54 protein-coding genes, 4 tRNA genes and 3 pseudogenes (1 of these 61 cut by a window edge) are annotated in these 55,801 nt (G+C 58.8%); 25 read left to right on the top strand and 36 right to left on the bottom strand.

Going from position 1 to position 55,801, the window contains the following annotated elements:
* Window positions 1-85 precede the first annotated feature (85 nt).
* The 7 genes from panD to FFS64_RS03520 all read left to right on the top strand — a co-directional run bounded on the left by panD (window position 86) and on the right by FFS64_RS03520 (window position 9,944).
* Window positions 86-466 (top strand): aspartate 1-decarboxylase, encoded by a 381-nt coding sequence (gene panD / locus FFS64_RS03490; RefSeq protein ID WP_137804249.1) that lies wholly within the window; start codon window positions 86-88, stop codon window positions 464-466.
* Between the two features lie 223 nt (window positions 467-689).
* Complete coding sequence (gene pgi / locus FFS64_RS03495) at window positions 690-2,354, top strand: glucose-6-phosphate isomerase (protein ID WP_137804250.1); 1,665 nt, start codon at window positions 690-692, stop codon at window positions 2,352-2,354.
* Between the two features lie 212 nt (window positions 2,355-2,566).
* Entirely contained in the window at window positions 2,567-4,504 is a 1,938-nt protein-coding gene (gene acs, locus FFS64_RS03500) for an acetate--CoA ligase (protein ID WP_137804251.1), read from the top strand.
* Window positions 4,505-4,555: 51 nt separating this feature from the next.
* Window positions 4,556-5,428, top strand: a complete 873-nt coding sequence (locus FFS64_RS03505; protein ID WP_137804252.1) for an oxygenase MpaB family protein — start codon at window positions 4,556-4,558, stop codon at window positions 5,426-5,428.
* Window positions 5,429-5,586: 158 nt separating this feature from the next.
* Complete coding sequence (locus FFS64_RS03510; RefSeq protein ID WP_137804253.1) at window positions 5,587-6,603, top strand: class I SAM-dependent rRNA methyltransferase; 1,017 nt, start codon at window positions 5,587-5,589, stop codon at window positions 6,601-6,603.
* A 93-nt stretch (window positions 6,604-6,696) separates the two neighbouring features.
* Window positions 6,697-9,648, top strand: a complete 2,952-nt coding sequence (locus tag FFS64_RS03515) for a DUF748 domain-containing protein (RefSeq protein WP_137804254.1) — start codon at window positions 6,697-6,699, stop codon at window positions 9,646-9,648.
* Window positions 9,648-9,944 (top strand): DUF2845 domain-containing protein, encoded by a 297-nt coding sequence (locus FFS64_RS03520; RefSeq protein ID WP_137804255.1) that lies wholly within the window; start codon window positions 9,648-9,650, stop codon window positions 9,942-9,944. The genes FFS64_RS03515 and FFS64_RS03520 overlap by 1 nt, the downstream gene beginning before the upstream one ends.
* Before the next feature lie 198 nt (window positions 9,945-10,142).
* Here FFS64_RS03520 and FFS64_RS03525 read toward each other — a convergent pair whose 3' ends face one another.
* Both FFS64_RS03525 and FFS64_RS03530 read right to left on the bottom strand, forming a co-directional pair.
* Window positions 10,143-10,499, bottom strand: a complete 357-nt coding sequence (locus tag FFS64_RS03525; RefSeq protein ID WP_137804256.1) for a BON domain-containing protein — start codon at window positions 10,497-10,499, stop codon at window positions 10,143-10,145.
* Window positions 10,500-10,809: 310 nt separating this feature from the next.
* Window positions 10,810-11,229, bottom strand: a complete 420-nt coding sequence (locus tag FFS64_RS03530; protein ID WP_137804257.1) for a pilin — start codon at window positions 11,227-11,229, stop codon at window positions 10,810-10,812.
* Window positions 11,230-11,520: 291 nt separating this feature from the next.
* Between FFS64_RS03530 and FFS64_RS31595 the strand changes: the two are divergent.
* From FFS64_RS31595 to FFS64_RS03560, 6 genes and pseudogenes are all read left to right on the top strand, one after another.
* Window positions 11,521-11,707, top strand: a pseudogene (locus FFS64_RS31595) (type IV-A pilus assembly ATPase PilB); the annotation flags it as partial.
* Window positions 11,708-11,709: 2 nt separating this feature from the next.
* On the top strand, window positions 11,710-12,927 hold the full coding sequence (locus FFS64_RS03540; RefSeq protein ID WP_137804259.1) for a type II secretion system F family protein: 1,218 nt from the start codon (window positions 11,710-11,712) through the stop codon (window positions 12,925-12,927).
* Between the two features lies 1 nt (window position 12,928).
* Entirely contained in the window at window positions 12,929-13,801 is an 873-nt protein-coding gene (locus FFS64_RS03545; RefSeq protein WP_137804260.1) for an A24 family peptidase, read from the top strand.
* On the top strand, window positions 13,798-14,421 hold the full coding sequence (gene coaE, locus FFS64_RS03550; RefSeq protein WP_137804261.1) for a dephospho-CoA kinase: 624 nt from the start codon (window positions 13,798-13,800) through the stop codon (window positions 14,419-14,421). The genes FFS64_RS03545 and coaE overlap by 4 nt, the downstream gene beginning before the upstream one ends.
* Complete coding sequence (gene yacG, locus FFS64_RS03555; RefSeq protein WP_060543361.1) at window positions 14,418-14,618, top strand: DNA gyrase inhibitor YacG; 201 nt, start codon at window positions 14,418-14,420, stop codon at window positions 14,616-14,618. The genes coaE and yacG overlap by 4 nt, the downstream gene beginning before the upstream one ends.
* A 222-nt stretch (window positions 14,619-14,840) precedes the next feature.
* Complete coding sequence (locus tag FFS64_RS03560) at window positions 14,841-15,395, top strand: magnesium transporter (RefSeq protein WP_137804262.1); 555 nt, start codon at window positions 14,841-14,843, stop codon at window positions 15,393-15,395.
* Window positions 15,396-15,426: 31 nt separating this feature from the next.
* On the opposite strand, the gene FFS64_RS03565 is transcribed toward FFS64_RS03560, so the two are convergent.
* The 5 genes from FFS64_RS03565 to FFS64_RS03585 are packed head-to-tail and all read right to left on the bottom strand — an operon-like array spanning window position 15,427 to window position 20,484.
* Window positions 15,427-15,765 (bottom strand): cytochrome C oxidase subunit IV family protein, encoded by a 339-nt coding sequence (locus tag FFS64_RS03565; RefSeq protein WP_137804449.1) that lies wholly within the window; start codon window positions 15,763-15,765, stop codon window positions 15,427-15,429.
* Between the two features lie 13 nt (window positions 15,766-15,778).
* Window positions 15,779-16,492 (bottom strand): heme-copper oxidase subunit III family protein, encoded by a 714-nt coding sequence (locus FFS64_RS03570; RefSeq protein ID WP_137804263.1) that lies wholly within the window; start codon window positions 16,490-16,492, stop codon window positions 15,779-15,781.
* Window positions 16,493-16,498: 6 nt separating this feature from the next.
* Window positions 16,499-17,191 (bottom strand): cytochrome c oxidase subunit 3, encoded by a 693-nt coding sequence (locus FFS64_RS03575; RefSeq protein WP_137804264.1) that lies wholly within the window; start codon window positions 17,189-17,191, stop codon window positions 16,499-16,501.
* The gene (gene ctaD / locus FFS64_RS03580; protein ID WP_137804450.1) at window positions 17,188-18,963 is read right to left on the bottom strand and encodes a cytochrome c oxidase subunit I; all 1,776 of its coding nucleotides are present in this window, start codon (window positions 18,961-18,963) and stop codon (window positions 17,188-17,190) included. The genes FFS64_RS03575 and ctaD overlap by 4 nt, the downstream gene beginning before the upstream one ends.
* A 42-nt stretch (window positions 18,964-19,005) precedes the next feature.
* Window positions 19,006-20,484 (bottom strand): cytochrome c oxidase subunit II, encoded by a 1,479-nt coding sequence (locus FFS64_RS03585; RefSeq protein WP_137804265.1) that lies wholly within the window; start codon window positions 20,482-20,484, stop codon window positions 19,006-19,008.
* A 178-nt stretch (window positions 20,485-20,662) separates the two neighbouring features.
* Here FFS64_RS03585 and FFS64_RS03590 point away from each other — a divergent pair, with 178 nt between their 5' ends.
* On the top strand, window positions 20,663-21,004 hold the full coding sequence (locus FFS64_RS03590; protein WP_137804266.1) for a hypothetical protein: 342 nt from the start codon (window positions 20,663-20,665) through the stop codon (window positions 21,002-21,004).
* 19 nt (window positions 21,005-21,023) lie between these two features.
* On the opposite strand, the gene FFS64_RS03595 is transcribed toward FFS64_RS03590, so the two are convergent.
* Both FFS64_RS03595 and FFS64_RS03600 read right to left on the bottom strand, forming a co-directional pair.
* On the bottom strand, window positions 21,024-21,713 hold the full coding sequence (locus FFS64_RS03595) for an energy-coupling factor ABC transporter permease (protein WP_095196589.1): 690 nt from the start codon (window positions 21,711-21,713) through the stop codon (window positions 21,024-21,026).
* Window positions 21,714-21,788: 75 nt separating this feature from the next.
* Entirely contained in the window at window positions 21,789-22,721 is a 933-nt protein-coding gene (locus FFS64_RS03600) for a LysR family transcriptional regulator (protein WP_137804267.1), read from the bottom strand.
* Window positions 22,722-22,842: 121 nt separating this feature from the next.
* Here FFS64_RS03600 and FFS64_RS03605 point away from each other — a divergent pair, with 121 nt between their 5' ends.
* On the top strand, window positions 22,843-23,085 hold the full coding sequence (locus FFS64_RS03605) for a DUF2790 domain-containing protein (protein WP_137804268.1): 243 nt from the start codon (window positions 22,843-22,845) through the stop codon (window positions 23,083-23,085).
* An 8-nt stretch (window positions 23,086-23,093) separates the two neighbouring features.
* On the opposite strand, the gene FFS64_RS03610 is transcribed toward FFS64_RS03605, so the two are convergent.
* From FFS64_RS03610 to FFS64_RS03620, 3 genes are read right to left on the bottom strand one after another with little or no spacing between them, the layout of a single operon-like run.
* Window positions 23,094-24,362 (bottom strand): OprD family porin, encoded by a 1,269-nt coding sequence (locus tag FFS64_RS03610; RefSeq protein WP_137804269.1) that lies wholly within the window; start codon window positions 24,360-24,362, stop codon window positions 23,094-23,096.
* Window positions 24,363-24,379: 17 nt separating this feature from the next.
* A complete protein-coding gene (locus FFS64_RS03615) occupies window positions 24,380-25,600 on the bottom strand; it encodes a benzoate/H(+) symporter BenE family transporter (RefSeq protein WP_137804270.1) in 1,221 nt (406 codons plus the stop codon).
* Complete coding sequence (locus tag FFS64_RS03620) at window positions 25,597-26,964, bottom strand: aromatic acid/H+ symport family MFS transporter (RefSeq protein WP_137804271.1); 1,368 nt, start codon at window positions 26,962-26,964, stop codon at window positions 25,597-25,599. The genes FFS64_RS03615 and FFS64_RS03620 overlap by 4 nt, the downstream gene beginning before the upstream one ends.
* A gap of 242 nt (window positions 26,965-27,206) precedes the next feature.
* Between FFS64_RS03620 and FFS64_RS03625 the strand changes: the two genes are divergently transcribed.
* From FFS64_RS03625 to FFS64_RS03640, 4 genes are read left to right on the top strand one after another with little or no spacing between them, the layout of a single operon-like run.
* Window positions 27,207-27,833: a DUF1780 domain-containing protein gene (locus tag FFS64_RS03625; RefSeq protein WP_007970534.1), complete on the top strand. Its 627-nt coding sequence runs from the start codon at window positions 27,207-27,209 to the stop codon at window positions 27,831-27,833.
* Entirely contained in the window at window positions 27,830-28,357 is a 528-nt protein-coding gene (locus tag FFS64_RS03630) for an MOSC domain-containing protein (RefSeq protein ID WP_137804272.1), read from the top strand. Before FFS64_RS03625 ends, FFS64_RS03630 begins: the two co-directional genes overlap by 4 nt.
* Before the next feature lie 51 nt (window positions 28,358-28,408).
* Window positions 28,409-28,582 (top strand): DUF3094 domain-containing protein, encoded by a 174-nt coding sequence (locus FFS64_RS03635; protein ID WP_128605912.1) that lies wholly within the window; start codon window positions 28,409-28,411, stop codon window positions 28,580-28,582.
* A gap of 60 nt (window positions 28,583-28,642) precedes the next feature.
* A complete protein-coding gene (locus FFS64_RS03640) occupies window positions 28,643-29,941 on the top strand; it encodes an NAD(P)/FAD-dependent oxidoreductase (protein WP_137804273.1) in 1,299 nt (432 codons plus the stop codon).
* 71 nt (window positions 29,942-30,012) lie between these two features.
* Here the strand turns inward: FFS64_RS03640 and FFS64_RS32145 are convergent, their stop codons facing one another.
* The 9 genes and pseudogenes from FFS64_RS32145 to rluD all read right to left on the bottom strand — a co-directional run bounded on the left by FFS64_RS32145 (window position 30,013) and on the right by rluD (window position 36,878).
* Complete coding sequence (locus FFS64_RS32145; RefSeq protein WP_372242165.1) at window positions 30,013-30,876, bottom strand: methyl-accepting chemotaxis protein; 864 nt, start codon at window positions 30,874-30,876, stop codon at window positions 30,013-30,015.
* Window positions 30,868-31,638, bottom strand: a pseudogene (locus FFS64_RS32150) (MCP four helix bundle domain-containing protein); the annotation flags it as partial. The pseudogene FFS64_RS32150 and the gene FFS64_RS32145, both read right to left, overlap by 9 nt.
* A 145-nt stretch (window positions 31,639-31,783) precedes the next feature.
* A tRNA-Pro gene (locus FFS64_RS03650) sits at window positions 31,784-31,860 on the bottom strand.
* 95 nt (window positions 31,861-31,955) lie between these two features.
* Window positions 31,956-32,031 (bottom strand) — tRNA-Lys (locus tag FFS64_RS03655).
* 5 nt (window positions 32,032-32,036) lie between these two features.
* A tRNA-Pro gene (locus tag FFS64_RS03660) sits at window positions 32,037-32,113 on the bottom strand.
* A gap of 9 nt (window positions 32,114-32,122) precedes the next feature.
* A tRNA-Asn gene (locus tag FFS64_RS03665) sits at window positions 32,123-32,198 on the bottom strand.
* A 300-nt stretch (window positions 32,199-32,498) separates the two neighbouring features.
* Window positions 32,499-35,063: an ATP-dependent chaperone ClpB gene (gene clpB, locus FFS64_RS03670; protein WP_137804275.1), complete on the bottom strand. Its 2,565-nt coding sequence runs from the start codon at window positions 35,061-35,063 to the stop codon at window positions 32,499-32,501.
* A gap of 130 nt (window positions 35,064-35,193) precedes the next feature.
* Complete coding sequence (gene pgeF, locus FFS64_RS03675; RefSeq protein WP_137804276.1) at window positions 35,194-35,919, bottom strand: peptidoglycan editing factor PgeF; 726 nt, start codon at window positions 35,917-35,919, stop codon at window positions 35,194-35,196.
* The gene (gene rluD, locus FFS64_RS03680; protein ID WP_137804277.1) at window positions 35,916-36,878 is read right to left on the bottom strand and encodes a 23S rRNA pseudouridine(1911/1915/1917) synthase RluD; all 963 of its coding nucleotides are present in this window, start codon (window positions 36,876-36,878) and stop codon (window positions 35,916-35,918) included. The genes pgeF and rluD overlap by 4 nt, the downstream gene beginning before the upstream one ends.
* Before the next feature lie 151 nt (window positions 36,879-37,029).
* Here rluD and FFS64_RS03685 point away from each other — a divergent pair, with 151 nt between their 5' ends.
* From FFS64_RS03685 to FFS64_RS03700, 4 genes are all read left to right on the top strand, one after another.
* Window positions 37,030-38,052, top strand: coding sequence for an outer membrane protein assembly factor BamD (locus FFS64_RS03685; RefSeq protein ID WP_137804278.1), 1,023 nt, complete (start codon window positions 37,030-37,032; stop codon window positions 38,050-38,052).
* 135 nt (window positions 38,053-38,187) lie between these two features.
* Entirely contained in the window at window positions 38,188-38,421 is a 234-nt protein-coding gene (locus FFS64_RS03690; RefSeq protein WP_137804279.1) for a PP0621 family protein, read from the top strand.
* Window positions 38,411-39,997, top strand: coding sequence for a PAS domain-containing sensor histidine kinase (locus tag FFS64_RS03695; RefSeq protein WP_137804280.1), 1,587 nt, complete (start codon window positions 38,411-38,413; stop codon window positions 39,995-39,997). Before FFS64_RS03690 ends, FFS64_RS03695 begins: the two co-directional genes overlap by 11 nt.
* Window positions 39,998-39,999: 2 nt before the next feature.
* Window positions 40,000-41,331 (top strand): sigma-54 dependent transcriptional regulator, encoded by a 1,332-nt coding sequence (locus FFS64_RS03700; RefSeq protein ID WP_137804281.1) that lies wholly within the window; start codon window positions 40,000-40,002, stop codon window positions 41,329-41,331.
* A 101-nt stretch (window positions 41,332-41,432) separates the two neighbouring features.
* Here FFS64_RS03700 and thiO read toward each other — a convergent pair whose 3' ends face one another.
* The 7 genes and pseudogenes from thiO to FFS64_RS03735 all read right to left on the bottom strand — a co-directional run bounded on the left by thiO (window position 41,433) and on the right by FFS64_RS03735 (window position 45,532).
* Window positions 41,433-42,533 carry a glycine oxidase ThiO gene (thiO, locus tag FFS64_RS03705; RefSeq protein WP_137804282.1) on the bottom strand — a complete coding sequence of 367 codons (1,101 nt, stop codon included), beginning with the start codon at window positions 42,531-42,533 and terminating at the stop codon, window positions 41,433-41,435.
* A 57-nt stretch (window positions 42,534-42,590) separates the two neighbouring features.
* The gene (locus FFS64_RS03710) at window positions 42,591-42,992 is read right to left on the bottom strand and encodes a type IV pilin protein (protein ID WP_137804283.1); all 402 of its coding nucleotides are present in this window, start codon (window positions 42,990-42,992) and stop codon (window positions 42,591-42,593) included.
* A 14-nt stretch (window positions 42,993-43,006) separates the two neighbouring features.
* Window positions 43,007-43,189: pseudogene (locus tag FFS64_RS32155) on the bottom strand (hypothetical protein); the annotation flags it as partial.
* A gap of 217 nt (window positions 43,190-43,406) precedes the next feature.
* Entirely contained in the window at window positions 43,407-43,880 is a 474-nt protein-coding gene (locus FFS64_RS03720) for a PilX N-terminal domain-containing pilus assembly protein (RefSeq protein WP_137804285.1), read from the bottom strand.
* 10 nt (window positions 43,881-43,890) lie between these two features.
* Entirely contained in the window at window positions 43,891-44,616 is a 726-nt protein-coding gene (locus FFS64_RS03725; protein ID WP_137804286.1) for a PilW family protein, read from the bottom strand.
* A complete protein-coding gene (gene pilV / locus FFS64_RS03730; RefSeq protein WP_137804287.1) occupies window positions 44,613-45,062 on the bottom strand; it encodes a type IV pilus modification protein PilV in 450 nt (149 codons plus the stop codon). The genes FFS64_RS03725 and pilV overlap by 4 nt, the downstream gene beginning before the upstream one ends.
* On the bottom strand, window positions 45,059-45,532 hold the full coding sequence (locus FFS64_RS03735; RefSeq protein WP_137804288.1) for a GspH/FimT family pseudopilin: 474 nt from the start codon (window positions 45,530-45,532) through the stop codon (window positions 45,059-45,061). The genes pilV and FFS64_RS03735 overlap by 4 nt, the downstream gene beginning before the upstream one ends.
* A gap of 130 nt (window positions 45,533-45,662) precedes the next feature.
* Here FFS64_RS03735 and FFS64_RS03740 point away from each other — a divergent pair, with 130 nt between their 5' ends.
* Window positions 45,663-46,211, top strand: coding sequence for a GspH/FimT family pseudopilin (locus FFS64_RS03740; RefSeq protein ID WP_095196613.1), 549 nt, complete (start codon window positions 45,663-45,665; stop codon window positions 46,209-46,211).
* Here the strand turns inward: FFS64_RS03740 and ispH are convergent.
* The 6 genes from ispH to murJ all read right to left on the bottom strand — a co-directional run bounded on the left by ispH (window position 46,188) and on the right by murJ (window position 53,680).
* Window positions 46,188-47,135, bottom strand: a complete 948-nt coding sequence (gene ispH / locus FFS64_RS03745) for a 4-hydroxy-3-methylbut-2-enyl diphosphate reductase (RefSeq protein WP_095196614.1) — start codon at window positions 47,133-47,135, stop codon at window positions 46,188-46,190. The genes FFS64_RS03740 and ispH overlap by 24 nt on opposite strands.
* Before the next feature lie 130 nt (window positions 47,136-47,265).
* Window positions 47,266-47,703 carry an FKBP-type peptidyl-prolyl cis-trans isomerase gene (gene fkpB / locus FFS64_RS03750; RefSeq protein ID WP_170948729.1) on the bottom strand — a complete coding sequence of 146 codons (438 nt, stop codon included), beginning with the start codon at window positions 47,701-47,703 and terminating at the stop codon, window positions 47,266-47,268.
* A 7-nt stretch (window positions 47,704-47,710) separates the two neighbouring features.
* Window positions 47,711-48,223: a signal peptidase II gene (gene lspA, locus FFS64_RS03755; RefSeq protein ID WP_095196616.1), complete on the bottom strand. Its 513-nt coding sequence runs from the start codon at window positions 48,221-48,223 to the stop codon at window positions 47,711-47,713.
* The gene (ileS, locus tag FFS64_RS03760; RefSeq protein ID WP_137804289.1) at window positions 48,216-51,047 is read right to left on the bottom strand and encodes an isoleucine--tRNA ligase; all 2,832 of its coding nucleotides are present in this window, start codon (window positions 51,045-51,047) and stop codon (window positions 48,216-48,218) included. The genes lspA and ileS overlap by 8 nt, the downstream gene beginning before the upstream one ends.
* A gap of 13 nt (window positions 51,048-51,060) precedes the next feature.
* A complete protein-coding gene (gene ribF, locus FFS64_RS03765) occupies window positions 51,061-51,999 on the bottom strand; it encodes a bifunctional riboflavin kinase/FAD synthetase (RefSeq protein WP_171017059.1) in 939 nt (312 codons plus the stop codon).
* 142 nt (window positions 52,000-52,141) lie between these two features.
* On the bottom strand, window positions 52,142-53,680 hold the full coding sequence (murJ, locus tag FFS64_RS03770) for a murein biosynthesis integral membrane protein MurJ (protein WP_137804291.1): 1,539 nt from the start codon (window positions 53,678-53,680) through the stop codon (window positions 52,142-52,144).
* Window positions 53,681-53,932: 252 nt separating this feature from the next.
* On the opposite strand from murJ, the gene rpsT reads away from it, so the two are divergent.
* On the top strand, window positions 53,933-54,211 hold the full coding sequence (rpsT, locus tag FFS64_RS03780; RefSeq protein WP_007970922.1) for a 30S ribosomal protein S20: 279 nt from the start codon (window positions 53,933-53,935) through the stop codon (window positions 54,209-54,211).
* Between the two features lie 120 nt (window positions 54,212-54,331).
* On the opposite strand, the gene FFS64_RS03785 is transcribed toward rpsT, so the two are convergent.
* Together FFS64_RS03785 and proB are read right to left on the bottom strand one after the other, a co-directional pair.
* On the bottom strand, window positions 54,332-54,796 hold the full coding sequence (locus FFS64_RS03785; RefSeq protein WP_137804292.1) for a CreA family protein: 465 nt from the start codon (window positions 54,794-54,796) through the stop codon (window positions 54,332-54,334).
* Between the two features lie 12 nt (window positions 54,797-54,808).
* Window positions 54,809-55,801: the 3' portion of a glutamate 5-kinase gene (gene proB / locus FFS64_RS03790; RefSeq protein ID WP_077047080.1), read on the bottom strand. 126 nt of this gene lie beyond the right edge of the window; 993 of the gene's 1,119 nt are visible here — the last part of the coding sequence; the start codon falls outside the window, past its right edge; its stop codon occupies window positions 54,809-54,811.

Here is a 55,801-nt window from a genome sequence, read left to right on the forward strand (position 1 = left end):
GGCATACCGCATTCGCGAGCAGGCTCGCTCCCACACTTGAACTGTTTTAGTGTCCACAACCCGATTCCGACCTGGGATAACACTCATGCACGCCATCATGCTCAAAGCCAAGCTGCATCGCGCCGAAGTCACCCACGCTGTACTCGATTACGAAGGTTCCTGCGCCATCGACGGCGAATGGCTGGACTTGTCCGGTATTCGTGAGTACGAACAGATTCAGATCTACAACGTCGATAATGGCGAGCGCTTCACCACCTACGCCATTCGCGGCGAAGAAGGCTCACGCATGATCTCGGTCAACGGTGCCGCGGCGCACAAGGCCAAGGTCGGCGATCGCGTGATCATCTGCGCTTACGCCCACTACAGCGAAGCCGAGCTGCTCAACTTCAAGCCACGCATGCTCTACATGGCGCCGGGCAATGAACTGAGCCACACCAGCAACGCCATTCCGGTCCAGATCGCCTGATCGAAGCCTGTCGCGCTTCCGTTTGTCGGACGTTCCTAACTTCGATGTTAAAAAAGTACCGGAAACAGGTCAGACAAAGTCAAGACAGAACACCGCGCGGGGTTTACTGTATTCGCCCTGCGCCATGAAATCGTGTCGACGCAGTTGACCGGACGCCCATCCACAGCGCGCCGGGATTTTTAGTGTTCTAAAGGCCGTTCAAGTAAAAAGGAAACCCGCAGCGATGGCGTATTACCGCACTCCTCACGACGTGACCGCTCTGCCCGCCTGGCAAGCGTTGATTGACCACCGCCAAGCCATGCAGGATTTCAGCATGCGCGAGGCCTTCAATGCCGATCCGCAGCGCTTTACCCAGTTCACCCTCAGCAGCTGCGGCCTGTTCCTCGATTATTCGAAAAACCTGATCAACGCCGAGACCCGCAATCTGCTGGTAGGCCTGGCCAATGAAGTCGATCTGAAGGGCGCGATCAAGGCACTGTTCGACGGAGAAATCGTCAACGCCTCCGAAGGTCGCCCGGCGTTGCACACCGCCCTGCGTCGCCCGGTCGGCGACAAACTGTCGGTCAACGGCGTCAACGTGATGCCTGAAGTACACAAGGTTCTGAACCAGATCACCGACCTCGTTGGCCGCATCCACGACGGTCTGTGGCGCGGTTACACCGAGAAGCCGATCACCGACGTGGTGAACATCGGCATCGGTGGCTCGTTCCTCGGCCCCGAGCTGGTTTCCGAAGCACTGCTGTCCTATGCCCAGAAGGGCGTGCGCTGCCACTATCTGGCGAACATTGACGGCAGTGAGTTCCACGAACTGACCATGAAGCTGCGCGCAGAGACCACGCTGTTCATCGTCTCTTCGAAATCCTTCAACACCCTCGAAACCCTGAAAAACGCCCAGGCCGCCCGTGCCTGGTACCTGGCCCAGGGTGGCTCGGAAGCCGAGTTGTATCGTCACTTCATCGCGGTATCGAGCAACAATGCCGCCGCCGTGGCTTTCGGTATCCGTGAAGAGAACATCTTCCCGATGTGGGACTGGGTCGGCGGTCGTTATTCGCTGTGGTCGGCCATCGGCCTGCCAATCGCCCTGGCCATCGGCATGTCGAACTTCAAGGAGCTGTTGTCCGGTGCCTACACCATGGACCAGCATTTCCAGAGTGCGCCGTTCGAACAGAACATGCCGGTGCTGCTGGCCTTGCTCGGTGTCTGGTATGGCAACTTCTGGGGCGCGCAGAGCCACGCGATCCTGCCGTACGACCACTACCTGCGTAACATCACCAAGCACTTGCAACAGCTGGACATGGAGTCCAACGGCAAGAGCGTTCGTCAGGACGGCACGCCAGTGTCCACCGAGACAGGTCCAGTGATCTGGGGCGGCGTCGGTTGCAACGGCCAGCATGCTTACCACCAGTTGCTGCACCAGGGCACCCAACTGATTCCGGCGGACTTCATCGTGCCGATCGTCAGCTTCAACCCGGTGTCCGACCACCACCAATGGCTGTACGCCAACTGCCTGTCGCAGAGCCAGGCGCTGATGCTTGGCAAGACCCTTGCCGAAGCCGAGGCTGAACTGCGCGACAAAGGCATGAGTGAAGCCGACGTGAAGAAACTCGCGGCGCACAAGGTGATTCCGGGCAACCGTCCGAGCAACACCCTGGTGGTCGAGCGCATCAGCCCGCGTCGCCTCGGCGCGCTGGTGGCGATGTACGAGCACAAAGTCTTCGTGCAAAGCGTGATCTGGGGCATCAACGCCTTCGATCAGTGGGGCGTGGAGCTGGGCAAGGAACTGGGCAAAGGCGTCTACAACCGCCTGGTCGGCAGCGAAGAAACACCGGCCGAGGATCCGTCCACTCAAGGGCTGATCAACTACTTCCGTGGTCGTCACCGCGGATAATCTGAAAAACCTGCTATCCCCTGTGGGAGCGGGCTTGCTCGCGAATGCGGAGTGTCAGTCGGCATTAACATCGACTGACACTCCGCATTCGCGAGCAAGCCCGCTCCCACAGTTGTTTTGCGCCGCCTACACTTGCTGCGGCGTCTGACTTGAACCCTTTCACTGCTCGGCGCATCTTTATCTTCGTCGCAAAACAAGAATAAGGAACCGTCATGTTCGATATCAGCACGTTCCCCAAAGCCGATGCCGTCCGCCGGGCTGCACAACTGAGTCAAGACGACTACCACCGCCTGTACCGCGAATCCATCGAACACCCCAGTACGTTCTGGGCCGAACAGGCCACCCGTTTTCTCAACTGGAGCAAACCGTGGGACACCGTCCAGCGCTATGACCTGAAAACCGGCGAAGCCAGCTGGTTTGCCGGAGCAACGTTGAACGTCAGCTACAACTGCATCGACCGACACCTGGAAAAACGCGGCGATCAAATCGCGATCATCTGGGAGGGCGACGACCCTGCCGAATCCACGCAAATCACCTACAAAAAACTGCATCACAACGTGTGTCGCCTGGCCAACGTGCTCAAAAGCCGTGGCGTGAAAAAAGGCGACCGGGTGTGCATCTACATGCCGATGATCCCCGAAGCGGCCTACGCCATGCTCGCCTGTACGCGCATCGGTGCAGTGCATTCGGTCGTGTTCGGCGGCTTTTCCCCGGACTCCCTGCGCGACCGCATTCTCGATGCCGACTGCCGCACCGTGATCACCGCCGATGAAGGCGTGCGCGGCGGAAAATTCATCCCGCTCAAACAGAATGTCGACAAAGCCCTGCAAAGTTGCCCCGACGTCAGCACTGTGGTCGTGGTCGAGCGCACACAGAATCAGGTGAACTGGGTCGAAGGCCGGGATCTCTGGTATCACCAGGCCCTGCGCGACGTCGGCGACGACTGCCCGCCCGAGCCGATGGGCGCCGAAGACCCGATGTTCATCCTCTACACCTCCGGCAGCACCGGCAAACCCAAAGGCGTGCTGCACACTACCGGCGGCTACCTGTTGCAAGCGGCGATGACCTTCAAATACGTGCTGGACTACCGCGACGGTGAAGTCTTCTGGTGTACCGCCGATGTCGGCTGGGTCACCGGCCACAGCTACATCGTCTACGGTCCGCTGGCCAATGGCGCCACCACCTTGATCTTCGAAGGTGTGCCGAATTACCCGAGTACCTCGCGTTTCTGGCAAGTGATCGACAAGCATAAGGTCAATATTTTCTACACCGCCCCGACCGCTCTGCGCGCCTTGATGCGTGAAGGTCCTGAACCGCTGAAGGAAACATCCCGCGCCAGCGTCAGACTACTCGGCACCGTCGGTGAGCCGATCAACCCGGAAGCGTGGGAATGGTACTTCCACGCAGTTGGCGAAGAGCGCTGCCCGATTGTCGATACCTGGTGGCAGACCGAAACCGGCGGCATCATGCTTAGCCCCTTGGTAAGTGCCCAACGCATCAAACCCGGCTGCGCCACGCAACCGATGTTCGGCGTGCAACCGGTACTGCTTGACGAACACGGCAAGGAAATCAAAGGCGCCGGTAGTGGCGTACTGGCGATCAAATCCAGCTGGCCGGCGCAGATTCGCAGCGTCTACCGTGACCCGCAACGGATGGTCGACACCTACTTCAAGCCTTACCCCGGCTACTACTTCACCGGTGACGGCGCCCGCCGCGACGAAGATGGCGACTATTGGATCACCGGGCGCATTGACGATGTGATCAACGTATCCGGGCATCGCATCGGAACTGCGGAAGTGGAAAGCGCCCTGGTGTTGCACGACAGCATCGCGGAGGCTGCCGTGGTCGGTTACCCCCATGACATCAAAGGACAAGGTATCTACGCCTTCGTCACCCCCATGAACGGCATCGAAACCGGCGACGAACTGAAGAAAGAGCTGCTGGCGATGGTCAGCAAGGAAATCGGCAGCTTCGCCAAACCGGACCTGATCCAGTGGGCACCGGCCTTGCCAAAAACCCGTTCCGGCAAGATCATGCGACGCATTCTGCGCAAGATTGCCTGCAACGAACTCGACAGCCTTGGCGACACCTCGACCCTGGCCGACCCAAGCGTGGTGCAGGGATTGATCGACAAACGCCTGAACCCGTAACTGCCCGCGCGGCCAACGTTGGCTGCGCCTCTTTTCCACAACCGAGTCGCCATGGAATTCATCCGCACCCGTATCGAAACCCAGATCATGAGCCTGACCGGTCTGTCCCTAGGGAAACTTGATCTGGAAAACCCCAAGGGCGATCCCGGTCTGTTCGGACCCGATTCGATCAGTTGGCAAGTGCACGGCGACTTCAGCAGCATGTTGATCGGCGGGATCAGCGCCCTGATGCTGCAAGCTCTGCACCCCCTGGCCCTGGCGGGTGTGTGGGACCATTCAAATTTCCGCGAGGACATGCTCGGCCGACTGCGCCGCACGGGGCAGTTCATCTCCGGTACCACCTTCGGTTCGCGCCAGGACGCCGACTGGCTCATCGAGAAAGTCCGCACCATTCACCTGCAAGTCACCGGTACTGCGCCCGATGGCCGGCCCTATGCTGCCAGCGATCCGGACCTGCTGACCTGGGTACACGTGGCCGAAGTCAGCAACTTTCTCGCCGCACATTTGCGCTATCGCAACCCACATTTGTCGCTGGCCGATCAGGATCGCTATTACGCGGAAATCGCGCTGGTCGCCGAGCGCCTGGGTGCCAGAAAGGTGCCCCGTTCCCGACAGGAAGTTTCTGATTATCTTGTGCGAATCAGGCCGCAGCTCTTGTGCGACGAACGCAGTCGCGAAGTGCTGCGACTGTTGTTGAACGCCCCGTCCCCCAGCCGTCTGGCCAAACCCTTCGGCGGCCTCATGATGCAGGCCGGGATTGATCTGCTGCCGGACTGGGCCAGTGACATGCTCGGCGTCAGACAAAGCCCGCTGCAGCGCAAGCTGATCCGCGCCAGCGTCAATCGCAGCGCGCCGATGTTGCGCTGGGCTGTGCGCAATGGTTCGGTTCAGCGGGCCAAGCGGCGGATGGGCTTGCTCACTTGAACAAAACTTAAAAGCTTCGCGAGCAGGCTCGCTCCCACAGTAGATTCGTGTCGTTCATCAAATAAGTGTGGGAGCGAGCCTGCTCGCGAAGGCAGCACCTCGGTTGAGTGCCAAGCTGTTAAACTCCCGCGCCAAATTCCTCCTGCAAGGCGCCCAGCATGTCTTCCTTGAACCAGGCGCTGCGCGCCGCCCTCGAACATCGCCAGGACCTGCTTGCCGAACTGCATCGGCAAGGCACCGATTGCTATCGCTTGTTCCATGGCAGCCAGGAAGGCGCCGGGGGGCTGACCATCGACCGCTATGGCCCGCAATTGATGGTGCAGAGTTTTCACCAGTCGCTGGAGCGCGATGCGCTGCTGCAACTGCACGAAACCATCAACCAGCACCTGGGCTTTGAAAGCTTGCTGGTTTACAACGACCGCTCCCGTGGCAATTCACGCATCGACCGTGAAGACAACGTCTACCGCGCCGAAGAAGCAGCTCTGCAAGACCTGGTCGGCCACGAATGGGGCCTCAATTACCGGGTACGCGGGCGTCACGCCGGACAGGACCCGCTACTGTTCCTCGACCTGCGCAACACCCGCGGCTGGGTCAAGGAACACAGCAAAAATAAAAGCGTACTAAACCTGTTTGCCTACACCTGTGGCGTCGGACTCAGCGCCGCGGCCGGTGGCGCCCGCGAGGTGTGCAACCTGGACTTCGCCGAAGGCAACCTGGCGGTCGGTCGTGAAAACGGCCTGCTCAACCCACAGCTGCCGACTATGGAGTTCGTCCAGTCCGACTACTTCCCGGCTATCCGCCAACTGGCCGGCCTGCCTATCAGCCAGCGTCGCGGGCAAAAATTACCGAGCTATCAGCGCCTGGAACAACGCCAGTACGATCTGGTGCTGCTCGATCCACCCGCCTGGGCCAAGAGCGCGTTCGGCACCGTCGACTTGCTGCGCGACTACCAGAGCCTGCTCAAACCCGCGCTGCTGACCACTGCCGACAACGGCGTACTGATCTGCTGCAACAACCTGGCGAAAGTCAGCATGGACGACTGGCGCGAACAGGTTTTGCGTTGCGCAGAGAAAGCCGGACGGCCGGTGCGTGAGTGGACGGTGATGAAACCGGGGGCTGATTTCCCGTCGCTGGATCAGCAACCGCCACTGAAAACCCTGATCCTGCAGCTCTGATTCATGTCAGACAAATCTGAAAAAACCTGAATCGGGCGATTGCTTCGGAACCGGAATCGCGTGCCATACTCCAAGGCACTCCGATTCAGACAGATGAAGCCACGCATGTACAAAGGATTGATCCGCGCCGTTGGCGCCCTGTTGACTGTTCTGGCCCTCTACAGCCTGTTGGGCTTTCTGATTTTGCCGGGCATCGCCTTGCGGGTAGCCAACCAGCAATTGGCCAACTACGCGACGACGCCCGCCACGATCCAGCGAATCGAACTCAACCCGTTCAGCCTCGAAGTGACCCTTTGGGGCCTGAACATTGGTGAGCCCGGTAAGGAACAGGTCGGCTTCGAACGCTTGTACGCCAACCTGCAGCTCGACAGTCTCTGGACCAAGGCGCTGCACCTCTCGGATATCGAGCTGGAAAAATCCAAAACCGAGATCCTTTTCGGCAAGGACGGCAAACTCAACCTGCTCGGGTTGTTCAAGCTGCCACAGAGCGAACCGACGCCGGCCGATCCCGATGCCAAGCCCTTCCCGTTGCGCATAGACCGGATAAAACTGGCTGGCGGTGCTATCCACTTCAAGGATGATCGTCCCAGCGAACCCATCGAGTTCCTCTACGACCAACTCGACTTCGAACTAAAAAACCTCAGCACCCTGCCCGAAGACAGCGCCGACATGACGTTGGTGGCCATCGGCCCACATGGTGGCCAGATCGACTGGACCGGTAACTTCAGCCTGATCCCGATCGCCTCCGAAGGTAAGCTGAAGATCACCGACGGCAAAATGAAAGCCTTTTGGCCCTACGTGCGCGATGCCGTGCCATTGGTGCTTGAAGACGGCGTGGTCAGCCTCAGCACCGATTACAAACTCAACCTGTCCAAGGAAACCGAACTGCTGCTGAGCAATGTCGCCGTCAGCGTCGCACCCTTCGCCATCAAGGCTCCGGACGGTCGGCCATTGGCCAGACTCGAACGGCTGGACGTCAGCGAAACCACCATCGACCTGGCCAAACAGCAAGTCGTCGTTGGCAAGATCCGCAGCCAGAAACTGGAAACCTGGGCAGCCCTGGAGGCCGATGGCCAACTCGACTGGCAGAAACTGTTCGCCAGCCAACCCTCCAAACCGGCCGCCAAAGCCAATGCCGAACCACCGAGTACCCCGGCGTCGGCCGATTCGCCGAAAGCCGAACCCGCGCCGCCCGCCAAACCCTGGCAAGTGCTGCTCAACGATGTGCAACTTCGCGATTACCGCGTGCACCTGGCGGACCGCAAGGCGCAACCTGCCGTGGAACTGGAGCTGGCGCCGCTGAATCTCGACCTGCAGAAATTCGATAGCCTCAATGGCTCGCCCTTCAGCCTCAAGCTCGACACTGGTGTGGGCAAACAAGGCAAGCTCATGGCTGAAGGTGAGGTCAACCTGGCTCCGGTCAGCGCCAAACTGAATGTGCAGACCAAAGACATCGACCTGCGCGTCGCCCAGTCCTATATCAACCCGTTCATCCGCCTGGAACTGCGCAGCGGCATGCTCGGCAGTGATCTGGCGGTCAACCTGAAAAGTACCGAGCCGCTGGCCCTCAGCGTCACCGGACGCGCCCAGGTCGATCAGTTGCATACCCTGGACACCTTGAAAACCCGTGACTTTCTCAAGTGGCAGCAGGTGGTGGTCGACGGTCTGAATTATCAACACGGTGACAGCCTGTCGATCGACAAGATCAACCTGATGCAGCCCTACGCACGTTTCATGATCAACGATGACCGCACCACCAACATCGATGATCTGTTGATTCCACAACCGGCCGATACCGGCGCCAAGACCGCTGCTGCCAAACCCGCCAGCCAGGAAAAACCGCTGGGCATCCACATCGGCGGGATCGTCATCAACGACGGCTCGGCCAACTTCGCCGACTTCAGCCTGACGCCGAACTTCGCCACCGCCGTTCAACAACTCAACGGTCAGATCGGTACCATCGACAGCCGGCAGGCAAAACCGGCCAGCGTCGACGTCAAGGGCAAGGTCGACCGCTATGCGCCCGTGACCATCAAGGGTTCGGTCAACCCGTTCGACCCGATGGCCAGCCTCGACATCGCCACCAGTTTCAAACGCGTGGAACTGACTACGCTGACCCCCTACTCCGGCAAGTTCGCCGGTTACCGCATCCGCAAGGGCCGGCTGAATCTGGACCTGCACTACAAGATCACCAAGGGCCAGCTCCAGGCCGAAAACAAAGTCGTGGTCGAGCAGTTGCAACTGGGTGAAAAAGTCGACAGCCCCGACGCCGTGAGCCTGCCGCTGAAACTGGCGATTGCCTTGCTCAAGGATGTCGACGGCAAGATTTCCATCGAACTGCCGGTGTCCGGCGACTTGAACAACCCGCAGTTCAGCGTCATGCCGATTGTCTGGCAGACCCTGCGCAACCTGATCGTCAAGGCCGCCGCCGCGCCGTTCAAACTCATTGGCGGACTGGTGGCCGGTGGCGGGTCGGAAGATCTGGGCAGCGTGTCGTTCGCGCCGGGCTCAAGCGAGCTGAGCAAGGACACTGAAGCGGCCCTGGTCAAGCTGTCCAAGGCCCTCAAGGAACGCCCGGCCCTGCGCCTGGAAATCGAAGGCACCGCGGCCAAGAGCAGTGACGGCCCGCTGATTGCCGAGCAACGCCTGGAACGGGAGTATCAGTACAACTACTACAAAATGCTCCAGCGTCGCGGTGACAAGGTGCCGGCGAAAGCTGCGTTGCTGGAAGTGCCTGACAGCGAGAAAGGTCCGCTGCTGGAAGGCATCTACCGCACACGTCTGAAAACCCAGCCGCCTGCCGAATGGAAAGACCTGGGCAAAGAAGAACGCACCGCGAAGATGCGCGAGGGCGTGATCCAGTTCTGGAGTTCCAGCGAAGTGCTGTTGCGCGAGTTGGGCCAGGAACGCGCCAGCAGCATCAAGGATTATCTGGTCGACAAGGGTCAACTGGCCGATGACCGCGTGTACTTCATCGACGCCCAATTGGGTGAAGCGGAAAAGGACGGCAAGGTGGTTACGCCCATGCATCTGGACGCCGAGTGATGGGCAAACGGCTGCAGCTCGCATTGACGTTGGCGTTGACTGCGAACCAGGCCTCGGCGGCGGATACTTTGCGCTGCGGCAGTCAATTGATCAGTGTCGGCGACCGGTCGGGCGAAGTGCTGCAAAAATGCGGCGAACCCGTCAGCCGTGATCTGCTGGGTTACAAGCGCAGTGCCGATCGACGGGAAGAGTTTCAGGTCGAGGAATGGACCTACGGGCCGAACGGCGGGATGTATCAGTATCTGCGGTTCGAGGGGAATCGGTTGGTGCAGATGACCAGCAAACGCGGTAATTGAAATCACCACAAACCACTGTGGGAGCGAGCCGGCTCGCTCCCACAGTGGTATTCACATAGAACAAGCCCCGACACGAATGCCGGGGCCTGTAATGGCCACATCCTTATGGCCGTTCGCATGAACTCCTCAAGATGCGACAGACGTATTTCTCGGCCCGCCTGCCGCGCCTTCTCCCAGTCCAGGCGAGAAGCCTTGCCTTTACTCGGCTTTCAGGCCGTCAGCGGAAACCGCTTTGACGCCTTTGATGTTCTTGGCGATGCTCACCGCTGTGGCTTTCTGACTATCAGTGACTGCGGTAGTGGAAGACAGGGACACAACGCCTTTGTTGGTTTCCACTTTGATATCGGTACCCGGAATGCCTTTTTCGGTAACCAGGTCTGCTTTGACTTTGGTAGTGATCCAGGTATCGGAAACATCCTCTTTCGCTTCAGTGACTTCACCGGCGGCCAGCATCATGGGTGCCTGAGTCGCCTGAGTGGACTGTGCAAATGCTGCGTTAGTCATGGTCAGGGTCAACGCGGTTGCAGTAGCGGCAGCGATAGCGAACTTCTTCATACGAGTAACTCCTGTTTTTCTGGAAAGTCTGCTGGATGTCTTTTCAGCAGGGTTACCAAAGATATTGCGAACGCTGTGCCAACTTTGAGACAGAGATTAATATCTTATAAATCAAACAGTTACTAAACGCCTCGTTTTTCAGAATCATGCAATTTGCATGACTCGGCCATTCTCTACATGCAAGTTGCGGGTTTTGAGGAAGGCCTAAGGCCATGAATTGTCGGGAGTTTTCCTCAGCACTCGGAACTTGAAAGCGGCGAACAAAAAAATACCCCGCGAGAGGCGGGGTATCAGGCAACCGGATGAGGAATCAGACCTTAGGGACAACGCCTTCGCAGCCTTTAGGCGCGAGTTCCTGGTCGACGGTAGTGACGCATGTCCAGCCCGTCAACGCACGCGTCAGGGTAATGGTTTTGTTCAGGACCGGACCCGGCGCATTCAGGATTGTGCAACCAATTGTGCCCGTTCCATCAGCGGCTTTGCCCGACGCTGTCGTTGTGCAATTGGAGGTTTTCGCGGTACCGCCGACTTTCGTCAGATCAGGATCAGTTCCTTGATTCATCAGATCTTCAAACGGCACCTTCAAAGCCGAAATCTCCGCCAGCCCCGCCGTCACCTTCGCCCGCGCCTGGTACTTGGAGTAAGCGGGGATCGCAAACGTCGCGAGAATCCCGATGATCGCCACCACGATCAGCAGCTCGATCAGGGTAAAACCTTTTTGTGTGTTCATAGACAGCCTCCGTGCATGAGTCGAAATCTCATGATCTGAAACTGTCTCAGCACAGCCCATGCCAAGCGCCGCATCCCCTGTTGGCGGGTGGCATGATCGCCACACCGCCCTTTCCTCCCCCCAGGATCCGCACTATCTGACGATTTTTGTCACCTTTGCGCCGCTGGTTTGGTTCCATCGCTTGACTAGGCTATAAGTCATCCAACTGTCTTCGTCCGGAAGTCCAATGAATGACATTGCCCTCAGCGGCCTGGCCAAGCAAATGGTCCTGGCCCGGCTGCTCACTGACATAAGCGCGCGAAATCACCTCGCGAGACGGTGCTCAACTAAGGCTTCCCCCGAGGAACGCATTGGCACATTCACGATCTATGAGCCGGTCGGCTGCGAACATTGCAACGACCTGCGCACCGCAGGCTTGCTCAAAGCCATGCAAGGCATCACCAGCCTTGAAGAAATCAACCGGGTCACCAAGGACTGAACATGGCGGTCAAAGCAGCAAAAATCAGTGTGTACGCCTGGGAAGGCACTGACCGCAAAGGCACGAAGGTCACCGGCGAGTTGAGCGGTCAAAACCCGGCACTGATCAAGGCGCAGTTGCGCAAGCAAGGTATCAACCCCGGCAAGGTGCGCAAGAAAACCACTTCGCTGTTCAACCTGGGCAAGCGCATCAAGGCCCAGGACATTGCCCTGTTCACGCGCCAGATGGCGACCATGATGAAAGCCGGCGTGCCGTTATTGCAGTCGTTCGACATCATCGCCGAAGGCTTCGATAACCCGGCCATGTGCACTCTGGTGGATGAGTTGAAACAGGACGTCGCAGCAGGCAACAGCTTCGCCGCCGCCCTGCGTAAAAAGCCCCGGTATTTCGATGAGCTGTACTGCAATCTGGTGAATGCCGGGGAACAGGCCGGCGCACTGGATACCCTGTTGGAGCGGGTGGCGACCTACAAGGAAAAGAGCGAAAGCCTAAAGGCCAAGATAAAGAAAGCCATGACCTACCCGCTGGTGGTCGTGTTCGTGGCAATCATCGTAACCGGGGTTCTGCTGGTCAAAGTGGTGCCGCAGTTCCAGTCGGTGTTTGAAGGGTTTGGCGCCCAATTGCCCGCTTTCACCGTGATGGTCATTGGCCTGTCGCGGATCATGCAGGACGGGTGGTGGATGATGCTCGGTGGGTTGATCGTGGCAATCTTCGCGTTTCGCCACGCGTTCAAGACATCGCAAGACTTTCGCGATAGATCGGATGCCTGGCTGCTGAAACTGCCGCTGGCGGGGACCCTGATGTACAAGTCCGCCGTGGCCCGTTTCGCCCGCACCCTGTCGACCACCTTCGCCGCCGGCGTCCCACTGGTGGAGGCCCTGGAATCGGTGGCCGGCGCCACTGGCAATATCGTGTTCAAGCGTGCCGTACTGCGCATCAGGCAAGACATTTCGACGGGCATGCAGTTGAATTTTTCCATGCGCACTTCCGGTATTTTTCCGAGCATGGCCATTCAGATGACCGCCATTGGTGAAGAGTCCGGCGCACTGGATGACATGCTGGACAAGGTCGCGGGCTTTTACGAGGACGAGGTGGACAATATGGTCGATAACCTCACCAGCCTGATGGAACCGTTCATCATGGTGCTGCTGGGTGTTATTGTCGGCGGCCTGGTGGTCGCGATGTACCTGCCCATCTTCCAACTCGGCGCAGCGATCTGACATGCCCTTGAACGAAATCCTGACCCACTTCCCGCTGGTCTTCGTCGTCATTGCCGGTCTGGTGGGGTTGCTGGTCGGCAGCTTTCTCAACGTGCTGATCTGGCGCCTGCCAAAAATGCTTGAACGCGACTGGCGCATGCAGGCCCACGAGATCCTCGGTCTGCCCGGCGAAACCCCGCTGCCGACCTACAATCTGCTGCTGCCCCACTCTCAGTGCCCATCTTGTGGCCACCGGATTCGTGCCTGGGAAAACATCCCGCTGCTCAGTTACGTGTTTCTGCGAGGGCGCTGCTCATCCTGTGCGACACCGATCAGCAAACGCTATCCGTTGACGGAACTGGCCTGTGGCCTGTTGTCGGTGCTCATTGCCTGGCACTTTGGTTTCGGCTGGCAGGCGTGCATGGCGCTGCTTTTGACCTGGGGCCTGTTGGCCATGAGCCTGATCGACGCCGAACATCAACTGCTGCCGGATGTATTGGTGTTGCCGTTGATGTGGCTGGGGCTGATCGTCAACAGTCTCGGTTTGTTCGTACCGCTGCATGATGCATTGTGGGGTGCCATTGCCGGCTACCTGGCGCTGTGGTCGGTGTTCTGGCTGTTCAAATTGCTCACCGGCAAGGACGGCATGGGCCATGGCGACTTCAAGCTGCTGGCGATGTTAGGCGCCTGGGGCGGTTGGCAGATTTTGCCGCTGACTATCCTGCTGTCTTCCCTGGTGGGGGCCGTTATCGGCGTGATCTATCTGCGCCTGCGCCAGGCAAAAACCTCGACACCAATCCCCTTCGGCCCTTATCTGGCGATTGCCGGCTGGATTGCCTTGCTCTGGGGTGGTCAAATAACCGACCTCTATTGGCAGTTTGTCGGTTTGAAATGAATACCCCTGTGGAAAAACCCTGGATTCTCGGCCTGACCGGCGGCATCGGCAGCGGCAAAAGTGCGGCGGCCCAACACTTCATCGACCTCGGTGTGCACGTAGTCGATGCCGATCATGCTGCGCGCTGGGTGGTGGAGCCGGGCCGGCCGGCACTGGCGAAGATCGCCGAGCATTTCGGCCCCGATGTGCTGCAGGCCGACGGGCAACTGGATCGCGCCGCCCTGCGCAAACTGATCTTTGAAGTGCCGGATGAACGCCGCTGGCTGGAAGCCTTGCTGCATCCGCTGATCGCCGAGGAAATCGCTCATCATCTGGCGCTGGCAAAATCACCTTATGCGATTCTGGTTTCGCCGCTGCTGATCGAATCCGGCCAGTACGCCATGACCCAGCGGGTGCTGGTGATCGATGCCCCTGAACAGCTACAGATCGAACGCACCCTGCAGCGTGACCAGACCAGCGAACAGCAGGTCCAGGCGATCCTCCAGGCCCAGTCCAGTCGCCAGGATCGCGTGAGCCATGCCAACGAGGTGGTGGTCAACGACCGCGACCTCGCCTGGCTACACAGCGAGGTCGAACGCCTGCATCACTTTTACCTTACTTTGCGTGGAGGCCAGTCATGAGCCAGATCCCAACCGTCGAATGCCCGACCTGCGGCGCCCCTGTCGAGTGGAGCCCCGAAAGCAAATTCCGGCCGTTCTGTTCCGACCGTTGCAAACTGATTGACCTGGGCGCCTGGGCATCGGAAGAGCACAAGATTCCCGTAGCCCCGGATGCCGAGGATGAATTGTTCAGCGGCGATTTCGACCCGCGTCACTGATCCCGATCGTCAGGGACGTAACTGCGCCGCCAATCAACGAGAGGTGACAGGCTCGTTGATCTTGACACCCAATAATCAGCATGCTAGCGGGTGCTATACTTCTTTCGGGTTGCATCAAGAGTGCAACAGTCCCTGCGGGTTCCAATACCGACGGTAAATCTCAGTTAACGGCTGCTGGACAGAGGAGGTCTACAGCAAAAAAAACGAGATGGGAGGTGTGGCATGAACCGACACTATTACATCAGTGACAATCTTGACGATCTTGAGTCCGTTGAAAATGAACTGGAAGCCAACGGCATCAATTCCGAACAAATTCATGTGCTCAGTGAACAAGTCGCGGAGGTTGAAGAACATCACCTCCACGAGGTCAACTCGTTGATGAAACAAGATGTCGTTCACTCTGGCGAGATTGGTGCGGTGATCGGTGTGCCACTCGCGGCGCTGGTCCTTGGCGGCGCCTATTGGCTGGGCTGGCACGAGTCCGCGGCAGGCTGGGTGCCTTTTATCTTCCTGGCCGTTGTTGTGCTGGGGTTCTGCATCTGGGAAGGCGGATTCTTTGGTATCCAGGTGCCGAATGCGCATTTCCGCAACTTTAAACAGTTGGTTGAAACGGGCAAGCATGTTTTCTTCGTGGATGTCGAGCCAAGCCAGGAGTCGGTATTGGAACGGGTCATCGAGCGCCATCCAAAGCTGACGGGCGCGGGCACGGGAACAGCAGCCCCCCACTGGACAGTCGCCTGGCTGCACAGATGGCATCAGTTCAAACGAACGATATAACGCCACTTCACACGAAATAGCTTCCGGAGACTCAAGACCCTCCGGAAGTTACTGATTGGCCGAAGAAAATGACCCGGCTGAGGAAAACATAGTCCGCCTCGGTGGCCATCAGTCCGACAAGTACCAGCAAACACAAAGGTGGCACCAATATGGCGTAGACCAGGGCCAACCTTTCCCAAGCCATATGCATGAAGATAGAGACAATCAGACCTGCCTTCAGCAACATGAAAATAATAATCAGGGACCACCTGAGGTAGCCCTGGAAGTGGAAGTAGTCGACAAGATACGACAGCGTGCTGAGGACGAATAACAGCCCCCAGATTTTGAGGTACAAACCGATTGGATGTTGCTGACCTTGAGCATGCGCCATCATCCGTGCTCCTCTACCACAAATAGAAGAAAGCAAAAATAAACACCCACACCAAATCCACGAAGTGCCAGTAAAGCCCGGCTATCTCAACGTTCTGATAGTTGCCGGAGCGCTCATAATCTCCCCGCCATACTTTCATCGCCACGATACTGAGGTAGAGCGCGCCGATTGATACATGCAATCCGTGGAAACCGGTAATCATGAAAAAGCTGGCACCAAATTGCGCCGCCCCCATGGGGTTCCCCCAGGGACGCACCCCTTCGGCGATAAGTTTGCTCCATTCAAAGGCCTGCATGCCGACGAAGGTCACACCCAGGGCAGCGGTCGCCAGCATCAGGGCAGTGGTTCGCGCGCGATCACGGCGATAGGCGAAATTGACGGCCATGGCCATCGTGCCGCTGCTGCTGATCAGCACAAAGGTCATGATGGCGATCAGAATGAGCGGGATTGATTTACCGCCGATCGTCAGTGCAAAGACTTCACTGGGGTTCGGCCAGAGATCCGTGATGGTCATGCGCACCGACATGTAGCCGGTTAAAAAGCAGGTGAAGATAAAAGTATCGCTGAGCAGGAATATCCACATCATCGCCTTGCCCCAGGAGACCTGCTTGAAAGCGTCTTTATCCGAGGACCAGTCGCTGGCGATGCCCTGCCATCCCGGTGCAGGCAGTGAGCCTGGTGGATTGGATGAGCCGGAGTCGGCCGGGGCTTGTGGATGCGATGCCATGGTTTTTCACCTCAGGCCGCAGAGTCTGGCGATGGCTTCATAGGTTTCTGGCGTGCTGGTCAGTAGCGCGAATAGCACGAACCAGAGACCCAACAAGTAGTGCCAATAAATGGCACAGAGCTCTACGCTGGCGCTCAGTTGCGGCAACGGTACGCGGCGCAGGAATTTGACGACGGTTCTGCCCCAGGCAATCAACCCACCCAGCAGATGGAGCCCATGCAGGCCGGTCAACAGGTAGAAGAAACTGTTGGCCGGATTGCCGGCGACAAAGTAGCCCCAAGCGGCAAACTGCTGCCAGACCCAGAATTGTCCCACCAGAAAGGCAATGGCAAATACGCCCCCCAATCCAAAGCCGATGACAGTTGCGCCGAATCGAGCCCGCCGGATGGCCATGCGCGACCACTGCAGCGCAACGCAACTGGACACTAGAAAAACCGAGTTCAGCCAGAGTTGCCATGGATTGGCCAACGGCGCCAAGGGCTCTGTCAGGGGCAGCCAGTCGACCATTTGTGAGCGGGCGATAAAGGCAATCAGGAAGAGAAAGAATAACGAACTCACCACCGCCAGAAACAAACGCAAACCTGTTTTTGCGATCTGCCGTCTCCTGGCATCGTCGTCGGCCTGAAGACCTTCAGGGTCACGATTCCAAGTGCCACCGGGGTCAGCGCCGTCGGCGTTTCTCAAAAGCAGTCTGTTCATGTTTTAACGTCCGCTTTCCTGGTGCCGGCACTGAGTTGCCGCAGTTGCTCCAACTCCTCGGCGGAGACCGTTTGCGGAACGAAATCCTGTTCTATCCCCGGCACACTGTAGTCATAGGCCCAGCGATGCACGACGGGCAGCTTCTCTCCCCAGTTACCGTGTATCGGCGGGGTGTCCGGCGTTTGCCATTCCAGACTGGCCGCGCCCCAGGGATTGCTGCCCGCGGGCCTGCCTTTGAAAACGCTCCAGGCCAGGTTAAACACGAACAGCAACTGGGAAACGCCGACGATCAATGCGACCACCGTGATGAAGGCATTCAAATCTTGCGCCGATTGCGGAATGAACGCGTAGTTTTCAAAGGCGTAGTACCTTCGCGGCATACCCTGGAAACCCAAATAGTGCATGGGGAAGAAGATGGCGTAAGTGCCCAGAAAGGTTATCCAGAAATGCAACTTGCCCAGGGTGTCGTTCGTCATGCGACCGGTGACTTTCGGGAACCAATGATAAATGCCGCCGAACACCACCAGTACCGGCGCAACCCCCATGACCATATGAAAATGAGCGACGACGAAATAGGTGTCCGAGAGCGGAATATCCACAATCACATTGCCGAGAAACAACCCGGTCAGGCCGCCAACCAGGAAGGTGACGATAAAGGCCAGGGCAAATAGCATCGGCACGGTCAGATGAATGTCGCCCCGCCACAGGGTCAGTACCCAGTTGTAGACTTTCAGTGCAGTCGGCACAGCGATGATCAAGGTGGTAACGGCAAAGAAAAAGCCGAAGTAAGGGTTCATTCCGCTGACATACATGTGGTGCGCCCAAACCACAAAGCTGAGTACGCCAATCGCAATAATCGCCCACACCATCATGCGGTAGCCGAAGATGTTTTTACGCGCATGCGTGCTGATCAGGTCGGAGACCAGACCGAACGCAGGTAGAGCTACGATGTAGACCTCCGGGTGGCCGAAGAACCAGAACAGATGCTGGAACAGTATCGGGCTGCCACCCTGGTGATCGAGCTGTTGCCCCAGCGAGATCATCGCCGGCATAAAGAAACTGGTACCCAAGAGCTTGTCGAACAGCATCATGACCGCACTGACAAACAACGCCGGGAAAGCCAGCAAGGCCATGATCGAGGCCATGAAGATGCCCCATACGGAGAGCGGCATGCGAAACAATGTCATGCCGTGCGTACGCGCCTGCAACACCGTGGTGACGTAGTTCAAACCACCCATGGTGGCCGCGACAATGAAAATCGCCAGAGAGACGAGCATCAGCACGATGCCCCACTCGACCCCCGGTGTCCCCTGGGTAATGGACTGTGGCGGATAGAGCGTCCAGCCCGAACCGGTGGGGCCGCCAGGAACAAAAAAACTGGCAAGCAACACCACTACCGCCAGCAGGTAGAACCAGTAACTCAGCATGTTGACGTAGGGGAAGACCATGTCCCGGGCGCCCACCATCAACGGGATCAGGTAGTTGCCGAAGCCCCCCAGAAACAACGCCGTCAGCAAGTAGATGACCATGATCATGCCGTGCATGGTCATCGCCTGATAGTAAGCACTGGCATCCATGAACGCCAAACTGCCGGGGAAGCCAATCTGCATGCGCATCAAGCCGGACAACACCACGGCGATAAGACCCACGAACAAAGCCGTCAAGGAATACTGGATGGCGATGACCTTGTGGTCCTGACTCCAGATGTATTTGGTCAGGAAACTCTTGGGTTCGTGCAGTGCTTCTGTTTCGGCTTGCTCCGCATAGGCCATCACGTCATCTCCTGTCGAAGTTTCGGTGTATTGCCGGCTGCTTTACGGTTGCGTCCCTGTTTCCGCCTTGCTCGCATCAGCGTCGGCATTGGCTTTGGATTTGATAAAAGCGATCAGGGCGTCCAACTCCTTATCGCTCGGCGTCATGGCCGGCATGACGGCTGCAAAGCCCTTGACGACTTTGGCAGCGGGATTAAGAACCGAATCTTTTATGTAGCCCTCATCGGCCTTTATGCCCGTACCGTCGGCAAGGGTGACGGTCGAGCCATACAGGCCCTGCCAAGTGGGGCCGATACCCTTGCTGCCATCGACACTGTGGCAAGCCAGGCAGCCCAGCGACTGGGCCAACTGTTGTCCCTGCGCCACCAGGTCCGCACCTGAACCCGACGCCGCGCCGGCAGGCACTTCGTCGTTTTGCGGCGCATCGCTCAGTGACTTGATCAAGGCGACGAGGGCACCCAGTTCATCGTCATTGAGAGTATAGGCCACCATGACCGGCGGGTAGCCCTGCACCAGACGGGCCTGCGGAGCGAGGATCGACTCTTTCAGGTACGCCTCGTCGACCAGCACACTTGTGCCATCGGAGAGTTGTTCCTGACGGCCATACAGGCCCTTCCATCCCGGGCCGAGACGGGTGCTGCCATCCTGGCTATGGCAGGCACCACAGCCGTATTGTTCGGCCAACTGGCGACCTTTTTCCACCAGGCTGTCGCGACTGGGCCTGGCAGCTGTGGTTAATGTCTGCGCAAAGGTCGGTTGACTGCTCAGCCATTGATCGAAGGCCCCCTGCTCTTCCACGATCATCTGGCCGCGCATGTTGTAATGGCCTACACCACAAAACTCAGCACAAAGAACTTCATACTTTCCGGTTTTGGTTGGCGTAAACCAGAAGTACGACACCATTCCTGGCACCATATCCATCTTGCTGCGAATTTGCGGTATATAAAAGTTGTGCAACACATCTTTGGAACGCAGTAAAACTTTTACCGGTCGATCCAGCGGAAGTCTGACTTCATTATTCTTTATAAGTACATCGTCCTGCCCGGCAGGGTCCTTGGGATCAACACCGAGTGGATTGGCGAAATCAACAAACCTGATATCCGATTTCCCCAACTTCCCGTCCTGGCCGGGAAAACGAAAAGCCCACTGCCACTGCTGGGCGACCACTTCAAGTTCATAAGCCTCTTTCGGCACCCGGATGAAATCGTTGTAAACAACCAGGCCCGGCGCCAGCATCGCGGCAATACCTATCGAGGTCACTACAATCAGCCAGAACTCCAATTTTTTACTTTCTGGCTGGTAGTGCGCCCTGGCGCCTTCCTTGTGACGGTAACGCATCACGGCGACCGCCATGAATACCGTAATGGCGATGAAAAATATTCCGCTGATGATCAGGGTAATGAACAGTGTGGTGTCTATTGATCCCCAGTTGGAAGCGGGCGGTGCTGCATGCCAGGGCGCTAGTACATGAAAGAGTACTGAGGCAATAACGATTAGAATCAAGATAATTGCCATCGCCATTTTCTCTTCATCCTATTCCTGTTGCTCATTGGTAATGCGCAAGCATCGCCACTGGCGTCCAAGCAGGGCAGACAGCCACCCGTAGTGGCAAAGTCAGTGAAAAGTATAGGTCGGCAAGCGAGACCCGGTTGGCGGCTATACTCAATGGCAGGCCAGCATCCCCGATGGAGGTTCTGTCATGAGTAACCTGACGCTTGAAGGCAGGTGCAAACCCAACCCCAACCAACCATCCGTTCCAATAGGCGAGATCCATTTTTACGTCGACGGCCCTCTCCATCTACGGCTGGAGGAAGCTGAAGAACGCCTGCAGAAGACCGATGGGCTGAAAGAGGTCATGGTCGATGTCGACATGGACACATTGAATCTGGTCTTGCCAGAGGGTTACGGCCCCTTGTCCGACTGTCAGATGCGCGTCTATCTGCACTACGAGCGTGGTCAGTTCCATCTGGTCGGACACCGAGCCAGCGATGGCAGCCTGATCTACTCCAACGTGGTTTTGATTGATCAGTTGATTGATTGAATCGGGGACTTGAGTGGGCTCAAGACTCGGGATCGTCATCCTTCCAGGGCGCCGACAGGTAGCGCGTGCGGTTGAAGGTCTCGAGCCACTCCGGGCAGAACACCACCAGCGCGCTGACCACCATGCCGTTGATGAATGCCTCCGGAAAAACGAGCAACCACAGGTAGCCGATGAAGTCTTCGAGCCAGTAGGGCATGGCAAAACGTTCGTCGTACCACAACACCGTGAGCGATAGCACCAGGCACAGCAACGCCGAAAGGGCCGCGGCGAAGAAGCCGGAACAGAAGATGTATACGAAGAGATTGCGTGGTTGTGCGCGCTCCACCGCGATGGCACAGCATTCGGTAACCAGCACCGGCAGCAGAATCAACAGCGCGCCATTCACGCCCATCGCCACCAGGTCCTGACGCCCCAGCAGCACCAGTCCGGTTTGGGCGACCAATCCGCCGACGATTGCCAGCGGCCAGTCGAGCAACAGCGTCACCGCGGTCATGCCGATGAAGTGATAGGACACGCCGGTATCGAAATCCCGCCGCACCAGCCACAGTGCAAACAGCGCGAACACTGTACCGAACAGCAAATGCTGGCGACGGCTGTCGCTGAACAGCTCGACCCAGGAAACCCGCGCAACGGCCCAGATCAGCACCGGCACATAGATCAGCCACCCCACCGTGAGGGTTTCGGGTGACAGCAACTCGGCGCCGATCATGGCGGGGCACACTCCCTTGTCTTGCCGAAGAGAACAGGCCCTCAGTCTACACCGCCCTTTACCCGCCCTTCGACCTCAAGCCCAATGCCGCGGATCGTTCGTCACCGCTTCATGCTCGGCGAACAACCTGGGTAACTCGGCCTTGAGAAAATCCACCCACGTGCGGACTTTGGCATCGAGAAAGCGTCGCGACGGATACAGCGCATACACATTGCGCTGACGAGGGCGATAGTCCGGCAACAAGCGCAACAAGGTGCCGTCGCTCAGGGGACGCGTGGCGGTATAGAACGGAATCAGGCTGATGCCCATGCCAGCCTCTGAAGCCTTGACCATCGACTCGGCGACATTGCACTGAAAAGTCCTGGCCGGGCTGACAGCATGCTCGCCCTCCTCGTCTTCAAACACCCACTGATCGCTGTACAACGGGTCGAGCATACGCAGGCACTGATGGTCGCTCAGCGCCAGCGGATGGTCCGGCACACCCCGGCGTTGCAGGTAGTGCGGGGAAGCACAGGGTACGCTGTAAAACTGCCCGACGGCCTGGGCGACCAATTGCGAATCGGCCAGCTCGTGGGCAGTCGAAATCACCACGTCGTGCCCTTCCTCCAACGGATCGGGATTGCGCTGCGACAGGGTCAGTTCGAACACCACATCGGGGTAAAGCTCGCTGTAACGGGCAATCAGCGGTGTGATCAGTACCCCGAGGCCGTTCATGCTGTGCACCCGCAACCGGCCGCTTGGCTTGAGATGGGCGCCGCGAGCCTCGGCGGTCGCCTCCTCCATTTCCTCGAGTATCAGCCGACTGCGCAGCAGGAATCGCTCGCCGGCCTCGGTCAGGCTCAAGCGCCGTGTGGTGCGTTGCAGCAGCCGGGCTTGCACATGCTGCTCCAGATCCGCGACCAGACGGGACACTTGCGCTGTGGATAACTCCAGCGCATCGGCGGCGGCGGTGAAACTTGCGCAGTCCACCACACGGACGAACACGCGCAAGTTGTTAAGCAAATCCATAAGCCTCCCTCGGGCGGTGACTGTTACGTTTCATGTAAGGCTGTATCAGGCGTTCACCCCTTTATCCACTGGTGGCAAAGACTAGACTTTACCCATCGAATCCCAAATGGAGCACGCCAAAATGAAAACAGTGATCAGCCTGTTTCTGACCCTTGTCGCCACCTCGGCCATGGCCGCAGACAACGAACCCCTCGCGGTCTTGTACAACCCCGCGCAGCCTCTGGACATCGCCAAGGTGGTTTCCGTGTCGGACACCGCGACCACATGCGGGGTCGTGCCGGCGACCATGGTGTATGTCGATCATCAGGGCCAGACCCATCGCGTGACCTACGAGGTCATGGGCGATTGCACGAGCAACCTGTGATCAATGGCTCATAGCAACGTCCAGGTGTAACTCAGGATCAACCGGTTTTCATCGATATCACTGCGGTAGTTGGAACGCGCCATCGCATTACGCACACGGATACCGAGGCCTTTGAGACTGCCGCTCTGCAGTACGTAGCCGATATCCAGGTCACGCTCTCGATCCTTGCCCTCATAGCCTTGCCCGGTGTCGACATTGTTGCCGGAGATGTAGCGCACGGTGCTGGTCAAGCCAGGCACACCCAGCGCCGCAAAGTCGTAGTCGTAACGCACCTGCCAGGAGCGCTCGTCGGTGTAGGCGAACTCGTAGGTCGGCACTTCGTTGCCCAACGGTGAGATGTTGGCAAAGACGCGCGGGAAAGGGCTGTCGCCGAACATGCCCTGATAGCCGACATAAAATGTGTGACCGCCACGCTTGGCCGACAGAAGCGAGAAGAACGCCTGATTGTCGATATTGCCCAGCAGTTTTTTGCCGTCTTCGCGTGAATCGTAATAACCGAGGTTGGCGCCCAGGATCCAGTCGCCCATCGGCTGGCTGTGCTTGAGGCCCAGGAAACGTTGGTTGTAGATGTCGTCCAGTTGCCCGTACCAGGCGCTGATCGAGCTGCGTTTATCGTTGAAGGCATAATCGGCCCCGGCAAAGTTGAAGCCGTCACTGCTGACCTGACGCTGCGGCACATGGCCGAGCATGGCTTGCATCTTTTCGTCACCCGCTTCGTTGCGCAGGCTGGTTGTATTCAAACGACCGGCCTGCAATGTCAGGCCATTGATCTCATTGGAAGTGATACTGGCGCCCTGATAACTCGGCGGCAGCAGACGAATATCGCTGAACGCCAGCACCGGTAGGTTGGGTTGCAACTCCCCCACTTTCAGCTCGGTCTTGGAGTAACGCATCTTCAATGCGCCTTCCAGACGGCTGTAATCATCCGCCGCGCGCCCATCATCCTGCACCGGCAATAAACCGGTATTGACCCGATCCGGACTGCTGTCGAGCTTGAGCCCGAGCAGGCCGATCACGTCCACGCCAAAACCGACGGGACCCTGGGTATAACCCGATTTGACGTTGAGAATGAAACCCTGCGCCCACTCTTCGGCCTTCGATTGCTGGTTGGCGCCGACGATGTCGGAAAAGTCCCGGCTGAAGTAATAATTGCGCGCTTGCAAGGTGGCCGTGGTGTCTTCGATGAAGCCGCCCTCGGCGGCCGTCACACCAGTAGAGAAACTCGAGACGAGCGCCATGGACAACACTGAACCGGTTGCTGGAAAAATCTGTTTCATCGTTTTTTCTCTTATTTTTATTGATCGACAGGTAGAGGTGTTTTGGCCGCAGCGCTTTCACTGCGAGGGACAGGACGACGAGCGTTTAAAAACAGGTGCGTGACCACGCCGAAAATCAGTCCCCAGAAAGCGGCGGACAAACCCAGTAGCGACATGCCCGACGCCGTAGTGAGAAAGGTCACCAACGCAGCTTCCCGGTCGCTCGGCACGGCCATCGCGCCGGCCATTGCCCCGGCAATTGCGGCGAACAGCGCCAGCCCGGCCAGGGCCGTGATCAGTTCCTTGGGAAACGCCGAAAACAGTGAAACCAGGGTGGCGCCGAAGATCCCCAGCACCAGGTAACACAGTCCACCCACGACCCCGGCCACATAGCGTTTGTCGGGATCCTCGTGGGCCTCGCGCCCCGTACAAATGGCCGCGGTGATCGCCGCCAGGTTCAGCCCGTGACAACCGAAGGGCGCCAACAGCGCTGTGCCCAGTGCGCTGCCAGCGATGATCGGGCCCGCCGGCGTTGCATAGCCGCTGGCGCGCAACACCGCCATGCCCGGAACGAACTGGCCGGTCAGCGCCACCATCACCAGCGGCAAAGCGATGTTCAGCGTCGCGCTCAGGCTGAACGCCGGGGTAATCCACACCGGCGTGGCCAAACCGATCACCAGCGCTTCGCGGTGCAGATCGCCGGCGAGAAAAGCGATCGAACAGCCCACCAGCAGTACCATCACCACCGCATAACGCGGCATCAGCCGTTTGCCGATCAGGTAAGTGGCAAACATCGCCAGTACCAGCAACGGCTTGCCTTGCAACGAGACAAACAATCCCGTGCCGAAGCTGAACAGAATCCCCGCCAGCATCGCCGCCGCAATGGCCGGGGGCAGTTTGCCGATGATCCGGTCAAACGCACCCGACACCCCGACCAGGAAAATGATCAGGCTGCTGACCAGATAGGCGCCCACGGCTTCCGGCATGGAGATCCCCGGCAACAACGCCACCAGCAACGCCGAGCCCGGAGCCGACCACGCGATGATCACCGGCACGCGGTAGCGCAGGCTCAAACCGATGCCGAGCAAGGCGCTGCCGATGGAAATCGCCCAGACCCACGACGACAGAACCTCCCGCGACAGGTGTGCAGCCTCGGCAGCCTGAAAAATGATCACCAACGGGCCTGCATAGGAAATCACCGTGGCAATGAATCCGGCGACTGCGGCGGACAGGGAAAAGTCCCGTAAAAACATTTTCATGAAGCCTCGCCGACAGCCCCGTCAGGCGATCCGGCCTGAGCGCCCGATAGCGGCTGTCGGGCACTGCGCCGACTGCTGATCGCGAACACCGTCATGGCGATAGCCGCAATCGCACCGGGCAAGGCAAACGCCATGAAGTTCAGTTGCAGCGGCAAGCTGATCCCGAGCAAGGCACCGCCCAGCAACGGACCGACGATCGCGCCGTTGCGCCCGATACCCGAAGCCCAGCCCAGACCGGTGGATCGAATGGTCATGGAATAGAACTGCGCAGCGCAGGCGTACAGCAGAATCTGCGAGCCTATGGTAGTGGCGCCGGCAATGGCGATCAGCAAGTACAACACCGGCATCGGGCTGTTGAAGCCCAGCAATGTGATCGAAACGGCCGCCAGGGCGAAGAACACCGACAGCACGCGCGGCAAATTGAGCTTGTCACCCAGTACGCCACCACCGACTGCACCGAAGATCGCGCCGAAGTTCAATACCAGCAGGAACGACAGGCTCGAGCCCAGGCTATACCCGGCGTTAGCCATCAGTTTCGGCAGCCAGGAACTCAAGGCGTAGACCATCAACAGGCAGCAGAAAAACGCCAGCCACAGCATCAGCGTGCGCAATGCGCGTCCCTCACGGAACAACTGCAACACGGGGGTGCCGGCGCCCTTCACTTCGCTCATGTGCAGTTGATCATTGGACTGCGCGACGTAGGACGGGTCAACGCGCTGGAGAATGGCGCGCGCGTCGTCATTGCGCCCTTGGCGCAGCATGAAACCCACGGATTCGGGCAGGAAGTACATGATCAGCGGCAACAACACTAACGGCAGCACCGCCACGTAAAACACTGACTGCCAACCGAAACTGGGGATCAACACGATGCCCAGCCCTGCCGAGAGCATGCCGCCCACCGAATAGCCGCTGAACATGATCGCCACCAGCGTGCTGCGGATTTTCTTCGGCGCGTATTCGTTCATCAGCGCCACAACATTGGGCATCACGCCGCCTATGCCCAAGCCGGCAATGAAGCGACAGATACCAAACTCAGTGGGGTTTCTGGCGAAACCGTTGAGCACGGTGAAACCGCTGAAGAGGATCACGCAGATCGTGATGGCTTTCTTGCGGCCGATCCTGTCCGACAGCGGGCCGAAGAACAGTGCACCGAACATCATCCCGAACAGCGCATAGCTGCCCAGTGCGCCGGCTTGCAGAGGACTGAGCCCCCACTCCTTCATCAACATCGGCAACACAACGCCGTAGATCACCAGATCGTAACCGTCGAAGATGATGATCAGGGCACACCAGAACAGCACCATCCAGTGGAAGCGGTTGAATCGAGCGTTGTCGATAACCTCATGTACGTCGATTTTGCGCATGGCATTTATCTCTTGTTGTTGTTGTTTTCAGAGCACCGGTAATACGGCTTACGTCCGTACAGCCGATGGTAGAGGCGCCGGGAGCAGGCCAATATCCGCAATGCGCAGATCGCTATCCGTTTTGTGCAACGGCAAAATCAGGTGTTGTGAGCAGGGATGCAGCGTGCGTGTCGCACAAGAATTTGCACCTGCGCGATAAACTGTCTTCTTTGCGATCGCATTTGAACGCTAAGCTTGGGCCTATGGATGACTCAGATTACTTACGCCTGCTGACCATCGCGGCCGAGCAAGCCAACGCTTTCCTGTCCAATGCCCGCAAATGGGAGCGTGAGCGTTGGGTGTGCCAGCGCCTGCTGCAAGGCTTGAACATTCCTTATCGCGCCGACGAGTTCGCCCCGGCCGGAGAGCCGCCGGACGTGTTGTTTCGCGATGCCAGTTTCGAGGTGTTCTTCGTCCTCGACGAAGGTCGGCGCCTCAACGACGAATGGCGCGATGAATTGCAACGCCGGCGCAGCGCGTTTTCCCTCAGCCAATTGGTACGGCGCGAAGCCAAGCCCCGGCGTATCCCGGCCAACGAGTTTTTGTTGCGACTGGCGCCGACCCTGCGCAAAAAAGCGCATAACTACAAAGAACGCGGCATGGACCTGGGGGAACTGGACATCATCGCCTTCGCCAGCCTCAAGCGCGAAGTGCTGGACCTCAACAGCCATTTCCCTCCGCCCACCGAATACTTGCGCCAGGGTTGGCGTTCGCTGTCGCTGGTGGGTCCGACCTTCGCCCGCGTGCTGTTCGCACATCCGGATGCACCGGACTTTCTGCGCAGCAACCTGGGGCGCAGCATCGTGTTCGATGTCGGGATCAGCCTGTGAGCCCACTGCAGGAACTGATTGCTGAAGTGCCGCAACAGGGCCGCGTTCGCTGGATAGGTGTACGCCCGCAATCACGCTCGTCAATGATCGAACTCGATGCCGTGGAAGCGCGGCTGGAGGCTGGCCTGACCGGCGATCACGCCCGGCCCGGTGTGCGCAACGCACGGCAGGTGACGCTGATTCAGTCGGAACATCTGGCGGTGATCAGTTCGCTGATGGGGCGCCCCGCCGATCAACCGGTCAAGCCTGAAGATTTGCGGCGCAATCTCGTTATCAGTGGGATCAATTTATTCAGCCTCAAGGGCCGGCGCTTTCGCATTGGCCAGGCGATTTTCGAAACCACCGGCTGGTGCCAGCCGTGCGCACGCTTGGAAAACAACCTTGGCATTGGGACGTTTCAAGCAATGCGCGGACATGGTGGAATCACCGCCCGGGTGATACAAAGTGGCATCATTCGCCTGGACGATACGGTAAGCGTCGAGCCGGTTCCGGACACCGGCTATGCTCCGTTCATCGTTCGTTAAATCAGTCTGTAGCTTCTAAACATTCAGCAACGTCTACCTGACGAGGCCTTTATGACCAGCCGCCTGAACCCCGACGACCAGAAGCATGTCGAAGAGTACCTGCAACTGTCCCAGCACCGTGTCGAGCGCCGGCCTTTCCGGCCGTGGATGCTCCTGGTGCTGGTGTTGGCAGTGACCATTGGTTTGGGCCTGTTGAGCCGATTTATCAGTTACCTGACGCTATGAGCCGCGTTGCGCTCGCGAGGGTAGCTGCACAGATTTCTTTTAGCCTTGCGAGATATCCCCATGACTCATCGTATTGTCATCGTTGGCGGCGGCGCCGGCGGTCTGGAGTTGGCTACCCGTCTGGGTAAGACTCTGGGCAAGCGTGGCACGGCCAGTGTGATGCTGGTCGACGCGAACCTGACCCACATCTGGAAACCTTTGTTGCACGAAGTGGCGGCCGGGTCCCTGAACTCTTCCGAAGACGAACTCAACTATGTTGCCCAGGCGAAATGGAACCACTTCGAGTTCCAGCTCGGGCGCATGAGCGGGCTTGATCGGGCACAGAAAAAAATCCAGCTGGCCGCCACCTATGACGAAGCCGGCCTGGAACTGGTGCCGGCGCGGGAAGTGCCTTACGACTCGCTGGTGATTTCCGTGGGCAGCACCACCAACGACTTCGGCACCCAGGGCGCGGCGCAACATTGCCTGTTCCTCGACACCCGCAAACAGGCTGAGCGTTTCCATCAACAATTGCTCAATCACTACCTGCGCGCCCACGCCGGACAAACCGACAAGGTCGAGCAGATCAGCGTGGCCATCGTCGGTGCCGGTGCCACCGGGGTCGAGCTGGCCGCAGAACTGCACAACGCCGCCCATGAACTGGCAGCCTATGGCCTGGACCGGATCAAACCGGAAAACATGCACATCACCCTGATCGAAGCCGGACCACGGGTGCTGCCGGCACTGCCGGAACGAATCGGCGGACCTGTGCATAAAACCCTGGAGAAGCTCGGGGTCAACGTCATGACCAACGCGGCGGTCAGCGAAGTGACGGCCGATGCCTTGATCACCGCCGATGGCAAAGTGATCAACGCCAGCCTGAAAGTCTGGGCGGCAGGGATTCGCGCACCGGGCTTCCTCAAGGACATCGATGGCCTGGAAACCAACCGCATCAACCAGCTGCAAGTGCTACCGACCCTGCAAACCACCCGCGACGAGAACATCTTCGCCTTCGGTGACTGCGCGGCCTGCCCGCAACAGGGCAGCGACCGCAATGTGCCGCCACGCGCCCAGGCGGCACATCAACAGGCGTCGTTGCTGGCCAAATCGTTGAAGCTGCGGATCGAAGGCAAGGCATTGCCGGAGTACAAGTACACCGACTACGGCTCGCTGATCTCGCTGTCGCGTTTTTCCGCTGTGGGTAACTTGATGGGCAACCTCACGGGCAGCGTGATGCTTGAAGGTTGGCTGGCACGGATGTTTTACGTGTCGCTGTACCGTATGCACCAGATGGCGCTGTACGGGCCGTTCCGCACGGCGATGCTAATGCTGGGCAGCAAGATCGGGCGTGGCACCGAACCAAGACTCAAACTGCACTGACTCGGTCCATGTGGGAGCGGGCTTGCTCGCTCCCACATTTGCTCTCCTTCAACTCACAAATCGCGTCGGAATTACACCCGAAACCGCCGCACCATCCCCTGCAATGCATTGGCCAGTTGCGACAGCTCATGGCTCGATGCACTGGTCTGATCGGCCCCGGTGGCAGACCGTACAGACAGGTCGCGAATGTTCACCAGGTTACGGTCGACCTCCCGCGCCACTTGCGCCTGCTCTTCGGCCGCGCTAGCGATCACCAGATTTCTCTCGTGAATCTCATGCACGGAAGCCGTGATAGTTTGCAGGGCCTCGCCTGCGCGCTCGGCCAGGACCAACGTGTTGGCAGCACGGGATGCGCTGGAGTTCATGGCATCGAGGGCCTGGCTCGAACCGTTGCGCATGCCTTGCACCATTTGCTCGATTTCCTGGGTCGATTGCTGTGTGCGATAAGCCAAGGCACGCACCTCGTCAGCCACCACCGCGAAACCCCGACCGCTCTCCCCGGCTCGTGCCGCTTCGATGGCCGCGTTGAGCGCCAGCAGGTTGGTTTGCTCGGCGATGGCGCGAATCACATCCAGCACCTTACCGATATCCTGGGATTGATTGGCCAGCGATCGCACCAACTCCCCGGTACTTTGCACGTCATGGGCCAGTGAACTGATGGCACTGGCCGTTTCGCTGACCCGCTCCTGCCCCAGATGGGCCGACTCGCTGGACTGGCGGGTGGCGTCGGAGGTGGATACGGCGTTGCGCGCAACCTCTTCCACGGCACTGGTCATTTCATTGACCGCGGTGGCCGCCTGCTCAATTTCATTGTTCTGTTGTTGCAGGCTCTGGTTGCTATCGAGGGTGACGGCGTTCAACTCATCAGCTGCCTTAGCCAATTGCGTGGCGGAACCGCTGATGCCCTGCAGGGTTTCCCGCAGGTTGCGCTGCATGGCCGCCAATGCCTTGAGCAAGCGGCTGACTTCGTCATTGCCATGGGTTTCGATCGGGCGCGTCAGGTCGCCCTGAGCCACGTGCTCTGCGGCAATCACCGCTTCACTGAGCGGACGCACGATGCTGCGGGTCAATAGCATGGCCAGGGCAACCGTCGCCAAGGCTGCGAGGGCGATAAACAGGCTGACTATCGTGCGCGACGTTTCGTAATGCGCTTTGGATTTCTCGCTCTCGGCCGCGACTTGCTGAGTAAACAGTTGCGCCAGGTCACTGAGTTGCTTGCCAGACCCATCGACCACGGTTTTCATATCCACCAGCAACAGCTTGGTCAGTTCGTCGCGACGCCCCTGCTCAGCCAAAGTGAACGATTGGGCAATACCGGTGCGGTAGGCCGTGAAGGTATTTTTGAATTGGTCGTACAACGCCTTGCCTTCAGCCGTGGTCACCAGTTTGTCGTAAGCGGCGATTTTTTCGCTCAGCTCCTTGTCCCGGGTGTCCATCTGGCTACGGTATTGCACGATATTCTTCGGATCCTGATCCAGGGCCATACGAAGGGAAATGGTGCGAATGCGCAGCATGATTTCGCGAATTTCGTCACCGCCGCGAATGCTTGGCAGCCATTGCTTCTCCACCGCCACCTCACTCTCGCGAATGCTCGACATTTGCCCTAGGGCAAAGACCCCGAGCAGCGCCACGAGTACCGCGATCAAGGCAAAACCCAGCGCGGCACGGGGGGCAATATTCAGCTGACGAAGAAACATAACGAGCGCCTTTGTTTTTATTGGCTTGAGTGAAGGGCCATGCCCCGACAGCTCGTTATCGGCAAGTTGTACGATGACTTGAAGGGTTGTGCTTTTTCGCAGGCAAAAAAAATCCCCGTATCTTTCGATACGAGGATTTTTAGTATGGTCGGGGTAAGGGGATTCGAACTCCTGACATCCTGCTCCCAAAGCAGGCGCGCTACCGGACTGCGCTATACCCCGGTAAAAAAAAGGCACCTTCGAAAGGCGCCTTCTGCGAACAGAGCTTTTGGCGTCTGATCTTAAGATTCGATCCCAGCGTTAACTGGTTTCAAAAATGGTGGGTCGTGTGGGATTCGAACCTACGACCAATTGGTTAAAAGCCAACTGCTCTACCAACTGAGCTAACGACCCAAATATGGTCGGGGTAAGGGGATTCGAACTCCTGACATCCTGCTCCCAAAGCAGGCGCGCTACCGGACTGCGCTATACCCCGGTTTGAAATTGGCTCCGTGACCAGGACTCGAACCTGGGACCCAATGATTAACAGTCATTTGCTCTACCGACTGAGCTATCACGGAACTACATATTTCAATTTACAACGGTGAAGCTTTACTGCGTTCTCTTCGACCCGTTCGCATCGCTGCGTTCGTGTGTCTGAGGCGCGCTATTCTACAATCTTAAGCACCTCTGTCAACCCCCTAAATTGCTTTCAAGTTAATGATTTGCAACTTATTTCAGATTCCTGCTTGGGGAGCAGAAACCCTACCGGGTGACTTACTGCGGGGCGCACTTTACAAGCCTTTTCCTTTAAGTTCAACAGCCTGGCGAAAAAAAGGCCTCGCAATGCGAGGCCTCCTTTTTTGTGCTGCCGTTCTGGCTCAGTTGAAAACGATCTCGTCGTTTTCCACCATGCCTTTGGCCGTGTCTCCCGGCATGAATCGGCCGGAGAGAATCAGCTGTGCCAGCGGGTTTTCGATCCAGCGCTGGATCGCTCGTTTGAGCGGTCGTGCGCCATATACCGGGTCGTAACCGACCGCGATCAGCTTGTCCATGGCCTCGGGGCTCAACTCCAGCTTCAGCTCCCGCTCGGTGAGGCGACTGCGCAGGCGACTCAACTGGATCTCGGTAATGCCGGCGATCTGATCCCGCGCCAATGGCTCGAAGATCACCACCTCATCGACCCGGTTGATGAACTCAGGTCGGAAGTGCGAGGAAATCGCATCCATCACCGCCGCACGCTGAGCCTCACGATCACCGACCAGTTCCTGGATCTGCACCGAGCCCAGGTTGGAGGTCATGACAATCACGGTGTTCTTGAAATCCACCGTGCGGCCATGACTGTCGGTCAGTCGGCCATCTTCCAGCACTTGCAGCAAGATGTTGAACACATCCGGGTGAGCTTTCTCGACCTCGTCCAGCAGGATCACCGAATAGGGCTTGCGACGCACGGCCTCGGTCAGATAACCGCCCTCTTCATAGCCGACATAGCCCGGTGGTGCGCCAATCAAGCGAGCCACGGAATGTTTCTCCATGAACTCGGACATATCGATGCGCACCATCGCTTCTTCGGTATCGAAGAGGAATTCCGCCAGCGCCTTGCACAGTTCGGTTTTACCGACACCGGTCGGGCCGAGGAACATGAACGATCCACTTGGGCGATTGGGGTCGGACAACCCGGCGCGAGAACGCCGCACGGCGTTGGAAACCGCGACCACTGCTTCATCCTGGCCAATCACACGCTGGTGTAACAGGCTTTCCATCTTCATCAGTTTGTCGCGCTCGCCTTCGAGCATTTTCGACACCGGAATACCGGTCCACTTCGATACGACTTCGGCGATCTCTTCTTCAGTCACCTTGCTGCGCAGTAACTGGTTTTCACTCTTGCCATGCTGGTCGACCATTTGCAGGCTGCGCTCCAGGTCCGGGATCACCCCGTACTGCAACTCGGCCATGCGATTCAGGTCGCCTTTGCGGCGAGCGCTTTCCAGTTCCTGACGGGACTGTTCGATTTTCTGCTGGATCTGCGCCGAACCCTGCACCTCGGCCTTTTCCGAGTTCCAGATTTCTTCGAGATCCGAATACTCGCGTTCGTGGCGCTGAATTTCTTCCTGGAGTTTTTCCAGACGCTTCTTCGCCGCTTCGTCGCTTTCTTTCTTCAGCGCCTGGGACTCCACCTTCAGCTGAATCAAGCGGCGCTCCAGACGGTCCAGCACTTCCGGCTTGGAGTCGATCTCCATGCGGATGCGGCTGGCGGCCTCGTCGATCAGGTCGATGGCCTTGTCCGGCAACTGACGGTCAGTGATGTAGCGATGGCTGAGTTTGGCCGCCGCAATGATCGCGCCGTCGGTGATCGCCACCTTGTGGTGGACCTCGTAGCGTTCTTTCAAACCTCGCAGGATGGCGATGGTGTCTTCTTCGCTCGGCTCGTCCACCAATACTTTCTGGAAGCGCCGCTCAAGGGCTGCATCCTTCTCTATATATTGGCGGTACTCATTGAGCGTGGTCGCGCCGACGCAATGCAACTCACCGCGCGCCAGGGCTGGCTTGAGCATGTTGCCCGCATCCATCGAGCCTTCGCCCTTGCCGGCGCCGACCATGGTGTGCAGTTCGTCGATGAACAGAATGATCTGCCCTTCCTGCTTCGACAGTTCATTGAGCAGCGCTTTTAGCCGCTCTTCGAACTCACCGCGATACTTGGCACCGGCAATCAACGCCCCCATGTCCAGGGACAGCAGTCGCTTTCCTTTCAGGCCGTCCGGCACTTCACCGTTGATAATGCGCTGGGCCAGGCCTTCGGCGATGGCAGTTTTACCAACGCCAGGCTCTCCGATCAGCACCGGGTTGTTCTTCGTGCGGCGCTGCAGGACCTGGATGGTCCGGCGAATTTCGTCGTCACGGCCGATCACTGGATCAAGCTTGCCGTCTTCGGCGCGCTTGGTCAGGTCGACGGTATATTTATCCAGCGCCTGGCGCGCCTCTTCGTGGTTCGGGTCGTTGACCGCCTCGCCACCACGCAGGTTGTTGATCGCGTTTTCCAGGGCTTTCTTGCTGACGCCCTGGCCCAGCAACAATTTGCCGAGCTTGCTGTTCTCGTCCATGGCGGCGAGCAACACCAGCTCGCTGGAAATGAACTGGTCGCCCTTCTGCTGGGCCAGGCGATCGGCCTGATTGAGCAGGCGCGCCAGATCCTGCGACATGTTGACGTCGCCGGTCGGATTCTGGATTTTCGGCAGCTGGTCGAGCTCTTTGGCCAGCTCTTTACGCAGGCTGTTGACGTCGAAGCCCACCTGCATCAGCAGGGGTTTGATCGAACCACCCTGTTGCTCAAGCAGGGCTTGCATCAAATGCGCCGGCTCGATGGCGGGATGGTCAAGACCGACGGCCAGGGATTGGGCATCGGACAAGGCTAACTGCAACTTGCTGGTTAAACGGTCTATACGCATGGGTCACCTTCCTTTTGAGCAGGCCGGACCTATAAAACATCCTGAATGAAGAAACCTGCCAGATACCACAGTAGATGCGGTCGATTCTGGGAGATTCAAGCGTCGTGACGTTGATGCAGGTCAGGCAAGTCTAGCGTTCAAGCCAGATTAGGGAGGCAAACCGACCAGTGCGAGGCCTGCGGCGGTAGGAGAAGAAGCGAGGATCGGTCACGGTGCAGAAACCGCCGCCATAGACAGCCGTTACACCGCGAGCCGCCAGACGCAAACGCGCAAGCATATAGATGTCAGCCATGAACTTGCCGGCGTTTTGACTGGGCACGAAGGCTTTGGCGGCTTCAGGCAATTGCTCGATGAATGTTTCACGTACTTCCGGGCCGACTTCAAACGCTTGCGGACCAATGGCCGGACCGAGCCAGACCAGAACCTCGGCAGGTGCTACGGCCAGACTGTCCAGTGTCGCTTCCAGCACACCCGCCGCCAAACCGCGCCAGCCGGCATGAGCCGCAGCCACGCGCGTGCCTGCACGGTCACAAAACAGTGCAGGCAGGCAATCGGCGGTCATTGCCGCGCAGGCGATTCCCGGCGTTGCCGTCCAACTGGCATCGGCGGTGACCACCTGACTCGGGTCCGCATGAGCCACGACGATGCCGTGGACCTGCTGCAGCCAGGCTGGTTGAATAGAGAAGTGATCGGTCAGACGACGGCGATTTTCGGCGACAGCCTCAGGGCTGTCGTCGACGTGATCGCCGAGGTTGAGGCTGTCGAACGGCGCCAGGCTGACGCCGCCCGCACGGGTGGTGACACAGGCTTTGACCCCGGCCGGCACGGGCCAGTCAGGAATCAGCCAGTCACTCATCCGACGAACGCCTCGCGATCTTGCTTGAGCAGGGTCAGCAACCAGACGAAATCTTCCGGCAACGGCGACTCCCAGCTCATGCGTTTACCAGTGGTCGGGTGATCTAGCTCCAGGAACCGCGCATGCAGCGCCTGACGCGGGAAGTTTTTCAACGACTCGACCATGGTCGGGTTGGCTGCCGGCGGGATACGGAAGCGACCGCCGTAGGCAGGATCTCCGACCAGCGGGAAGTTGATATGCGCCATGTGCACGCGAATCTGGTGCGTACGACCGGTTTCCAGCTTCACCCGTACGTGGGTGTGGGAGCGGAAACGCTCGAGTACGCGGTAATGACTGACGGCTTGCTTGCCACCCTCCATCACGGCCATGCGCTGGCGCTGCTGGCCGTGACGACCGATCGGCGCGTTGATCTTGCCGCCGGCTGTCACCACACCAATCACGATGCATTCATAGATACGACTGACGCTGCGGCTCTGCAACTGTGTCACCAGCTGCGTCTGCGCCTGAATGGTCTTGGCCACCACCATCAGACCGGTGGTGTCCTTGTCCAAGCGATGCACGATACCGGCGCGGGGCACATTGATGATGCCCGGCACGTGATGCAGCAAGGCATTGAGCAAGGTGCCATCAGCGTGACCGGCGGCGGGATGCACCACCAGGCCCGCAGGCTTGTTGATCACCAGGATGTCGTCGTCTTCATAGACGATGTCCAGGGCAATGTCTTGAGCGACCCATTCGCCCTGAGCTTCCTGCTCGGCAGTGAGTTCAAGAATGGCGCCACCGTGAACGATGTCTCGCGGGCGGATAACCGCCCCATCCACAGTCAGGCGGCCGTCTTTGATCCAGGCGGAAAGGCGCGAGCGCGAGTGCTCAGCGAATAGTTGTGCGGCGACTTGATCGAGGCGTTGGCCGCCCAATTCGGACGGCACCTCTGCGCGAAGTTCAATTTTATCGGACATGCTCAGACTAGGCGTCGGCACAGCCTTTGGTTTCGGCTGCGCGCTTGTGGTTAAATACGGCGTCTTTTGCCCCGAGGCTTTTCAACGGGGCGCTCATCATAACAGGACGGCCACGCCCAAGACAGCGGCCGTCATAGGGACGCAAGCCGCCATGCAAGTGAAACACCTGCTGCTGATCGCCATCCTCGCATTGACCGCTGCTTGCTCATCGAAGGAAGTCGTAGACGAAAACCTGAGCGAAGTCGAGTTGTACCAACAGGCTCAGGCTGATCTGGACAACAACAGCTACACCAGCGCCACCGCCAAGCTGAAGGCTCTGGAATCGCGTTATCCATTCGGTCGTTATGCCGATCAGGCACAACTCGAACTCATCTACGCCAACTACAAGAATGCCGAGCCAGAAGCGGCGAAAGCTGCGGCTGAGCGCTTCATTCGTCTGCATCCACAGCACCCGAACGTCGATTACGCCTACTACCTCAAGGGCCTGACTTCTTTCGACCAGGACGTCGGCCTGCTGTCGCGTTTCCTGCCACTGGACATGACCAAGCGTGACCCGGGCGCCGCTCGCGACTCCTACAACGAATTCGCCCAGCTGACCAGCCGCTTCCCCAATAGCCGCTACTCGCCGGACGCCAAGCAGCGCATGATCTACCTGCGCAACCTGCTGGCGGCCTACGAAATTCACGTTGCCGATTACTACCTGACCCGTCAGGCCTATGTCGCTGCGGCGAACCGTGGCCGTTACGTGGTGGAAAACTTCCAGGAAACCCCTTCGGTCGGCGACGGCCTGGCGGTGATGACCGAGGCCTACCAGCGCCTGCACCTGGACGACCTGGCTGCCACCAGCCTTGAAACCCTGAAGCTCAACTACCCGAACCACCCAAGCCTGGTGGACGGTCAGTTCGTACCGTCGGTCGCCGAAGCCGACAACCGTTCGTGGCTGAGCAAGGCCACCCTGGGCCTGATCGAATCCCGTCCGCCGCTGCCACCGGGAGAAACCCGCGCCAACCAGGACGTGCAGAAGCAGTTCCAGGATGCCAAGGACGCGATTCCGAACGAGCTCAAGCCTAAAGATGCGGACGGTGACGTGATCGAAGAAGAGAATCACGAAGCGGAAGGTAACAACGAAGACCGTTCGTGGTTCAGCTACATGACCTTCGGCATGTTCGACTGATAGGACCGGCGGTACAGAAAGGGAGACTTCGAGTCTCCCTTTTTTATTGCGCCGTTTTTATAGAACGCATTTACGCTGTGCGCCTGCCATGTCCCCGGCTAAACTGGCGACTCATCAGCCAAAAAGCCGCTCATCATGCTTCGTTTACTGTTCTGGATTGCCGTGATTGCCGCCGCCGTATGGTTTTGGCGCAAGTACAAGGGCCAGGCTGCCGTGCCCAAGTCGTCTGCCGAACTGGAAGCGGCACCGATGGTCCGCTGCGCCCATTGCGGCGTGCACCTGCCGCGGGATCGCGCACTGAGTCTTCAACAACAATGGTATTGCAGCCAGGCCCATCTGGAGCAAGGCCCCGGTTCCAGTGATCGCTGAGACATCCAGTCACGGCGGCAAACAGGCCCAGCGACGGCTGCGCCTTTATCACCTCTACCGATTAAGCGTCGGCATCATCCTGGTGCTGCTGATCTCCAGCAATCTGGACGACCAGTTGTTGACGTCAGCCAATAACGATCTGCTGCGCAGTGGCAGCTGGTTGTACCTGGTGCTGAATATTCTTCTGGTAGTCTTTTTCGAGAACACTCGCCAGCCGGCGCAACTGTTCGGCCTGGTGCTTTTCGACGTCTTGCTGCTGTGCGCCCTGTTCTACGCAGGCGGCGGTGTGGCCAGCGCCATTGGCAACCTGCTGATCGTCTCCGTCGCCATCAGTAATACGCTCTTGCGAAGGCGCATCGGCCTGCTGATTGCCGCCGTTGGCGCAATCGGCATCGTCGGTTCCAGCTTTCTACTGAGCTTCAGCCATCCTCCCAAACCCAATGATTACTTGCAGGTCGGAACCCTCGGCGCCCTTTGCTTTGCCGCAGCATGGCTGGTGCAAGGCCTGATCCGACGCCTGGAAGTCAGCGAAACCCTGGTGGAACAGAAGGTCAGCGAAGTCGTCGGCCTGGAAGCACTCAATGCGCTGATTCTGCAACGCATGCGCACCGGCATCCTGGTGCTCGACGAGCAGCGGCGCGTGCAATTGGCCAATCACAGCGCCCTGTCACTGCTCGGCTGCGACCGGCTTGAGGGCCGTCTGATCGACGACCAGGTCCCCGCCCTCGTCGAACGCCTTCAGCTCTGGCTCAGCAATCCGACGTTGCGCCCACAAAGCCTGAAAGTCGCCAATAGCGGCGTGGAGCTGCAACCGAGCTTCATTGCACTGGACTCAAGCCCACAGCACCAGACCCTGGTTTTTCTTGAGGACCTCGCCCAGATCGCCCAACAGGCCCAACAACTGAAACTCGCCGCTCTCGGACGCCTGACTGCCGGTATCGCCCATGAAATCCGTAACCCTTTGGGAGCCATCAGTCATGCCGCGCAGCTATTGCGCGAATCCGAGGAACTGAACAGCGCGGATCAACGTCTGACGCAGATCATTCAAGACCACTCTCAGCGCATGAATCGGGTAATCGAAAACGTCCTGCAACTGTCCCGCCGCCAGCAAACCGAACCGCAACGGTTGGACCTGAAGCCGTGGTTGCAACAGTTCGTCACCGAAATTCGCGAGGGCGCGACCGAGCGCCAGCAGATTCACCTGCACATCGCTAGCGGCGACTTCAAGACGTTGATGGACCCGAACCAGTTGAACCAGATTCTCGACAATCTCATTCGCAACGCCTGGCGCCACAGCGCCCAGCACCACGATCAGGCACAGGTCTGGCTTGAGTTGTTCGTCGATCCCGACAGCCAGCTGCCCATCCTCGAAATCCTCGACGACGGCCCCGGCGTGGTCCCTGACCATCAAGCGCAACTGTTCGAGCCTTTCTTCACCACCAGCCACCAAGGCACTGGCCTGGGGCTTTACCTGTCCCGTGAGCTGTGCGAAAGCAATCAGGCCCGCCTGGACTTTAAACCACGCCAAGGCGGCTGCTTCCGCATCACCTTTGCTCACGGACAGAAACAAAGTTGAACATGAGCCCACGGAAAAAAGTCCTGATCGTCGACGACGAACCGGACATCCGCGAACTCCTGGAAATCACCCTGGGACGGATGAAACTCGATACCTGGAGTGCCCGCAACGCTGGCGAGGCACAGGCACTGCTCAAGCGCGAGACATTCGATCTGTGCCTGACCGACATGCGCCTGCCGGACGGTACAGGTCTTGAACTGCTACAGCACATCCAGCAACGTCACCCGCAAGTTCCAGTGGCCATGATCACTGCCTATGGCAATGTCGATACAGCGATCAACGCCCTCAAGGCCGGCGCCTTCGACTTCCTGAGCAAACCGGTGGACCTCACCCGCCTGCGGGAACTGGTCAGCAGCGCCCTGTTGCTGCCCGCCCCGAGCATTGCCATCGACCGCCGCTTGCTGGGCGATTCATTGCCCATGCGCAACCTGCGCAAACAGATCGACAAACTGGCGCGCAGCCAGGCGCCGGTGTACATCAGCGGCGAGTCCGGCAGTGGCAAGGAGCTGGTCGCACGCCTCATTCATGATCGCGGGCCACGCGCCAACCAGCCCTTTGTTCCGGTCAATTGCGGTGCCATCCCCTCTGAACTGATGGAAAGCGAGTTTTTCGGTCATCGCAAAGGCAGCTTCAGCGGCGCCATCGAAGACAAACCCGGACTGTTCCAGGCGGCCCATGGCGGCACCCTGTTCCTCGACGAAGTGGCTGATCTGCCGCTGCCGATGCAGGTCAAACTGCTGCGGGCCATTCAGGAAAAAGCCGTACGCTGTGTGGGCGGGCAACAGGAAGTGGTGGTTGATGTGCGCATACTTTGCGCCACCCATAAAGACCTCGCGGCCGAAGTCGGCGCCGAGCGCTTTCGCCAGGATTTGTACTACCGGTTGAACGTGATCGAGCTGCGGGTTCCACCCTTGCGCGAACGCCGTGACGATATCGAGCCGCTGGCCAGTCATGTGCTCAAGCGCCTGGCCGCCGACACCGGTCAACCCGTGGCAACACTTCACCCGCAAGCCCTCGATGCGCTGAAAAGCTACCGCTTTCCGGGCAATGTGCGGGAACTGGAGAACATGCTCGAACGGGCACACACGCTGTGCGAAAACAAACAGATCGAAGCCGGCGACCTGCGCCTGGCAGAGGGTAACTGTGCCGCAGAAGGCGGTGTGCCGGATCTCACGCAGATCGACAATCTGGAAGCTTATCTGGAGAGCGTCGAACGCCAGCTGATTCTCCAGGCCCTTGAGGAAACCCGCTGGAATCGTACGGCGGCGGCTCAGCGGTTGAATTTGTCGTTCAGGTCGATGCGTTACAGGCTGAAAAAATTAGGGTTGGATTGAGGGCCTCTTCGCGAGCAGGCTCGCTCCCACAGGTAAATCACAGCCCCTGTGGGAGCGAGTCTGCTTGCGAAGGCAATCTGACAGACGCCAAAAACCTCGAATCAGATCCGCCCGATCGGCGCATACGGTGCCGGATCAATGATCGGCGCCCTGCCCAGCATCACATCGGCAAACAACTGACACGACGCCGGCGCCAGCACCAGCCCGTTGCGGAAATGCCCACAGTTGAGCCACAGCCCCTCAAATCCCGGCACCCGGCCAATGTAGGGAATGCCTTCCGGCGAGCCCGGCCTTAGACCAGCCCAATGCCCCACCACTTCGGCATCCGCCAGTGCCGGAATCAATTCCACCGCCGAAGCCTTGAGGCTTTCCAGCGCCGATTCGGTTGGCGTCTTGTCGTAGCCTTCATGCTCCAGCGTACTGCCAATCAGAATGTGCCCGTCGCGCCGGGGGATCGCATAACGCCCCTTGGCCAACACCATGCTCGGCAGAAAATCCGCCGCGCATTTATAAAGAATCATCTGCCCTTTCACCGGTTCGACCGGCAGCTCAAGGCCCAGGCTCTTGAGCAAATCACCGCTCCAGGCGCCAGCAGTCAGGACCACTTGATCACCGCGGATCACACCTGTGGAAGTCTGCACGCCAACAATTTTTTCATCTTCACGAATAAACCCGCTGACTTCGCACTGCTCATGAATCGTCACGTTCGGCAGTGCCAGCAGCGCAGCCTTGAGGGATTTCACCAACCGTGGATTGCGCACATTGGCCACGTCTGCCATGTAGATCGCCCTGGAAAAACCGCCACCCAAGACCGGCACCGCGTCGTGCGCCGCCGAGATATCCACAGCCCGCAGCGGGCGATTCTCCCGCGCAGCCCAGGCCAACGCCTCGGCTTCATCGTCCAGATCCAGCCAATACAAGCCGGTGGTGTGCACCTCGGGATCGACCCCGGTGGCCGCGAACAGACGCTCGCCCAGTTGTGGATAAAAGTCCTGGGACCAGTGGGCCAACGCGGTGACCGCGGGGTTGTAACGCCACGGGTAGAGCGGCGATACGATGCCGCCACCGGCCCAGGAAGACTCCTGACCGACGTTCGAGCGGTCCAGCAGCACAACGCTCTGCACTTCGGACGCGAGATTGAATGCCGTCAGCAGACCGATTACCCCGCCGCCGACAATCACCACTTGCTGTTGCCTGGTCATATTCTGATCCAACCGATAAATAGACAGAGGGCACAAAAGACGCCCGAAAAGTAAAACTCAGCGACCCCAGCAATCCTTGGTGGTCAGGCCGGCCGTGGCATTGACCATGCTCCGCTCGCCCGTATTGGTGATGGTGAAATCACCGCACTTGTCAGCGGCCATGCTGGTACCCGCCTTGCGCACCGCCGTCAGCAGGAAGGTCTGGTCGGTCAGTGTCGGCGTGATGGTGTAGTAGTCATTGCCCGCACTGAGGCCGGCGACACCGCTGTAGACGTTTTTCTGTGAATAGAAACGCTCAAGGATCTGCGCCTGTTCGGACAGCAGACCGGCCACTTCGGTACGACGCCCTTTGTTCTGATATTCCGTAAAGCTTGGCATGGCGATGGTCAGGACAATCCCGATGATCGCAATCACGATCATGATTTCGATCAGGGTAAAACCGCGGTTGGATCTGTGCATGCCTCAACTCTCGCTTACTGTATTTGTCGCCACATGATACGACGGCTGCCGCCGCCGGATTTTTCCACCCCTTCGCTGATACCGCCACTGGAATCGCTCAGGGTCGGATCGTCGCCGGTAAAAATCACTCCGCTGGTCAGCACGTCAGGGTTATCGATCACTCCGTCGCCATTGGAATCGAGCATCTTAGCGCTGAACTCCACGGGCAGTTTCAGGCAAATGGGCTTCAAACCCGAATCACTGCGATAGAAGCCGTACCAGTTGCCACGGGTCAAGCAACTGTCCCGGTCCAGGTTCGACGAGGCGATAGTCATGTCCGGATTCTGGCCTGGCCAGTCCGATGGCGTATAGGCATAAACCGATGCCGACAGGCACAACGCTAAAACAGCACCGACTGACAGCGTCGTTGATCGTTCAGTACTTCGCATAAATGCTCTCCACCACACTACGCGAGTTGCCCGCGATGCCGACGGCGGTGACCCGGTACAACGTCGCCGAGGTGTTGACCGGCACGTTCACCGCCGTCAGAGCGGTACCAATGTTTTGCACACCATAAAAACCGGTTCCGGAAGCGATCCACGTGACCCCCGAGGTGGCATTGAACCCGGCGGCCTTGACCGTGGATGACTCGGCCGGGGGCTCGCATTGGCGCGTGCCATTGCACTCGGCCAACAAGTAGCTATCGAGTTGCACCGCGCTTTCGCCAACGCGCAACGCCGCTTCGGCAGCCTGGAATGACTGATTGCGCAAGCTCACGCTGCCGGCCATTTTTTCCTGCAGGGTGGCGTTCTGCATTGAGGAAATACCGATCAGCGTCAGCAGCAACAAAAACACCAGGCTGAGCAGCAGCGCCATGCCGCGTTCGGACGTTGCCGGAGAAATACTCATTGTTCCGCCCTCACGGCAAGCGGTTGCGCAGCGCGGCAACCACGTTGAAGGTTTGATTGCTCACCCGGTTGTTCGGATCGGCGAGTGTCAGGCTTAGCCGCACGCTGCGGATGCGCGCCGGGTCCGAGGGATTGCTACTGTAACTGGAGGCGGCCGTATCGGTGGCCGAGCTGGCGAGGCCGAAGCTCACGTTGAAGGCACTGACGTTATCGACCAACACGTATTGAGTTGGCGTAGCCGTGCCGGTACCAATGCCGGTGCCCATCGTCAACTGACCGTTCTTAAAGTTGTAGATCAACCGCCGGATCGGAAATGCCAGTTGCCCCGAAGCCGGCGCGCGCAAGTCGGAATACGCCGTCGCCGTATGTCGGCAATCGGAAACCACCGTCCAGGTCGGCGTTGCACCGTTACTGCCGACATCCGCCGTCACCAGGGTCAGTTTTTGATTGGCGTTATCCCAACTGATTGGCGTTTTCTGACTGGCAGCGAAACGCCCCCCCAAGCTGGCGTCGGTGATCGTCCCCAGGCAGCCAAACATGCCGACCATGCGGATTTCCTGAATCATTTTGCTCAGTACAAAGCGTGCATCTTCCTGCATGGCGGCAGCAGCGTTCTGGCTGACGTAGGTGTTTTTTGCGGCAATGAAAACCTGCACCACGCCCAGCACCACGATCAAGCTCAAGGCCAGGGCGATCAGTAGCTCGATCAGGCCGAACCCTCTTTGGAGGCGGTTCATGGCGTCGCCACCGGATCAACGGTCGCGCGACTGGTGAGTACGAAGCTGCGGCGGGAATTGGCGCTGTTGGCGGCCCGGGAGTCGTCCCAAGTGATGGTGATGGTGTACACGCGCTGATTGAGGGCGATGCTGCCGGTAGCCGTAGGGCCACCGAAACTGACGATATTGCGGGTGAAGTCGTAAAGGTCCTGGTCCCGGGCGACACTCAGGTTGCCCGAGGTCGGCGGCGTAACGGTGTAATCGGCGGCAGCGTTGGCACGAATGCGGTCCATCATGTCGTAAGCGATAAAACTGGCCTGGCTGGTCATGCGCGCACTGTCGGTGTACTTCAGCGCATTCAGTTGCAACGCCGCCGCCCCCAGCAGCCCCACGCCAAGAATCAGCAACGCAACCAAGACTTCAATCAGCGTCATGCCTTCCTGTGCACGTTTACTCCAGTGCCTCATCCGCAACTTCCACCTAATAGAATTCGTCCGTTCAAACACACGTTCAGCGTCCTGCTTTGCGTCCCCAGCACATAACTGATCACCACCGTCGTGGACGGTGACGACAAACCGCCCAGATTATTGAAATCGATGGCGGTCACTCCTGAGGTTAGCGTCAGCGTCGCGCCGCTGCTCATTGCTGGAATAACACGCAATACATTGGCCGGTACGCCAGTGCCGTCATACACCGACAACTCGCCGGTCCATAAACTGCCGCCCGCGGTGGGGCGCAGTCGCGTGGTCACACCGTGGTTTATCGCCTCCAGGCGGGCGAAATTCAGGCCACGTTGCAGATCACCGATCTCGGTGTCGGCCCTGGAAATTTGCGTGGATCGGGTGAACGCCGGGACAGCCAAGGTGATCAGGACCAGAAAGATCGCAATGGCAACCAGCAACTCGATCAGCGTGAAACCTTTTGTACGATGCTCCATCGGTGCCCTCCGTTGCCGTCGGCTATACCTGCTTTTACACGCTAGTACGTTCGACCGCCGCGGCGCGGTTGGATTGCCATCACTCGTGCACGGATCGCACGGGGCACCACACTCCAGGGAGGGATTTGCCATGCGTCAGCACGGTTTCAGCCTGATCGAACTGCTCATGGGACTGACGATTGTCGGGATTGTTCTGCATTTGGTCAGTCCGGCGTTTGCAGCCGTAACGGAGTCGAATTATCGGGAGGAGGCGGCGAGGTCGCTTTTCAGTGGCATACGCACGGCCAGAACCGAAGCCATCACACGCAATCAGACCATCGTCATCCACAGCATCAACAATGACTGGGCTCAAGGCTGGCGGATGATTCTGGATGTGAGCGGCAAGGGACATGAGGACAGCAGCAATCCGCTGCTTATGGAACGCCAAGGCAGTGCCCGTGTGCCTGTTGTGGGTAATCGACCGGTCAGGAGTTTTGTAAGATTCAGTGGTCTGGGTGAGCCGCTATTGCCAAGCGGGGCTTTTCAAGCGGGGACATTGCACATTTGCTCAGCCCGCGAGCCGTTGAGCCAATACCAGGTGGTACTGGCCCGCACCGGTCTCGTCAGCCTGCGCAGCAAAAAGACTGAACAGGCGTTATGCGTGGGTGGAGAAGACTCAGAGCAGGGAGCGAACACGTAGTTCTTTAGGCATGGAGAACGTGATGTTCTCTTCCCGACCCGCCAGCTCGTCGGCGCCGGTGGCGCCCCAGGCCTGCAATTGCTGGATCACGCCACGCACCAGGACTTCCGGCGCGGAGGCGCCAGCGGTGATGCCGATACGCTCGACACCGTCGAACCAGCTCTTTTGCAGGTCTTCGGCACCGTCGATCAGATAGGCTGGAGTGGCCATGCGCTCGGCGAGTTCACGCAGACGATTGGAGTTGGAGCTGTTAGGGCTACCGACCACCAGCACCACATCGCATTCGTCAGCCAGTTGCTTGACTGCGTCCTGACGGTTTTGCGTGGCGTAGCAGATATCGTCCTTGCGCGGACCGCCAATGGCCGGGAAACGGGTACGCAGGGCGTCGATAACGCGGCTGGTATCGTCCATGGATAGGGTGGTCTGGGTCACGAACGCCAGTTTTTCGGGATTGTTCACTTGCAGTTCGGCGACGTCTTTCTCGTCTTCGACCAGGTAGATCGCCCCGCCGTTGCTGGCATCGTATTGGCCCATGGTGCCTTCGACTTCCGGGTGACCGGCGTGGCCAATGAGGATGCATTCACGACCGTCGCGGCTGTAGCGCGCAACTTCGATGTGCACCTTGGTCACCAGCGGGCATGTGGCATCGAACACTTTCAGGCCACGGCCAGCGGCTTCCGTGCGTACAGCCTGGGACACACCGTGGGCACTGAAGATCACGATCACGTCGTCCGGCACCTGATCCAGCTCTTCGACGAAGATCGCGCCACGATTGCGCAGGTCTTCGACGACGAATTTGTTGTGGACCACTTCATGGCGCACATAGATCGGCGGTCCGAAGACTTCCAGGGCGCGGTTGACGATTTCGATCGCCCGGTCCACACCGGCGCAGAAGCCACGGGGGTTAGCGAGTTTGATTTGCATGCTGTGCCTCGTGTCTTGCCCTGTAGGAGCGAGCTTGCTCGCGAAAAACTAAAGGACAACGCGTTAATCCAGAAAAAACGCGTATTCGTTAACGATCATCGCGAGCGAACTCGCTCCTACAGAAAAGCAGTTAAAGCGCTTTGACGGAGATGATTTCCACGTCAAAGGTCAGCGTCTTGCCGGCCAGCGGGTGGTTGAAGTCGATGGTCACTTGCGCATCATCGAATTCTTTCACCACGCCCGGCAATTCAGTATTGGCCGCATCGTTGAAGATCACCAGCAAACCCGGGGACAGGTCCATATTCTGGAACTGCGAACGCGGGATGATCTGCACGTTTTGCGGGTTGGGCTGGCCGAAAGCGTTTTCCGGCTCGATGCTCAAAGTACGCTTGTCGCCTGCCTTGAAACCGAACAGTGCAGCCTCGAAACCTGGCAACAGGTTGCCATCACCGACCTTGAAAGTCGCCGGGGCCTTGTCGAAGGTGCTGTCCACCGTGTCGCCGTTCTCCAGGCGCAATGCGAAATGCAAGGTGACTTCCGTGTTCTGGCCGATGCGTTGCTCAGCCAATACCTGTTCAGTCATGAACGGCTTCTCCGGTCTTTTTACTTTTGAACATATCCAGTGCCAGCATGACTGCGCCTACAGTGATAGCGCTGTCGGCAAAGTTGAACGCCGGGAAGTACCAGCGGTTCTGCCAGTGCACCAGGATGAAATCGATCACATGGCCCAGGGCAATGCGGTCATAAAGGTTACCCAGCGCGCCACCGAGCACCAGTGCCAGGGCGACTGCCAGCCAGGTTTCATTGCGGCCAAGGCGTTTGAGCCAGACCACCAGCACCGCACTGACCACGATCGCAATCAAGGCAAACAGCCAGCGCTGCCAGCCGGAGCTGTCAGCCAGGAAGCTGAACGCCGCGCCGGTGTTGTAGGCCAGGGTCCAGCTGAAGTAATCGGGGATCACCACGATTTGCTGGTACATCGTAAGCTTGCCTTCGAAGTAGAACTTGCTGGCCTGGTCGATGACCAGGACCAGCAAACTCAACCAGAGCCAGCTCAGCCGTCCGAAACGGCCAACGGCGTTAGGCATAGTGGCGAACCTCGCCAGCACCGCTGATGTTGTCGACGCAACGACCGCAAATCTCCGGATGCTCCGGGTTCACGCCGACGTCTTCACGGCAGTGCCAGCAACGGGCGCACTTAGCGTGGCTCGACTTGACCACTTTGAGCTTCAGGCCGGCAACTTCGGTCACTACCGCGTCCTCAGGCGCTTTTACAAAAGGCGCAACGCTGGCAGTGGAGGTGATCAGGACGAAGCGCAGCTCGTTGCTCAGCTTGGCCAGATCGTCGCTCAGGGCGTCTTCGGCGAACAAGGTCACTTCGGCCTGCAGGTTGCCACCGACGGCCTTGGCCGCACGCTGGATTTCCATTTCCTTGTTGACCGCGACCTTGACCGCCATGATCCGGTCCCAATAAGCGCGATCCAGCTCAAAGCCTTCCGGCAGTTCTGTCAGGCCTTCGTACCAGGTGTTGAGCATGACGGACTCGTTACGCTCGCCCGGCAGGTATTGCCACAACTCATCGGCGGTGAAAGCCAGGATCGGTGCGATCCAGCGAACCAGCGCTTCAGAGATATGGAACAGCGCGGTCTGGCACGAACGACGGGCCTTGCTGTCGGCGCCGGTGGTGTACTGGCGATCCTTGATGATGTCGAGGTAGAAACCGCCCAGCTCCTGCACGCAGAAGTTGTGGATCTTGGAGTAGACGTTCCAGAAGCGGTATTCGCCGTAATGCTCTTGCAACTCGCGTTGCAGCAGCAGGGTACGGTCCACGGCCCAACGGTCCAGTGCCAGCATTTCTTCGGCCGGCAAGAGGTCGGTGGCCGGATTGAATCCGGTCAGGTTCGAGAGCAGGAAACGCGCGGTGTTACGGATACGTCGGTAGGCGTCCGCACTGCGTTGCAGGATCTGCTCGGAAACTGCCATTTCGCCCGAATAGTCGGTCGATGCCACCCACAGACGCATGATGTCGGCACCCAGGGTGTCGTTGACCTTTTGCGGCGCAATGACGTTGCCCAGCGACTTGGACATCTTGCGGCCGGACTCGTCGACGGTGAAACCGTGGGTCAGCAGCTCGCGGTACGGCGCGTGGTTGTCGATGGCGCAACCGGTCAGCAGGGATGAGTGGAACCAGCCGCGGTGCTGGTCCGAACCTTCCAGATACAGGTCGGCCCGTGGACCGGTTTCATGGCCCACCGGGTGCGAACCGCGCAGAACGTGCCAGTGCGTGGTGCCCGAATCGAACCAGACGTCCAGCGTGTCACTGATCTTGTCGTACTGCGGCGCTTCATCGCCCAGCAGTTCGGCGGCGTCCAGCTTGAACCAGGCTTCGATGCCTTCGACTTCGACGCGCTTGGCGACCTCTTCCATCAGTTCGACAGTGCGTGGGTGCAGCTCGCCGCTTTCCTTGTTCAGGAAAAACGGGATCGGCACGCCCCAGTTGCGCTGACGGGAGATGCACCAGTCCGGACGGTTGGCGATCATCGAGTGCAGGCGCGCCTGGCCCCAGGCCGGGACGAACTTGGTGTCTTCAATGGCTTTGATCGAACGCTGGCGCAGGGTGTCGCCCGTGGTCGGCTGCTTGTCCATGCCGATGAACCACTGTGCGGTGGCGCGGTAGATCAGCGGCGTCTTGTGGCGCCAGCAGTGCATGTAACTGTGTTCGATGATGGTGGTGTGCAGCAGCGCACCGACTTCGGTCAGCTTGTCGACGATGGCCGGGTTGGCCTTCCAGATGAACTGGCCGCCGAAGAACTCGAGCGATGGCACGTACACGCCATTGCTTTGTACCGGGTTGAGGATGTCGTCGTTGACCATGCCGTACTTCTTGCAGGTCACGAAGTCGTCCACGCCGTAGGCCGGCGAAGAGTGAACCACACCGGTGCCGGCGCCCAGCTCGACGTAGTCGGCCAGGTAAACCGGCGACAGACGATCATAGAACGGGTGACGGAAGTTGATCAGCTCCAGCGCTTTACCGGTAGTGGTCGCGATGACCGAGCCTTGCAGGCTGTAACGGGCCAGGCACGATTCGACCAGCTCTTCAGCCAGTACCAGCAGCTTGTCGCCGACATCAACCAGCGCGTAGTTGAATTCCGGGTGGACGTTCAACGCCTGGTTGGCCGGGATGGTCCACGGGGTGGTGGTCCAGATCACGATCGAGGCAGGCTTGGCCAGCGATGCCAGACCGAAGGCGGCAGCCAGCTTGGCTTCATCGGCAATCGGGAAAGCCACGTCGATGGTCGAGGACTTCTTGTTCTCGTACTCGACTTCCGCTTCAGCCAGGGCCGAACCACAGTCAAAGCACCAGTTCACAGGCTTCAAGCCCTTGAACACGAAACCACCCTTGACGATTTCAGCCAGGGCGCGGATTTCACCGGCCTCGTTCTTGAAGTCCATGGTCTTGTACGGGTTGGCAAAGTCGCCCAACACGCCCAGACGGATGAATTCGGATTTCTGGCCTTCGATCTGCTCGGTGGCGTACGCCCGGCACAGTTCGCGGGTCTTGTCCGCGCCCAGGTTCTTGCCGTGGGTCACTTCGACTTTGTGTTCAATCGGCAGACCGTGGCAGTCCCAGCCCGGAACATAAGGCGCGTCGAAGCCCGACAGGGTCTTCGAGCGAATGATCATGTCCTTGAGAATCTTGTTCAGCGCATGACCGATGTGAATCGTGCCGTTGGCGTACGGAGGACCGTCGTGAAGAACGAACTTCGGACGATCCTTGCCAATCTCGCGCAACTTTCCGTACAGGCCAATGCTGTCCCAGCGCTGCAGAATCTGCGGTTCGCGCTGAGGCAGGCCGGCCTTCATTGGGAAGGCGGTGTCCGGAAGGTTTAGCGTGGCTTTATAGTCGGTCATTTAAGGCTCTTCATTAGCGATGGGCGCTAGGTGCGGCTAGTGCACGGGCGGCGGCAACATCCGCGTTGATCGCCGTTTTCAGCGCCTCCAGAGAGGCGAAACGCTGCTCTTCGCGCAGCTTGTGGTGGAAAACCACCGTTAAACGCCGGTCATACAGATCGCCGGCAAAATCTAAAAGATGCACTTCCAGGTGGGCCTTGCCATCACCTTGAACCGTGGGCCGCACGCCGATGTTGGCGACGCCGGGCCAGGTCTTGCCGTCGATCTCGACGTTGACCAGGTAAACCCCTGTGAACGGCACGCGACGGCGCTTGAGTTGTATGTTGGCGGTGGGCGTGCCCAGCTGCCGCGCGAGTTTCTGCCCGTGCAGCACGCGACCTGCGATACGGTACGGGCGACCGAGCAGACGTTCGGCCAGGACAAAGTCGGCGGCCGCCAACGCATTACGCACCTGGGTACTGCTGACCCGGATGCCGTCGAGTTCCACAGTCTGCGCCGCTTCGACGGTAAAACCCTGCATGACACCGGCCTGTTGCAGGAAATCAAAATCCCCTACCCGGTCACAGCCGAAACGGAAGTCGTCGCCGACTTCAAGGTGTTGCACGCCGAGGCCGTCCACCAGGATGGTATCGACGAACGCCTTGGCGCTGAGCTTGCTCAGACGCTGATTGAACGCCAGGCACAAGACCCGGTCGACGCCTTCGGCCGCCAGCAGCTGCAGTTTATCCCGCAGGCGGGCCAAACGCGCAGGCGCCGTATCCGGCGCGAAGAATTCTCGTGGCTGCGGCTCGAAAATCACCACGCAGCTGGGCACGCCCAATTCGAGCGCACGCTCATGCAGCCGCGCCAGGATAGCCTGGTGGCCACGGTGTACACCGTCAAAGTTGCCAATAGTGGCGACGCAGCCCCGATGCTGGGGGCGCAGATTGTGGAGGCCTCGAACCAGCTGCATAACGCGCTTCTTGCTCATAAAGTGGTCGATTATAACCACACCCGGCGGCCGACAACAGGCAACACCGTATGCCAAAGTAATCGAGCCGACAAAAATGCCGGCCCGCCCATGTTTTTTCTAAATAGTTATCGAGGTTTTATCCTCAGCCCAGCGCCTTGCGATTGAAGTCGCGCAAACGGAAGCCCATCAACACTAACATGCCGAAATAAGCCACCACACCCGCGACCACCAACGCACCCAGGCGCAGGAAGCGCTCAAGCATCTGCCCCTCGCCCCAGGCCGGCATGAAATGCATCCCGGCCAGCAACACGCCAGACATCACCGTCACCGCAATCACCAGCTTGAAGCCGAACTTCGCCCAACCCGGTTGCGGTTGGTACATCTGCTGCTTGCGCAGTTGATAGAAGAGCAACCCGGCATTGAGACAGGCGCCGGCACTGATGGCGAGCGCCAGGCCGGCATGGGCCAGGGGCCCGATCAGCACCAGGTTGAACAGCTGCGTGACGATCAGGGTAAAAATCGCGATTTTTACCGGAGTCCGGATGTTTTGTTGCGCATAAAAGCCGGGAGCCAGCACTTTGATCACAATAATCCCGAGCAAACCGACCGAGTAGGCAATCAGCGCCCGCTGGGTCATCGCCGCATCGAAAGCATTGAACTGACCGTACTGGAACAATGAAACCGTCAGTGGCTCGGCCAGAATCCCCAACGCCAGAGCGCAAGGCAGCACCAGCATGAAGCAAAGGCGCAAGCCCCAATCGAGGATTCGAGAATACTCATGACGATCCTTACTGGCGTAAGTCTTGGCCAGCGTCGGCAGCAGAATTGTGCCCAACGCCACGCCCAGTACGCCGGACGGCAACTCCATCAAACGGTCGGCGTAGTACATCCAGGATACGGAACCGGCGACCAGGAACGAGGCGAAAATGGTATTGATGATCAGCGAAATCTGGCTGACCGATACCCCGAGAATCGCCGGCAGCATCTGCTTCATCACTCGCCAGACGCCGCTGTCGCGCAGATTCAGGCGCGGCAGCACCAGCATGCCGATCTTTTTCAGGTGAGGCAGCTGATAGAGCAACTGCGCCAGGCCGCCCACTAGTACGGCCCAACCCAGCGCCATCACCGGCGGATCAAAATACGGCGTCAGGAACAGCGAAAAGATGATCATGCTGACGTTAAGCAGGGTCGGCACAAAGGCCGGCACCGAAAAACGGTTCCAGGTGTTGAGGATCGCACCAGCCAGGGACGACAGGGAAATCAGCAATATGTAGGGAAAGGTCACCCGCAACAGGCTGGTGGTGAGTTCGAACTTTTCCGGCGTGTCGGTGAAACCCGGTGCCGTCACCCAGATGACCCACGGCGCAGCAAGCATGCCCAGCGCCGTAACCAGCGCCAGCACCAGCGTCAACAGACCCGATACATAGGCAATGAACGTACGCGTCGCCTCGTCCCCTTTCTGGCTTTTATATTCGGCAAGAATCGGCACGAACGCCTGGGAAAACGCCCCCTCGGCGAAGATGCGCCGTAACAGGTTGGGCAGTTTGAATGCGATAAAGAAGGCGTCGGTTGCCATTCCTGCGCCGAATGCGCGCGCAATGAGGGTGTCACGGACGAATCCGAGAACCCGGGAAAGCATCGTGATAGAGCTGACGGCGGCCAACGATTTGAGCAGATTCATTGAAAGAGTTTGTGCCTGTCGATAAACAGCAGGCGAACTACGCGCCTACTTGTGCGATACTCCGCGCCGCAACAGCACAGAGCCAAAGCTCGCGAGTTTACAGGTCACACGCCGGAAAGAAATATCCCGTCGCACCACGCCTACCACTTAGCGGAACGTTTCAAGCGCCCTTGACAAGACTTCAACTCATCGGCATGATTCGCGGCCTATTTTGTTTGCTATTTCCTAAAAAGTCTTTCGAGGAGCTCGACGGTGGCCAACTCACCTTCCGCCAAAAAACGTGCAAAACAGGCTGAGAAGCGTCGCAGCCACAACGCCAGCCTGCGTTCCATGGTTCGTACCTACATCAAAAACGTAGTTAAGGCCATCGACGCAAAAGACGCTGCCAAAGCACAAGCTGCTTACGTTCTGGCTGTGCCAGTTATCGACCGCATGGCCGATAAAGGCATCATCCACAAGAACAAGGCTGCTCGCCATAAGAGCCGCCTGAATGGCCACGTAAAGGCCCTGAACGTTGCCGCTGCTGCCTAAGCGACACGCTCATTAAAAAACCGACCTCAGGGTCGGTTTTTTATTGCCTGTGATTTATTGACCTCAGCAAACCAATGCGGGAGCGAGCAGGCTCACCCCCACACCTCCAATTACTTCAGGTTACTGAGCATTCGCCCACGGCAAAATCGGAATCGCCGTCACCGCATTCTGCGGACTGCCTTCGATCAAGCGATCGCTGTAGACCAGATAAACCAGCGTATTACGCTTCTTGTCGAGGAAACGCACCACCTGCATGGTTTTGAACACCAGGGACGTGCGCTCCTTGAATACCTCGTCACCGTCCTTCAGCTCTCCCTTGAACTTGATTGGCCCAACCTGGCGACAAGCGATGGAGGCCTCGGCACGATCTTCAGCCAACCCCAAACCACCCTTCACCCCACCAGTCTTGGCGCGCGAAAGGTAGCAGGTCACACCCTCGACCTTCGGATCATCAAACGCCTCGACCACGATCCGGTCGTTCGGCCCAACGAACTTGAACACCGTCGACACCTGGCCAATTTCCTCGGCCGAAGCCAACAGCGGCATCGCCAGCAGCAACCCCAACAATCCTTTTGCCACACGCATTCAGGTATTCCTTCAGACCAGGATCAGGTTATCGCGATGAACCAGTTCCGGCTCCGCCATGTAACCCAACAGACCGACAATCGCATCAGACGACTGACCGATGATTTTTTGTGCCTCCAGCGCACTGTAGTTGGCCAGGCCACGCGCGATCTCTCGACCGTCCGGCGCCACACATACCACCATCTCGCCGCGACGGAAGCTGCCCTGAACCAACTTCACCCCCACCGGCAGCAAACTCTTATTGCCTTGGGAGAGCGCCGTCACCGCACCCGCATCCAGCACCAGCGTGCCACGGGTTTGCAGGTGCCCGGCCAGCCACTGCTTGCGTGCCGCCAGCATGCCGCGCTCAGGCGAAAGCAAGGTGCCGATGCGCTCGCCCGCCTTGAGGCGATCCAGCACACGCTCAAGGCGCCCGCCAACGATGATGGTATGCGCCCCGGAACGCGCCGCCAGACGCGCTGCACGCAACTTGGTCTGCATACCGCCACGCCCAAGCGCACCACCGGTACCACCGGCCACCGCATCTAGTGCCGGGTCATCGGCACGCGCCTCGTAAATCAGCTGGGCATCCGGATTGTTGCGTGGATCGGCGTCGAACATGCCATCGCGATCCGTGAGGATCACCAGCAGGTCCGCCTCGACCAGGTTGGCCACCAACGCCGCCAGGGTGTCGTTGTCGCCAAAACGGATTTCGTCTGTGACCACGGTGTCGTTTTCATTGATCACCGGAATAACCTTCAGCTCCACCAGCGCGCGCAAGGTGCTACGGGCGTTCAGGTAGCGCTTGCGGTCGGACAGGTCGTCGTGGGTCAGGAGAATCTGCGCAGTGTGCCGACCATGCTCGGCAAAGCTCGACTCCCAAGCCTGCACCAACCCCATCTGGCCGATTGCAGCAGCGGCCTGGAGCTCGTGCATCGCACTGGGTCGCGAAGTCCAGCCCAGACGACTCATGCCCGCCGCCACCGCCCCGGAGGACACCAGCACCAGCTCGACACCGGCCTCATG

It is taken from the genome of Pseudomonas sp. G(2018) (genome assembly GCF_005502415.1).
In the GTDB taxonomy this organism is placed as follows: Bacteria; Pseudomonadota; Gammaproteobacteria; order Pseudomonadales; family Pseudomonadaceae; genus Aquipseudomonas.

Bases quoted from the DNA above. Each gene is read 5' to 3' on its own strand.
- FFS64_RS03505 (WP_137804252.1), top strand. From the start codon at position 4,556: ATGGAATTCATCCGCACCCGTATCGAAACCCAGATCATGAGCCTGACC.
- FFS64_RS03720 (WP_137804285.1), bottom strand. From the start codon at position 43,880: ATGAGTATTTCTCCGGCAACGTCCGAACGCGGCATGGCGCTGCTGCTC.
- rluD (WP_137804277.1), bottom strand. From the start codon at position 36,878: ATGTCCGATAAAATTGAACTTCGCGCAGAGGTGCCGTCCGAATTGGGC.
- coaE (WP_137804261.1), top strand. From the start codon at position 13,798: ATGAATACCCCTGTGGAAAAACCCTGGATTCTCGGCCTGACCGGCGGC.
- acs (WP_137804251.1), top strand. From the start codon at position 2,567: ATGTTCGATATCAGCACGTTCCCCAAAGCCGATGCCGTCCGCCGGGCT.
- FFS64_RS03530 (WP_137804257.1), bottom strand. From the start codon at position 11,229: ATGAACACACAAAAAGGTTTTACCCTGATCGAGCTGCTGATCGTGGTG.
- ctaD (WP_137804450.1), bottom strand. From the start codon at position 18,963: ATGGCCTATGCGGAGCAAGCCGAAACAGAAGCACTGCACGAACCCAAG.
- FFS64_RS03595 (WP_095196589.1), bottom strand. From the start codon at position 21,713: ATGATCGGCGCCGAGTTGCTGTCACCCGAAACCCTCACGGTGGGGTGG.
- FFS64_RS03545 (WP_137804260.1), top strand. From the start codon at position 12,929: ATGCCCTTGAACGAAATCCTGACCCACTTCCCGCTGGTCTTCGTCGTC.
- pgeF (WP_137804276.1), bottom strand. From the start codon at position 35,919: ATGAGTGACTGGCTGATTCCTGACTGGCCCGTGCCGGCCGGGGTCAAA.
- FFS64_RS32145 (WP_372242165.1), bottom strand. From the start codon at position 30,876: ATGCAGCGCAACCTGCGGGAAACCCTGCAGGGCATCAGCGGTTCCGCC.
- FFS64_RS03515 (WP_137804254.1), top strand. From the start codon at position 6,697: ATGAAGCCACGCATGTACAAAGGATTGATCCGCGCCGTTGGCGCCCTG.
- panD (WP_137804249.1), top strand. From the start codon at position 86: ATGCACGCCATCATGCTCAAAGCCAAGCTGCATCGCGCCGAAGTCACC.
- ribF (WP_171017059.1), bottom strand. From the start codon at position 51,999: ATGCAGCTGGTTCGAGGCCTCCACAATCTGCGCCCCCAGCATCGGGGC.
- FFS64_RS03600 (WP_137804267.1), bottom strand. From the start codon at position 22,721: ATGGATTTGCTTAACAACTTGCGCGTGTTCGTCCGTGTGGTGGACTGC.
- FFS64_RS03520 (WP_137804255.1), top strand. From the start codon at position 9,648: ATGGGCAAACGGCTGCAGCTCGCATTGACGTTGGCGTTGACTGCGAAC.
- ispH (WP_095196614.1), bottom strand. From the start codon at position 47,135: ATGCAAATCAAACTCGCTAACCCCCGTGGCTTCTGCGCCGGTGTGGAC.
- thiO (WP_137804282.1), bottom strand. From the start codon at position 42,533: ATGACCAGGCAACAGCAAGTGGTGATTGTCGGCGGCGGGGTAATCGGT.
- FFS64_RS03565 (WP_137804449.1), bottom strand. From the start codon at position 15,765: ATGGCGCATGCTCAAGGTCAGCAACATCCAATCGGTTTGTACCTCAAA.
- yacG (WP_060543361.1), top strand. From the start codon at position 14,418: ATGAGCCAGATCCCAACCGTCGAATGCCCGACCTGCGGCGCCCCTGTC.
- FFS64_RS03690 (WP_137804279.1), top strand. From the start codon at position 38,188: ATGCTTCGTTTACTGTTCTGGATTGCCGTGATTGCCGCCGCCGTATGG.
- FFS64_RS03635 (WP_128605912.1), top strand. From the start codon at position 28,409: ATGACCAGCCGCCTGAACCCCGACGACCAGAAGCATGTCGAAGAGTAC.
- FFS64_RS03575 (WP_137804264.1), bottom strand. From the start codon at position 17,191: ATGAACAGACTGCTTTTGAGAAACGCCGACGGCGCTGACCCCGGTGGC.
- FFS64_RS03620 (WP_137804271.1), bottom strand. From the start codon at position 26,964: ATGCGCAAAATCGACGTACATGAGGTTATCGACAACGCTCGATTCAAC.
- FFS64_RS03540 (WP_137804259.1), top strand. From the start codon at position 11,710: ATGGCGGTCAAAGCAGCAAAAATCAGTGTGTACGCCTGGGAAGGCACT.
- FFS64_RS03560 (WP_137804262.1), top strand. From the start codon at position 14,841: ATGAACCGACACTATTACATCAGTGACAATCTTGACGATCTTGAGTCC.
- FFS64_RS03785 (WP_137804292.1), bottom strand. From the start codon at position 54,796: ATGCGTGTGGCAAAAGGATTGTTGGGGTTGCTGCTGGCGATGCCGCTG.
- FFS64_RS03525 (WP_137804256.1), bottom strand. From the start codon at position 10,499: ATGAAGAAGTTCGCTATCGCTGCCGCTACTGCAACCGCGTTGACCCTG.
- FFS64_RS03625 (WP_007970534.1), top strand. From the start codon at position 27,207: ATGGATGACTCAGATTACTTACGCCTGCTGACCATCGCGGCCGAGCAA.
- FFS64_RS03615 (WP_137804270.1), bottom strand. From the start codon at position 25,600: ATGAAAATGTTTTTACGGGACTTTTCCCTGTCCGCCGCAGTCGCCGGA.
- FFS64_RS03640 (WP_137804273.1), top strand. From the start codon at position 28,643: ATGACTCATCGTATTGTCATCGTTGGCGGCGGCGCCGGCGGTCTGGAG.
- ileS (WP_137804289.1), bottom strand. From the start codon at position 51,047: ATGACCGACTATAAAGCCACGCTAAACCTTCCGGACACCGCCTTCCCA.
- FFS64_RS03510 (WP_137804253.1), top strand. From the start codon at position 5,587: ATGTCTTCCTTGAACCAGGCGCTGCGCGCCGCCCTCGAACATCGCCAG.
- FFS64_RS03700 (WP_137804281.1), top strand. From the start codon at position 40,000: ATGAGCCCACGGAAAAAAGTCCTGATCGTCGACGACGAACCGGACATC.
- FFS64_RS03735 (WP_137804288.1), bottom strand. From the start codon at position 45,532: ATGGAGCATCGTACAAAAGGTTTCACGCTGATCGAGTTGCTGGTTGCC.
- FFS64_RS03585 (WP_137804265.1), bottom strand. From the start codon at position 20,484: ATGGCGATGGCAATTATCTTGATTCTAATCGTTATTGCCTCAGTACTC.
- murJ (WP_137804291.1), bottom strand. From the start codon at position 53,680: ATGAATCTGCTCAAATCGTTGGCCGCCGTCAGCTCTATCACGATGCTT.
- FFS64_RS03740 (WP_095196613.1), top strand. From the start codon at position 45,663: ATGCGTCAGCACGGTTTCAGCCTGATCGAACTGCTCATGGGACTGACG.
- FFS64_RS03710 (WP_137804283.1), bottom strand. From the start codon at position 42,992: ATGCACAGATCCAACCGCGGTTTTACCCTGATCGAAATCATGATCGTG.
- lspA (WP_095196616.1), bottom strand. From the start codon at position 48,223: ATGCCTAACGCCGTTGGCCGTTTCGGACGGCTGAGCTGGCTCTGGTTG.
- pilV (WP_137804287.1), bottom strand. From the start codon at position 45,062: ATGAGGCACTGGAGTAAACGTGCACAGGAAGGCATGACGCTGATTGAA.
- FFS64_RS03605 (WP_137804268.1), top strand. From the start codon at position 22,843: ATGAAAACAGTGATCAGCCTGTTTCTGACCCTTGTCGCCACCTCGGCC.
- FFS64_RS03725 (WP_137804286.1), bottom strand. From the start codon at position 44,616: ATGAACCGCCTCCAAAGAGGGTTCGGCCTGATCGAGCTACTGATCGCC.
- clpB (WP_137804275.1), bottom strand. From the start codon at position 35,063: ATGCGTATAGACCGTTTAACCAGCAAGTTGCAGTTAGCCTTGTCCGAT.
- FFS64_RS03685 (WP_137804278.1), top strand. From the start codon at position 37,030: ATGCAAGTGAAACACCTGCTGCTGATCGCCATCCTCGCATTGACCGCT.
- FFS64_RS03590 (WP_137804266.1), top strand. From the start codon at position 20,663: ATGAGTAACCTGACGCTTGAAGGCAGGTGCAAACCCAACCCCAACCAA.
- FFS64_RS03610 (WP_137804269.1), bottom strand. From the start codon at position 24,362: ATGAAACAGATTTTTCCAGCAACCGGTTCAGTGTTGTCCATGGCGCTC.
- pgi (WP_137804250.1), top strand. From the start codon at position 690: ATGGCGTATTACCGCACTCCTCACGACGTGACCGCTCTGCCCGCCTGG.
- FFS64_RS03570 (WP_137804263.1), bottom strand. From the start codon at position 16,492: ATGGCATCGCATCCACAAGCCCCGGCCGACTCCGGCTCATCCAATCCA.